This window comes from Streptomyces sp. NPDC020845, assembly GCF_044334165.1.
Classification (GTDB): Bacteria; Actinomycetota; Actinomycetes; order Streptomycetales; family Streptomycetaceae; genus Streptomyces.
The window spans coordinates 460327-517068 of record NZ_JBIRSJ010000004.1 but is presented as its reverse complement, the minus strand read 5'-3'; the positions used below and the strand labels follow the sequence as shown (position 1 = coordinate 517068).

Annotated in this window: 50 protein-coding genes and 3 pseudogenes (2 of these 53 cut by a window edge); 23 read left to right on the top strand and 30 right to left on the bottom strand. The window is 70.7% G+C overall.

The genetic code is table 11. The annotated features are described in order from the left end of the window. Positions 1–1302: the 3' portion of an ATP-binding protein gene (locus ACH4U7_RS12085; RefSeq protein WP_398527844.1), read on the top strand. The gene continues 258 nt to the left of window position 1, outside the view; only the last 1302 of its 1560 coding nucleotides appear in the window; its start codon lies off the left edge, out of view; it ends in the stop codon at positions 1300–1302. 29 nt (positions 1303–1331) lie between these two features. Here ACH4U7_RS12085 and ACH4U7_RS12080 read toward each other — a convergent pair whose 3' ends face one another. Together ACH4U7_RS12080 and abc-f are read right to left on the bottom strand one after the other, a co-directional pair. Then, on the bottom strand, positions 1332–3011 hold the full coding sequence (locus tag ACH4U7_RS12080) for an ABC-F family ATP-binding cassette domain-containing protein (protein ID WP_398527843.1): 1680 nt from the start codon (positions 3009–3011) through the stop codon (positions 1332–1334). An 82-nt stretch (positions 3012–3093) separates the two neighbouring features. Further along, entirely contained in the window at positions 3094–4728 is a 1635-nt protein-coding gene (gene abc-f, locus ACH4U7_RS12075) for a ribosomal protection-like ABC-F family protein (RefSeq protein ID WP_398527842.1), read from the bottom strand. Between the two features lie 417 nt (positions 4729–5145). Between abc-f and ACH4U7_RS12070 the strand changes: the two genes are divergently transcribed. Continuing rightward, the gene (locus ACH4U7_RS12070; protein ID WP_398527841.1) at positions 5146–7452 is read left to right on the top strand and encodes a FlgD immunoglobulin-like domain containing protein; all 2307 of its coding nucleotides are present in this window, start codon (positions 5146–5148) and stop codon (positions 7450–7452) included. A 107-nt stretch (positions 7453–7559) separates the two neighbouring features. Here ACH4U7_RS12070 and ACH4U7_RS12065 read toward each other — a convergent pair whose 3' ends face one another. From ACH4U7_RS12065 to ACH4U7_RS12045, 5 genes are all read right to left on the bottom strand, one after another. Beyond that, the gene (locus tag ACH4U7_RS12065) at positions 7560–8498 is read right to left on the bottom strand and encodes a phosphotransferase (RefSeq protein WP_398527840.1); all 939 of its coding nucleotides are present in this window, start codon (positions 8496–8498) and stop codon (positions 7560–7562) included. 70 nt (positions 8499–8568) lie between these two features. Further along, positions 8569–9228, bottom strand: coding sequence for a response regulator (locus ACH4U7_RS12060; RefSeq protein ID WP_398527839.1), 660 nt, complete (start codon positions 9226–9228; stop codon positions 8569–8571). After that, positions 9225–10367, bottom strand: a complete 1143-nt coding sequence (locus ACH4U7_RS12055; RefSeq protein ID WP_398527995.1) for a sensor histidine kinase — start codon at positions 10365–10367, stop codon at positions 9225–9227. Before ACH4U7_RS12055 ends, ACH4U7_RS12060 begins: the two co-directional genes overlap by 4 nt. 23 nt (positions 10368–10390) lie before the next feature. After that, entirely contained in the window at positions 10391–11227 is an 837-nt protein-coding gene (locus ACH4U7_RS12050) for a type II CAAX prenyl endopeptidase Rce1 family protein (RefSeq protein WP_398527838.1), read from the bottom strand. A gap of 176 nt (positions 11228–11403) precedes the next feature. Beyond that, positions 11404–12396 (bottom strand): aldo/keto reductase, encoded by a 993-nt coding sequence (locus ACH4U7_RS12045; protein WP_398527837.1) that lies wholly within the window; start codon positions 12394–12396, stop codon positions 11404–11406. Between the two features lie 131 nt (positions 12397–12527). On the opposite strand from ACH4U7_RS12045, the gene ACH4U7_RS12040 reads away from it, so the two are divergent. Further along, on the top strand, positions 12528–13130 hold the full coding sequence (locus ACH4U7_RS12040; protein WP_398527836.1) for a TetR/AcrR family transcriptional regulator: 603 nt from the start codon (positions 12528–12530) through the stop codon (positions 13128–13130). Positions 13131–13238: 108 nt separating this feature from the next. Here the strand turns inward: ACH4U7_RS12040 and ACH4U7_RS12035 are convergent, their stop codons facing one another. After that, positions 13239–13721, bottom strand: coding sequence for an MFS transporter (locus ACH4U7_RS12035; RefSeq protein WP_398527835.1), 483 nt, complete (start codon positions 13719–13721; stop codon positions 13239–13241). On the opposite strand from ACH4U7_RS12035, the pseudogene ACH4U7_RS12030 reads away from it, so the two are divergent. Next, positions 13693–14600: pseudogene (locus ACH4U7_RS12030) on the top strand (cytochrome P450); the annotation flags it as partial. The gene ACH4U7_RS12035 and the pseudogene ACH4U7_RS12030 sit on opposite strands and share 29 nt — an antisense overlap. 104 nt (positions 14601–14704) lie before the next feature. Then, the gene (locus tag ACH4U7_RS12025; protein WP_398527994.1) at positions 14705–14899 is read left to right on the top strand and encodes a ferredoxin; all 195 of its coding nucleotides are present in this window, start codon (positions 14705–14707) and stop codon (positions 14897–14899) included. Positions 14900–14980: 81 nt separating this feature from the next. Here the strand turns inward: ACH4U7_RS12025 and pdxA are convergent, their stop codons facing one another. After that, entirely contained in the window at positions 14981–15994 is a 1014-nt protein-coding gene (pdxA, locus tag ACH4U7_RS12020; protein WP_398527834.1) for a 4-hydroxythreonine-4-phosphate dehydrogenase PdxA, read from the bottom strand. 459 nt (positions 15995–16453) lie between these two features. On the opposite strand from pdxA, the gene ACH4U7_RS12015 reads away from it, so the two are divergent. The 4 genes from ACH4U7_RS12015 to ACH4U7_RS12000 all read left to right on the top strand — a co-directional run bounded on the left by ACH4U7_RS12015 (position 16454) and on the right by ACH4U7_RS12000 (position 20818). Continuing rightward, positions 16454–17434, top strand: a complete 981-nt coding sequence (locus ACH4U7_RS12015) for an aldo/keto reductase (protein ID WP_398527833.1) — start codon at positions 16454–16456, stop codon at positions 17432–17434. 91 nt (positions 17435–17525) lie between these two features. Beyond that, positions 17526–18311: an HpcH/HpaI aldolase/citrate lyase family protein gene (locus ACH4U7_RS12010; protein ID WP_398527832.1), complete on the top strand. Its 786-nt coding sequence runs from the start codon at positions 17526–17528 to the stop codon at positions 18309–18311. Next, on the top strand, positions 18311–19264 hold the full coding sequence (locus ACH4U7_RS12005; RefSeq protein WP_398527831.1) for a phosphoglycerate dehydrogenase: 954 nt from the start codon (positions 18311–18313) through the stop codon (positions 19262–19264). The genes ACH4U7_RS12010 and ACH4U7_RS12005 overlap by 1 nt, the downstream gene beginning before the upstream one ends. Positions 19265–19390: 126 nt before the next feature. Further along, positions 19391–20818, top strand: coding sequence for an Nramp family divalent metal transporter (locus ACH4U7_RS12000; protein WP_398527830.1), 1428 nt, complete (start codon positions 19391–19393; stop codon positions 20816–20818). Between the two features lie 519 nt (positions 20819–21337). Here the strand turns inward: ACH4U7_RS12000 and ACH4U7_RS11995 are convergent. The 10 genes and pseudogenes from ACH4U7_RS11995 to ACH4U7_RS11950 form a co-directional block, all read right to left on the bottom strand. Continuing rightward, positions 21338–22137 (bottom strand): annotated as a pseudogene (locus ACH4U7_RS11995) (NADH-quinone oxidoreductase subunit D); the annotation flags it as partial. A gap of 78 nt (positions 22138–22215) precedes the next feature. Further along, entirely contained in the window at positions 22216–22803 is a 588-nt protein-coding gene (locus tag ACH4U7_RS11990; RefSeq protein WP_398527829.1) for a hemerythrin domain-containing protein, read from the bottom strand. Positions 22804–22904: 101 nt separating this feature from the next. Continuing rightward, entirely contained in the window at positions 22905–23132 is a 228-nt protein-coding gene (locus ACH4U7_RS11985; RefSeq protein ID WP_398527828.1) for a DUF5133 domain-containing protein, read from the bottom strand. A gap of 457 nt (positions 23133–23589) precedes the next feature. Continuing rightward, entirely contained in the window at positions 23590–25182 is a 1593-nt protein-coding gene (locus tag ACH4U7_RS11980; protein WP_398527827.1) for an FAD-dependent oxidoreductase, read from the bottom strand. Positions 25183–25327: 145 nt separating this feature from the next. Further along, positions 25328–25939: a hypothetical protein gene (locus ACH4U7_RS11975; protein WP_398527826.1), complete on the bottom strand. Its 612-nt coding sequence runs from the start codon at positions 25937–25939 to the stop codon at positions 25328–25330. 108 nt (positions 25940–26047) lie between these two features. Next, a complete protein-coding gene (locus ACH4U7_RS11970; RefSeq protein ID WP_398527825.1) occupies positions 26048–27445 on the bottom strand; it encodes an aspartate aminotransferase family protein in 1398 nt (465 codons plus the stop codon). A 123-nt stretch (positions 27446–27568) separates the two neighbouring features. Beyond that, positions 27569–28243 (bottom strand): GntR family transcriptional regulator, encoded by a 675-nt coding sequence (locus ACH4U7_RS11965; RefSeq protein ID WP_398527824.1) that lies wholly within the window; start codon positions 28241–28243, stop codon positions 27569–27571. 68 nt (positions 28244–28311) lie between these two features. Beyond that, the gene (locus ACH4U7_RS11960; protein WP_398527823.1) at positions 28312–29790 is read right to left on the bottom strand and encodes an NAD-dependent succinate-semialdehyde dehydrogenase; all 1479 of its coding nucleotides are present in this window, start codon (positions 29788–29790) and stop codon (positions 28312–28314) included. Positions 29791–29806: 16 nt separating this feature from the next. Beyond that, complete coding sequence (locus ACH4U7_RS11955) at positions 29807–32689, bottom strand: FAD-binding and (Fe-S)-binding domain-containing protein (protein ID WP_398527822.1); 2883 nt, start codon at positions 32687–32689, stop codon at positions 29807–29809. Continuing rightward, positions 32686–33951: an aspartate aminotransferase family protein gene (locus ACH4U7_RS11950; protein WP_398527821.1), complete on the bottom strand. Its 1266-nt coding sequence runs from the start codon at positions 33949–33951 to the stop codon at positions 32686–32688. The genes ACH4U7_RS11955 and ACH4U7_RS11950 overlap by 4 nt, the downstream gene beginning before the upstream one ends. 147 nt (positions 33952–34098) lie before the next feature. Here ACH4U7_RS11950 and ACH4U7_RS11945 point away from each other — a divergent pair, with 147 nt between their 5' ends. Continuing rightward, a complete protein-coding gene (locus ACH4U7_RS11945; RefSeq protein ID WP_398527820.1) occupies positions 34099–34734 on the top strand; it encodes a TetR/AcrR family transcriptional regulator in 636 nt (211 codons plus the stop codon). Here the strand turns inward: ACH4U7_RS11945 and ACH4U7_RS11940 are convergent. Continuing rightward, entirely contained in the window at positions 34731–35834 is a 1104-nt protein-coding gene (locus ACH4U7_RS11940; protein ID WP_398527993.1) for a YbfB/YjiJ family MFS transporter, read from the bottom strand. The genes ACH4U7_RS11945 and ACH4U7_RS11940 overlap by 4 nt on opposite strands. Positions 35835–36119: 285 nt before the next feature. Here ACH4U7_RS11940 and ACH4U7_RS11935 point away from each other — a divergent pair, with 285 nt between their 5' ends. From ACH4U7_RS11935 to ACH4U7_RS11920, 4 genes are all read left to right on the top strand, one after another. Then, on the top strand, positions 36120–37046 hold the full coding sequence (locus ACH4U7_RS11935) for a LysR family transcriptional regulator (RefSeq protein WP_398527819.1): 927 nt from the start codon (positions 36120–36122) through the stop codon (positions 37044–37046). 237 nt (positions 37047–37283) lie between these two features. Beyond that, complete coding sequence (locus ACH4U7_RS11930; protein WP_398527818.1) at positions 37284–37991, top strand: SDR family NAD(P)-dependent oxidoreductase; 708 nt, start codon at positions 37284–37286, stop codon at positions 37989–37991. 12 nt (positions 37992–38003) lie between these two features. Further along, the gene (locus ACH4U7_RS11925; RefSeq protein WP_398527817.1) at positions 38004–38375 is read left to right on the top strand and encodes a YybH family protein; all 372 of its coding nucleotides are present in this window, start codon (positions 38004–38006) and stop codon (positions 38373–38375) included. 150 nt (positions 38376–38525) lie between these two features. After that, positions 38526–39035: an aldo/keto reductase gene (locus ACH4U7_RS11920; protein ID WP_398527816.1), complete on the top strand. Its 510-nt coding sequence runs from the start codon at positions 38526–38528 to the stop codon at positions 39033–39035. Positions 39036–39038: 3 nt separating this feature from the next. Here ACH4U7_RS11920 and ACH4U7_RS11915 read toward each other — a convergent pair whose 3' ends face one another. Next, entirely contained in the window at positions 39039–39974 is a 936-nt protein-coding gene (locus ACH4U7_RS11915; protein WP_398527815.1) for a phosphotransferase family protein, read from the bottom strand. A gap of 206 nt (positions 39975–40180) precedes the next feature. On the opposite strand from ACH4U7_RS11915, the gene ACH4U7_RS11910 reads away from it, so the two are divergent. From ACH4U7_RS11910 to ACH4U7_RS11900, 3 genes are all read left to right on the top strand, one after another. Continuing rightward, positions 40181–40966 carry a 2OG-Fe(II) oxygenase gene (locus tag ACH4U7_RS11910; protein WP_398527814.1) on the top strand — a complete coding sequence of 262 codons (786 nt, stop codon included), beginning with the start codon at positions 40181–40183 and terminating at the stop codon, positions 40964–40966. Between the two features lie 56 nt (positions 40967–41022). Continuing rightward, positions 41023–41754 (top strand): 2OG-Fe(II) oxygenase, encoded by a 732-nt coding sequence (locus tag ACH4U7_RS11905; protein WP_398527813.1) that lies wholly within the window; start codon positions 41023–41025, stop codon positions 41752–41754. Between the two features lie 277 nt (positions 41755–42031). Next, the gene (locus ACH4U7_RS11900) at positions 42032–43204 is read left to right on the top strand and encodes a MalY/PatB family protein (protein WP_398527992.1); all 1173 of its coding nucleotides are present in this window, start codon (positions 42032–42034) and stop codon (positions 43202–43204) included. A 9-nt stretch (positions 43205–43213) separates the two neighbouring features. On the opposite strand, the gene ACH4U7_RS11895 is transcribed toward ACH4U7_RS11900, so the two are convergent. After that, positions 43214–43825: an exonuclease domain-containing protein gene (locus ACH4U7_RS11895; protein ID WP_398527812.1), complete on the bottom strand. Its 612-nt coding sequence runs from the start codon at positions 43823–43825 to the stop codon at positions 43214–43216. A gap of 156 nt (positions 43826–43981) precedes the next feature. Beyond that, positions 43982–44566: a helix-turn-helix domain-containing protein gene (locus ACH4U7_RS11890; protein ID WP_398527811.1), complete on the bottom strand. Its 585-nt coding sequence runs from the start codon at positions 44564–44566 to the stop codon at positions 43982–43984. A 51-nt stretch (positions 44567–44617) separates the two neighbouring features. Here ACH4U7_RS11890 and ACH4U7_RS11885 point away from each other — a divergent pair. After that, a pseudogene (locus tag ACH4U7_RS11885) lies at positions 44618–45056 on the top strand (EamA family transporter); the annotation flags it as partial. A 40-nt stretch (positions 45057–45096) separates the two neighbouring features. Here ACH4U7_RS11885 and ACH4U7_RS11880 read toward each other — a convergent pair. The 4 genes from ACH4U7_RS11880 to ACH4U7_RS11865 form a co-directional block, all read right to left on the bottom strand. Next, positions 45097–45834 (bottom strand): FadR/GntR family transcriptional regulator, encoded by a 738-nt coding sequence (locus ACH4U7_RS11880; RefSeq protein WP_398527810.1) that lies wholly within the window; start codon positions 45832–45834, stop codon positions 45097–45099. A gap of 49 nt (positions 45835–45883) precedes the next feature. Next, a complete protein-coding gene (locus ACH4U7_RS11875; protein WP_398527809.1) occupies positions 45884–46504 on the bottom strand; it encodes a bifunctional 4-hydroxy-2-oxoglutarate aldolase/2-dehydro-3-deoxy-phosphogluconate aldolase in 621 nt (206 codons plus the stop codon). 43 nt (positions 46505–46547) lie between these two features. Beyond that, on the bottom strand, positions 46548–47516 hold the full coding sequence (locus tag ACH4U7_RS11870; protein WP_398527808.1) for a sugar kinase: 969 nt from the start codon (positions 47514–47516) through the stop codon (positions 46548–46550). Between the two features lie 123 nt (positions 47517–47639). Continuing rightward, entirely contained in the window at positions 47640–49451 is a 1812-nt protein-coding gene (locus ACH4U7_RS11865; protein ID WP_398527807.1) for an IlvD/Edd family dehydratase, read from the bottom strand. Between the two features lie 137 nt (positions 49452–49588). Here ACH4U7_RS11865 and ACH4U7_RS11860 point away from each other — a divergent pair, with 137 nt between their 5' ends. From ACH4U7_RS11860 to ACH4U7_RS11850, 3 genes are all read left to right on the top strand, one after another. Next, entirely contained in the window at positions 49589–50905 is a 1317-nt protein-coding gene (locus ACH4U7_RS11860; RefSeq protein ID WP_398527806.1) for an MFS transporter, read from the top strand. A gap of 118 nt (positions 50906–51023) precedes the next feature. Next, positions 51024–51542, top strand: coding sequence for a MarR family winged helix-turn-helix transcriptional regulator (locus ACH4U7_RS11855; protein ID WP_398527805.1), 519 nt, complete (start codon positions 51024–51026; stop codon positions 51540–51542). 31 nt (positions 51543–51573) lie between these two features. After that, entirely contained in the window at positions 51574–52338 is a 765-nt protein-coding gene (locus ACH4U7_RS11850; protein ID WP_398527804.1) for a class I SAM-dependent methyltransferase, read from the top strand. Between the two features lie 76 nt (positions 52339–52414). Here the strand turns inward: ACH4U7_RS11850 and ACH4U7_RS11845 are convergent, their stop codons facing one another. Beyond that, complete coding sequence (locus ACH4U7_RS11845; protein WP_398527803.1) at positions 52415–52879, bottom strand: SRPBCC family protein; 465 nt, start codon at positions 52877–52879, stop codon at positions 52415–52417. A 46-nt stretch (positions 52880–52925) separates the two neighbouring features. Here ACH4U7_RS11845 and ACH4U7_RS11840 point away from each other — a divergent pair, with 46 nt between their 5' ends. Beyond that, on the top strand, positions 52926–53534 hold the full coding sequence (locus ACH4U7_RS11840; protein ID WP_398527802.1) for a TetR/AcrR family transcriptional regulator: 609 nt from the start codon (positions 52926–52928) through the stop codon (positions 53532–53534). A 50-nt stretch (positions 53535–53584) separates the two neighbouring features. Here the strand turns inward: ACH4U7_RS11840 and ACH4U7_RS11835 are convergent, their stop codons facing one another. Then, complete coding sequence (locus tag ACH4U7_RS11835; protein ID WP_398527801.1) at positions 53585–55108, bottom strand: methionine--tRNA ligase; 1524 nt, start codon at positions 55106–55108, stop codon at positions 53585–53587. 273 nt (positions 55109–55381) lie between these two features. On the opposite strand from ACH4U7_RS11835, the gene ACH4U7_RS11830 reads away from it, so the two are divergent. Then, positions 55382–56359, top strand: coding sequence for a nucleotidyl transferase AbiEii/AbiGii toxin family protein (locus ACH4U7_RS11830; RefSeq protein ID WP_398527800.1), 978 nt, complete (start codon positions 55382–55384; stop codon positions 56357–56359). A gap of 54 nt (positions 56360–56413) precedes the next feature. Here the strand turns inward: ACH4U7_RS11830 and ACH4U7_RS11825 are convergent, their stop codons facing one another. Then, a protein-coding gene (locus ACH4U7_RS11825; protein WP_398527991.1) for a zinc-dependent alcohol dehydrogenase family protein crosses the window boundary here: on the bottom strand, positions 56414–56742 show its 3' portion. The gene runs 634 nt beyond the window's last position; the window shows 329 of its 963 coding nt (coding positions 635–963); its start codon lies off the right edge, out of view; it ends in the stop codon at positions 56414–56416.

Here is a 56742-nt window from a genome sequence, read left to right as displayed (position 1 = left end):
GCGGGCGATCAGGCACCACAGCTGCGCTCCACCGTGGAGCAGCGCCTGACCGGTGACGTCTATCTCGCCGATCTCGGCTCGAACGGCCGCGTACGGCGGGTCATCCGGCCGGCCGCGCACAGCGCTCCCGAGCTGCCCCCGCTCGGCGCCGCGGCCGTCCGCGAACGCGACCTCCGCCCCTTCGAGGCCCCGGCCGTCGACGGCGACGAGTCGTGGCGGGTGATCGCCGTACCGCTCGACGCGACGGGGGGAGCGCGCACGGGGCCGAAGGCGCGGGCCACGGACGCCCACAGCATCGTCGTCGCAAGCTCGCTGGCCGAGGCCGACTCGACGATCACGCAGCTCGGCGCCCGGATGTTGGTGATCGACTCCCTGGTGCTCGCCCTGCTCGGCGTGGTCGGGTGGTTCGCCGTGCGCGGCGGGCTGCGTCCGCTGCGCCGTATCGAGACCACCGCGGCGGCCATCGCGGACGGCGACCTGTCCAGCCGGGTCCCTGAGCTGGCCGCCTCCCGTACCGAACTCGGCCGTCTGGCCGCGGCGCTCAACGGGATGCTGGACCGGATCGAGGCGAGTGACGCCGCGCGGGCCGCCGCCGCCGAGCTCATGCGCCGCTTTATCGCGGACGCCAGCCATGAGCTGCGTACCCCCCTCTTCGGCATCAAGGGGTTCACCGAGCTGTACCGGATGGGCGGCATGCCCGAACGCACCGATGTCGACGCCGCGATGAACCGCATCGAGCGGGAAGCGGCACGGCTGGTCCGGCTGGTCGAAGACCTGCTGCTGCTCGCCCGCCTCGACGAGCACGCCGCCGCCGCGGACCTCCCGCTCCGGCTCACCCCCATGGATCTGCGCACCCTGGCCGCCGACGCCCTGCACGACCTCCGCGCGCTCGATCCGCTCCGCCCCGTCACCCTCACCGGCCCCGGCGGCGGCCCGCCGGGTGGCGCGCCGGTGCTCGGCGACGAGGCGCGACTGCGGCAGGTGACCTCCAACCTCGTCGGCAACGCGGTGGCCCACACCCCACCCGGCACCCAGGTCCGGATCGGTGTCGGCGCCGAGGACGGCCTCGCGGTTCTGGAACTGCGGGACGAGGGTCCGGGGATGTCCCAGGAGCAGGCCGCCCGTGTCTTCGACCGCTTCTACCGCGCGGACGGCGCCCGCGGCCGCACCGAGAGCGGAGGCGCGGGTCTCGGCCTCGCGATCGTCGACTCCCTGGTGACGGCCCACCACGGCCGGGTGGAGGTCCGCACGGCCCCGGGCGAGGGCGCCACCTTCCGCGTTCTCCTTCCCCTGCACGGCTGAGCGCCCGAAGCAGCGGCCCGTAGTACGAGTCACCGTCGCCGGGCGAACCGGCCGACGGCGGCCGATCCGAACTCTCCGGCAACGTTTGGCGGCGCGCCGGAGTCCAGCCGGAGCTCCCGGCCCTGCCAGCGCTTTCTCAGCCACCGGTCGTGACTGGCCACGACGATCGCGCCGGGCCCGGACCCCAGGGCCTCCTCCAACTCGTCGCACAGCCGCGGCGAGAGATGGTTCGTGGGCTCGTCGAGCAGCAGCAGCGCGGGCGGGCGTGCGACCAGCAGTGCCAGCGCGAGGCGGCGCCGCTGACCGACCGACAGATGGCCGACCGCCTTGTCCAGGTCCGCCGTGTGCATCAGGCCCAGTGAGTCCAGCGGGACGACCTGCGCCCGTTCGGCGCCGAGGACAAGTTCATAGGTGTCCCGGACCGTACGCTCCGGCCGGTCGAATACGGTGTCCTGGGCCAGCAGCCCCACCGTCAGCCCGCGCCGCCGCCGCACCTCGCCCTGTACGGCGAGCCGCCCGGCGAGCACACCCAACAGCGTGGACTTCCCCGCCCCGTTACCGCCCGTGACGAGCAGCCGGTCCGTCGCCGCCACATCGAGACGCCCGACAGCCAGACGGCCCGGGACCCACGCGTCGCGCAGCGCCACCAGAGTGCCGTCCGCCGACTCCTTCGCGAGCGCGGTGTGCTGGAACCGCAGCGGCCGCGGCGGCGCGCCGACCTGTGTGCGCTCCAGTTCCTCCAGTCTGCGGGTGGCGTTGCGCACCCGGCGCGAGATCTGGTTCTGCACCCGGCCGGCGCGGTGGCCGTAGCCCATCTTCTCGTTGTCCCTGCGCCCGCGGTTCGGGGCGAGGGCGTGCGCGGTGACACCGGCCGTGTGCCGCAGCGCCTCGAGTTCCTGCTGCTCCTCGGCGTGGCGCCGCTCCCAGCGTTCCCGCTCGGCGTGCTTCTCCGACAGGTAGGCGCTGTAGTTGCCGCCGTAGCGGACCGGGCCGGCCACGGCCGGGTCGAGGTCGATCAGGTCGGTGCAGACGGCATCGAGAAAGGCCCGGTCATGGCTGGCCAGCAGCACAACGCCGGTCAGACCGCGTACCTCCTCCTCCAGGAAGGTGGCGGCGCCGTCGTCGAGGTGGTTGGTCGGCTCGTCCAGCAGTAGCGCTGAGGGCCGCTGGACCAGCAGGGCGGCCAGCGCGAGCCGGCCGCGCTGACCGCCGGAGAGCGACCCGAGGGCGCGGTCCTGTCCGACCGCGCCGAGGCCGAGCCCGTCGAGGACGAACGCGGCCCGCCGGTCGGCGTCCCACGCCTCACGCTCCTCGGCCCGCTCCAGCCGCCCGCCGTACGACTCCAGCAACGCCGCATAGCCGGGGGCATCCTGCGGCGTTCGGGCGAGCTCGTCGGAGAGGCGTTCCAGCGCTACGAGGTCTTCGCGCGCCTCGCGCAGGGCGTCGTCCATGACGTCGGCGATGGTCGCCACGGCGTCGAACGGCATCTCCTGCTGGAGGAAGCCCAGGTCGGCCGGGCGCTCGACCCGCCCGGCATCGGGTTCGTCCACCCCGGCGAGCAGGCGCAGCAAAGTCGACTTGCCGACGCCGTTTTCCCCGATCAGCCCGATGCGGTGTCCGGGGGAGGCGACGAGGGAGACGCCGTCGAGCACCCGTCTGCTGCCGAGGGTGCGGACGAGGTCATTGGCGAGCAGGGGTGATTGCAGCATGGTGGTTCCGTCCCAGGTGATGGTTGTTCGGCCCGCGGGGTGACACACCTCGACGCGGGCCCGGTCGGCGCGGGCCGACCCGCTACCGCTGGGGCGCTCCCGTCTCGGTGAGCTCGCCGTCGGCCAGCCGGAGCCACCGGTCGACGCCGATCTCCGCGAGGAACCGCTCGTCATGGCTGACCACCACGAAAGCCCCCTGGTAGGAGCCGAGGGCGCTCTCCAGCTGCGCCGCGCTCACCAGGTCCAAGTTGTTCGTCGGCTCGTCCAGGAGCAGCAGCTGGGGGGCCGGTTCGGCGCACAGGACACAGGCCAGGGTGGCGCGGAGCAGTTCGCCGCCGGAGAGGACAGCGACCGGCAGATGTGCCCGGGCGCCGCGGAAGAGGAAGCGGGCGAGCAGGTTCATCCGCTCGGCCTGTGGCCGCTGAGGGGCGAAGGCCGCGAAGTTCTCCGCGACCGTACGGCCGCGGTCCAGCACGTCCAGCCGCTGCGAGAGATAGGCGATCCGCCCGTCGGCGCGCTTGATCTCGCCGCTGTCCATCGTCAGGTCGCCGTTGATCAGCCGCAGCAGCGTGCTCTTGCCCGCTCCGTTGGTCCCGGTGAGCGCGATGCGTTCCGGCCCACGGATCGTCAGATCCACGCCCTTGCCGGCGAACACGGGCCGCTCGCCGTGGCGGACCTGCATGGCCTCGCCGAGGAAGAGGGTGCGCCCGGCGGGCACATCGGTGTCCGGCAGGTCCAGGGTGATGCGCTGTTCGTCGCGCAGCGCACGCCCCGCCTCGTCCACCCGGGACTTGGCCTCGCTGACCCGGGAGGCGTGCATCTGCCCCGCCCGCCCCGCGGACTCCTGGGCTCCGCGTTTCATGTTGCCGGCGAAGATACGTGGCAGTCCGGCGCTCTTGAGGTTGCGGGCGGCGTTACTGGCGCGGCGCTCGGCGCGTTCACGGGCCTGCTGCATCTCCCGCTTCTCCCGCTTGAGCTCCTGTTCGGCGTTGCGCAGGTTCTTCTCGGCGACGTCCTGCTCGGCCCGCACCGCCTCCTCGTACTCGGTGAAGTTGCCGCCGTAGAAACGCAGTTCATCGCTGCCGAGTTCGGCGATGCGCTCCATACGGTCGAGCAGGGCCCGGTCGTGGCTGACGAGCAGCAGACAGCCGTTGAAGTCCTCCAGCACGTCGTAGAGCTTGTGGCGCGCGTCGAGGTCGAGGTTGTTGGTGGGCTCGTCGAGCAGCAGCACATCGGGCCGCTTGAGCAGCTGGGCCGCGAGCCCGAGGGAGACCACCTGACCGCCGCTGAGCGTGCCGAGCCGCCGGTCCAGGGTGAGGTCGGTCAGGCCCAGGCGGTCGAGCTGGGCGCGGGTGCGCTCCTCGATGTCCCAGTCGTCGCCGATGGTCGTGAAGTGTTTCTCGTCGACGTCGCCGGACTCGACGGCGTCGATGGCCCGGATCACCGCGGCCACGCCCAGCACCTCGGCCACCGTGAGTTCGCCGGTGAGGGGGAGGCTCTGGGGCAGATAGCCGAGGGTGCCTTGCACCGAGACGGAGCCGGCGCCGGGCCGCAGCTCGCCGGCGATCAGCTTGACCAGGGTGCTCTTGCCGGAGCCGTTCGGAGCGACCAGCCCCGTACGGCCGGTGCCCACGGTCAGGGACAGGTCCTGGAAGACGGGTGTGTCGTCAGGCCAGGTGAAGGAGACGTTCGAGCAGACGATGGCAGCATCGGACATGGGGTGACCTCGTGCGATGTGAGAGGGGGAGGAAAGAGACCTCTGCCCCGGGCAGACAGGCAGACAGAAAAAGGGAACGACTGCGAGACCACATCAGCGGTGCTCCTGTGCACCAGCCGGTGGCCGCTCACATCCGGGGATCACCCGCAGATGTCGTCGTCACCCACCATGTCGACCGCTCCTCGATACACGAATACGTCCACGCCAGCATAACAGCAGGCTCGCGGCGGTCCGAATCCATTATCGGATCACCGGGTGCTGGTCCATCCGATGCGCAATCTTCTGCAAGAGCCGCCATAAGCCTCCGCCATAAGGAAGTTGTCCTTACCCTGACGTGGGCCTCGCCTGGTCGGCAGGTCCGTGGGTGACCCGGGGGCGGCTGATCGCCACCGGTCGATCAGCGAGGGGGATATGGAAATGAACCTGCGGCAATCGCGTCTCAGACGCTCGGCGCACTCCGCGGCGCTGGTCGCGGCCACATTCACGCTCGCCTCGGGCGTGGCCGTAACACTTCCGTCGGCCACCGCCCACGCGGCCGACGCCACCGAGGTGGTCATCCCGTCGCCCGATGCCTACGCGGATCGGGCCGAGACGCTGCTGTCCACCGGCGACACCGGTGTGCTGCACCAGGAGCAGGGCTCCACGAGCTATCTGTGGACCAACACCTACAACCGCCAAACGGTCCCCGTGAAGGCGCTGGACGGTGTGCCACGGGAGTCGATCTTCTCCAACCACGATCAGTCCAACCGGGTCGCCTACGCCACCACCGACGCGGACGGCGCGACCACGATCACTCTGCTCAACGTCGACCAGAACACCAAGTCCACCCTGCGGCTGCCGGACGGCTACGCGCACCCCCAGGCGTACGGCGGGTTCGTCCTCGCCACCCGGACTCTGGAGGACGGCACATACGAACTGCGGGTGCTACGGGCCCGCGCCGGGGACACGCCCTTCGACGTGCAGGTGCAACTGCCCGCGGAGGCCACCGCCGAGTCCGAGCCGGTGGTGCTCGGCGGCGAGAGCACCTCGCTCCTCATCCGCTACCGCACCGGCTCCACCCACGGCTACGGCATCCTCAACGGCATCACCGGCGCTGTCGCGCCGCTGCCGGTCACCGGTGAGGCGAGCAGCTTCCGCCTCACGCGCGACACGGTGACATGGTTCAGCCGCCAGGACGAGCAGGGGGTGCGGGTGCTGCCGCGCGACGGCAGCACGACGACACCGCGGGTCGTCCCGCTCACACCGCGGTCCTCCGACAGCGAGATCACCGCCTACACGGTGGGCCGGAACGTGCTGTGGCACGAAGGTGACCGCGGACCGCTGCGGCTGACGCCGATCGACGGGGCGGAGACCTCACGCGTCCTGCTCACCGATGTCGAACAAGGTCTGCAGGGGTCCAACAGCACACTCACCGCCCTGGGCCGCGACGCGGACGGCACCCGGGCCATCCACCGGTTCACCGTGGACGGCAGCGGGCTCGTATTCGATCTGCAGTTGCGCGTGGTGGCGCCGGTCACGGTGGCGTACGGCTCGATCCAGGCGCTCGGCCTGGACCGGGGCACCGTCCGCTACGTCAACGCGCTGCAGCAGACACAGCGGCTGCACGGCAAGGACATCGGCGCCTCGCTGGACCCCTCCGCCGGGGACGATCTGCCCGTCCACGGCGACTCCGCACCGGGGCGGTTCGCCGACGGCGGCGACGAGGGCCTGGCCCGGCTGGTGGCGGACCCGGACAACGGTGGCAAGGACGTACTGGTGACGGGTGACGACCCGGACCAGCCGGTCGACCGGCTCCCGCTGCCCGCCACGGACGGCCGCATCCTGGACGTCTCCCCCGAGTACGTCCTCTACGAGTCGCAGGGCCCGTACAAGCGGCAGTACGTCATCGACATCGTCCGCGACCGGATCGTCAAGGAACAGGCTCCGCAGGCCGCGGCCCTGGACTACGCCACCCTCTGGACGCCGTCCCCGGACCGGCCCGGCACCGTGATCGCCACCGATCTGCGTACCGGGAAGCAGACCGACAGCGTGACGCTCGACGCCTCGTGCACACCCGAGGAGCTGCAGAGCAACGGCACACTTCTCTACTGGAGTTGCCCGGAACAGAGCAAGGCAGGTGTCCAGGACCCGGCCTCCGGGCTCACCTACTCCGCCCCGGTCGACGAAGTCCTCCTCGGCGACGGTTTCCTCGCCGGCCACAACGCTGTCGACGGCGCACTCACCCTGACCGGCCTCAACGAGGACGGCACCACCACCGATCTGGGCTCCGTCCTCGCGCTGAAGCCCACTTCCGCCGCCGACAGCCGAGGCATCACCTGGGCGGTGGACCGCCGCGCGGGCAAGCTCGCCTATGTCGACTGGGCGGAAACCGTGCACGTCTTCGCGCCCCAGCACGGCGTCTCCGCGCTTTCCGTCCCGGACCGCAGCGTCCCCGCCACCTGGGACCGCGGCGAGGAGACCGCCGCCTGGAACGCCCAGTGGTGGCTGTCCAAGCCGGCCGCGTCCTGGAAGCTGACGCTGCACAACGACGACACCGACACCGAGGTGCGCACCTGGAGCGGCGAGTCGACCGCGAGCACCGTCAAAGCCTCCTGGGACGGCACCACCACCGACGGCGCCACCGCACCCGAGGGCGCCTACACCTGGACCCTCACCGCCGCTCCGGCGGACGGTCAGGGTGACCCCGTCAGCGTGTCCGGGACGCTCACGGTCACCGGTTCATGAGGCCGGGCGACTGGCCCGGCATGAAGTCCTGACGCCACGTCACCGAAATTTCGGTCGGCGGAGCGCGGTAAGCGCCGCGCTCCGCCCCGCCGCGCTCGGTGGCGGGGTCAGCCGGTGGCGTCCGACAGTTCCTCGTACAGCCCTTCCAGCGCGATGCGATCGTCGTCCGTACCTGTGTGTGGCGCGCTGAACCAGCGTGCGTAGTCGACGATCTCGGCAAGCCGCCAGTCGAGCGCGAACAGTTCGACCATCGCGGGGTCGGCGGCCAAACCGCCGCCCTCATCCGTATCGAGCAGATCGGCGTAGTCCCGCTCGCGCGGCGCGAGAGCCAGCGACTCCCAGTCGACCAGCTTGAGTCCGCCGGCAACCACGACCTGATTGTCGTTGTGCGGCTCGCCATGGGTCGGCACCCAGACCTCCCGGCGGGCGTCCGCGATGCCCGCCAGCTCAAGATATCGGCTGGTCCAGCGCTTGATCGCGGTATGGTGTGCGGCCAGCGCGCCCCGGGCCCGCTCCGCCAGCGGACCGGACGTCCAGGGCCGGGCGGTACGAGCCCGCAACTCATCCGCGAACTCGGGGCCGACCCGTGGGGTCCAGAGCGGTATGCCGTCCGGTGGCGCGGCGCGATGCAAGGTGGCCAGCGCCGCGATCACCTCGCGGACGTGCCGGGGCGCGCTAGCCTCCGCCTCGGTCGGAGACCGGCCGTCCAGCCACGGCGTCACACTGAGCACACCGGGCCCGACATCGATGGTGAACCGCCCGGACGGCGCGGGCAACGGCGCACACACCATGTCCAAGCCACCGGCCGCCAGCGTGGCCGCGCCCGCGTAGGCGGCCTCCAGCGAGGCCGCGGTGTGCCGGGGCGCCAGCTGATCCAACGTCACGAACAGTGTCTTACTCAGCGTCTCACCACGGGCGGCCACCCGCCAGTGGTGCGCGCCGAAACCCCAGGGCAGGTAGTCGACTTCCGCGACCTCGGGCAGCCAGTGGCCGGCGACCGCGCTCGCGATCGCCTCATCATCGATAAAGGACGGACGGGTACGCACAAGGCCGCATCCTAGGAAACAGGTGGACCACCGTCACACGAGTTTCCGCCGCCCACGCGGCGCGTCAGCGTCAGGTCACCAGGCCTTGGCGGTAGGCATAGACAACCGCTTGGACGCGGTCGCGGAGATCGAGTTTGGTGAGGATGCGCGACACGAAGGTTTTCACGGTCTCGTGGCTTATCTGGAGGGCCGCGGCGATTTCACTGTTGGAGAAGCCGTCCGCGATGAGGCGCAGGACCTCCAGTTCGCGCGGGGTCAGCGGGATATCGCGCGAAGTGTCCTCGGCGGGCCGGATCCGGGCGGCGTACGTGCCCACGAGCCGGCGCGTCACCTCGGGGTCCAGCAGCGCCGCGCCGGTGGCCACGGTCCGGATCCCGTGCAGCAGTTGGGACGGCGGGGCTTCCTTGAGCAGGAATCCGCTCGCCCCCGCGCGCAGCGCCTCGTACACGTACTTGTCCAGGTTGAACGTCGTCACCACGAGCACCTTGACGGGATGCGGCACCCCGGCGCCGGCCAGCAGTCGGGTGGCCTCGATACCGTCGAGCACCGGCATGCGTACGTCCATCACCACGACCTCCGGGCGCAGCCGGCCGGCGAGGTCGACCGCGGCTTGCCCGTCCGCGCATTCGCCCACCACCTCGAGGTCGGGCTGGGCGTCGATGATCGTCACCAGCCCGGTGCGGACCAGCACCTGGTCATCGCAGACCAGGACCCGGATCGGCGCGGTCACGACGGGCTCCCCGCGGGGATCCGGGCCCGGACGACGAAGCCGCCACCCGTCCGGGCGTCCGCGCTGAAGTCGCCGCCCAGGACGTCGACCCGTTCGCGGAGACCGGCCAGGCCCCGGCCACTCCCGCCGAGGGAGCCGGTCCGCGAGCCGGCCGGCGAGCCGGGGCCGTCCGTGCTGACCTCCACGGTGATGTCGTTGTCGCCGTGGTGCACCTGGACCGAGGTACGGATGCCGTGGGCGTACTTGAGGGCGTTCGTCAGGGCCTCCTGAACGACCCGGTATGCCACGAGGTCGGCGCTGCCGGACGACTCCGCGGGCGTGCCCTCCTCGGTGAACTCCACCGGCTGCCCGGCCCGGCGCGTCTGCTCCACGAGCGTGAGCAGCCTGCCGACGGGCGGTGTCCTGGCCGGTCCGGAGCCGTGGTCGGGGTTGATCAGGTCGAGCAGATGCCGCAGATCGGCGGTGGCCCGCCGGCCGGCATCGGTGACCGCGGTCAGGGCCTGGTCGAGGCGATCGGGCGCGGCGGTCAGGTAGCGTGCCGCCTCGGCCTGTACGACCATCGCCGTCACATGGTGGGTCACGACGTCGTGCAGCTCGCGGGCGATACGGGCGCGCTCGGCGGCGCGGGTGTCCTCGGCGACGCGGCGGCGGCGTTCGGCCTCCGCGGCCCGGGTGGAGCGCAGCCACCCTCCGACGCCCCACGCGAGGGCCAGGGCCACGTAGTACATCACGAACTCGCTCGGCGGCTCGCCCGATCCGAGCTGGTAGAGAGCGACCGCCAGTGGCACATACGCCACGGAGAAGAGGAACACGGTGGCGCGCCGGTGCCGCTCCAGATGGGACCCCGCGGTCAGCAGCGCGATGGGCATCGCGGTCCCCGCGAGCGAGTGGTAGCCACGGAGCTGGTCGACGGCGAAGCCGAGCGACACCAGGGAGAGACAGACGACCGGCCACCGACGGCGCATGGCGAGCGGCAGGCACTGGAGGGCGACTGCCACGATGGCCAGCGCGTCGAAGGGGCGGGCCGCAAGGCCGCCGAGCTGCGTTCCATGGTTCTGGGACGCCGGCAGGAGCGACGCCGCGAGGATCAGCAGACCGAGCGGGAGATCCCGGACCGTGACATCCAACCGGTGCCACATCTCCGGGATCCGCCGAGAACTGATCACCGGGCGAGTGTAGCGGTGGCGCCAACCTCGACGGCGCGCCGACGGCGGGGCATCAGATGGCCGCGGCGTCGGGCCAGCCACATGAACACGATCGTCACCAGCACGCCGAACAGCAGCGTGTACAGACTTCCCTCCGGACCGAAGTCGCCACCGGTGATCGGCGCCGGGCCCGATGTCGCGGAGTCCAGCAGTCCCTTCGGGGTGCCGTTGCCCGACACCTCGGTGCTGAAGATGCCGGAGATGGCGAAGTTCCAGCCGAAGTGCAGTCCTATCGGCACCCACAGGTTGCGGGTGGCGGCGTACGCGGCGCCGAGCATGCCACCGGCCTCGATCGCGATGGCGATGGCGCCCCACAGGCTGGCGTGCGGGTTGAGCAGATGCGACAGCCCGAACAGCACACCGGTCAGCGCCAGCGCGATCCATGTGCCGATGCGCTCCTCGACGATCCTGAACAGGACACCACGGAACATCAGTTCCTCCGTCACCGCGGCGGCGGCCATGAAGCCGAACAGGCCCACCGCGCCCGTCGGCGAGCCCAGGCCGTTGACCTTGTAGTACCCGAGGAAGGCGATATTCGCGATGACGAACCCGGACATCACGAAGCCGATCAGCACCCCCCAGCCGATCGCGGCCCCGGCACCCTCCCGGGCCACTTCCGTGGACGGGCGGCGCTCGGTCCGCCGCACCACCCACCCGTAGACGAACACCGCGAGCACGGCGGTCGGGACGCCGATGGCCAGCTTGAGCCACGGGTTCCCCTCCACCGCGGCAAGGCCCTGGCCGCCGAGGAAGGCGACCGCCGCGACGGCCACCAGTTGCCAAACCAGCCTCATGAAGACTCCTTCGCCAGATCCGCGGCCGGAGCGCCGCGGCGGCACCGAACGCTACGGATCGGCCGGCCCGGAATCGTCACCACACGGTGGACACTTGCGCGTAGCTCGCACGGGGGACAGACCGGCGCTCTGCCCGCGTGACGACGGACGCGGACCCAGTACGCGTCCGCCACCGCTCACCAGGCATACGCCTCGGGCGCGGGCTTCGCCCCGTTCGGTGCGGGCGGCGGGAAGGTCTCGTCCAGCTTGGCGAGGGTGTCGAGGTCGAGGGTGATCTCCAGTGCGCGCAGGGTGCCGTCGAGCTGTTCGACGGTCCGCGGTCCGACGATCGGCCCGGTCACTCCGTCCTGGGCGAGCAGCCACGCCAGGCCGACGTGGGCCGGGTCCTCGCCGAGCTCGGCGCACAACTTCTCGTATGCCTCGACCGCTTCCCGCTGCTCGGCGAACGCGGCGGCCCACAGCCCCGAGCCGCTGCGGCCGGTCAGCCCCTCACGCTGCTTGCGCAGGACACCGCTGAGCACTCCGCCGTGCAGCGGCGACCACGGGATCACGCCCAGCCCGTAGTGGCGCGCGGCGGGCAGCACCTCCAGCTCGGCCCAGCGGCTCATGAGGTTGTAGATGGACTGCTCGCTGACCAGCCCGAGGAAGTGACGCGACCGGGCGGCCTCCTGCGCCTGCGCGATATGCCAGCCGGCGAAATTGGACGAGCCGAAGTAGAGCACCTTTCCCTGCTGGCGAAGGACGCTGAACGCCTCCCAGATCTCTTCCCACGGGGTGTCCCGGTCGATGTGGTGCATCTGGTACAGGTCGATGTAGTCGGTCTGCAGCCGCTTCAGTGACGCGTCGACCGCGCGCCGGATGTGCAGTGCGGACAGCCCTCTTTCGTTGGGCCAGTCCCCCATCGGCAGGTAGACCTTGGTGGCGAGGACGGTCTTCTCGCGCCGGCCGCCGCCCTGGGCGAACCACCGGCCGAGGATCTGCTCGGTGAGGCCTTCACCTTGCTGCGCGCCGTACGAGTTGGCCGTGTCGAAGAAGTTGATGCCGTGCTCATGCGCATGATCCATGATCGCGCCGCTGTCCTCTTCGGACGTTCGCGACCCGAAGTTCATGGTGCCGAGGACGAGCCGGGACACCGAGAGGCCACTGCGGCCCAGGCGGGTGTACTCCACGTGCTCCAACCTTTCAGGAGATGTCACTAGTCGCGCCGTATTCGCGTCAAGCAGGACGCGATGAAGGTACGACTTGCAACACCAATGACGCAAGTACCCAGTGAACCGTGACGTTGCCGTATGCTTCCTCCATGAAGACGCAGAGGGAGTCGCCCCCCGCCCGCAGCCGGCCGCTGCGCGCGGACGCCGAGCGGACTGTGACGGCGATCCTGGAGGCGGCCGAGCGCACCCTCAGCCGCGACCCCGCGGCCACCATGGAGCAGATCGCCGAAGCCGCCGGTGTCGCCCGCACCACCGTGCACCGGCGCTTCGCCACCCGGGAGGCACTGATCGACGCCCTGGCCGGGTGGGCCACCGAGCGGTTCGCCGCGGCGGTGGACGCCGCCCACCCGGACACGGCTCCGCCGCTGGTCGCTCTCTACCAGACGACCGCGAACGTCCTTGGCGTCAAGGTCAGTTGGGGATTCGCGATGAGCCAGGCATCCTCGGTCAACCCGGAGGTGGCGCGCGTCCACAGCGATGTACGGGACACCTGCGAGCGGTTGTTCCGCCGGGCCCAGGAGGCGGGTGTCCTGCGCGCCGACATCGACATCCCGTGGACCCGCCGCGTCTACTACGCCCTCATCCACGAGGCCGCGCAGAACAGGGCCGAGGAAGACACCGCCACCGTCGCGACGCTCGTCGTGGACACCCTGCTCCGCGGCGCGGGCACCCCCCACCCCGACCGGCTGTGAGGACGGCTGCACCGTCACCCTCCTGCCACCGTCCGGCAGGACATGAGCCTCACCGCTTCGGATCGGCCGGTTCGGACGAGTCGAGGCTGGTCCGCAGCATCACCGGCGTCAGCAGGACGGCCGCGACGATGCCAAGGGCCGCCACTGCGGCGCCGATGAGGAAGACGAGCCCGGTCGCGTCGCCGTAGGCGACACGGGCGGATTCCCCACCCTGCGCGGTCCGTTCGGCGACCTGCCGAGCCAGTACGCGCCCAGAACCGTGACGCCGAACGTACCGCCCAGGGAGCGGAAGAAGGTGACCGTGGTGTTGGCCGTGCCGATGTCCTTCAGCGGGACGGAGTTCTGCACGACCAGCACGAAGTTCCGCATGGTCATACCGACACCCAGGCCGATGCACAGCATCGCCGCGCTCATGAACACCAGGGACGTTCTGTGGTCGATGGTGCCCAGCCCGGCGAACCCGGCCGTGAGCAGGCCGGAGCCCACGATGACGAAGGGCTTGAGGTTCCCGGTCCTGCTGAGCAGCCGGCCCGCGAGGATGGAGGAGACCAGGATGCCGCCCGAAGGCCACCAGAGGTGGCGGCGGCACATGGGCAAGTACTTCACCGCCAAGCGGGTCACCGCGCTGCGCCCCGGCATGGAGGAGATGGCCGAGGCCCTGATCGACGCCATGGTCAAAAGCGGTTCGCCCGCCGACCTCAAGGCGGCGCTCGGCTTTCCGCTGCCGGTCTATGTGATCTGCGACCTGCTCGGCGCGCCCGCCGAGGACCGGGACCGCTTCTCCTACTGGTCCGACGCGTTTCTGAACGTCAGCCGCTACTCGGGGGCGGAGACCAGGGCTGCCCACGAGGACTTCGTGACGTATATGTCCGAGCTGATCGCGGCCAAGCGCGCCGAACCTGGCGAAGACCTGATCAGCACGCTGATCGAGGAGAGCCGGGCGGAGGGCGAGGGGCTGACCGACCCCGAGCTCCGCGACACCGGTATGGCTCTGCTGGTCGCCGGACACGAGACCACCGCGAACATGATCGGCAAGATGGTCGCCATGCTGCGCGCCGACCGCACCCGGTGGGACCGCCTGCTCGCCGACCCCTCCCTGATACGCACCGCGGTCGACGAGGTGCTGCGCTCGGACGCCAACCTGGGCGGCTACGGCGTCCGGCGCTATCTGACCGAGGACTAGGAGGTGGACAGGGCGGTGCTGCCGGGAGGCACCACCGTCTTCTGCGGTCTGTCCGCCGCCAACCGCGACGAGCGGGCCTTCGCCGACCCGGACGAGATGGACCTCACCCGCAGCCCCAACCCCCATCTCACCTTCGGCGCCGGAGCCCACTCCTGCCTGGGCCAGTCGCTGGCCCGCACCGAGCTCCAGGTCGTCCTGAAGGCGCTGCTGCACAAGCTGCCGCGGGGCTGCGGCAGATCGAAGGACTCACCGTCGGTGGCCTGCGCGAGGTGCCGGTGCGATGGTGACCCGCCCCGCCGAAGCCTCCGTACCGACGGTGCCGACCGACAACGCAGCCGACAACGCAGCCGAGGACACGGCCGAAAGGCCGACCCGGAAGAAGGGAGCGACCGTGAAGGTCACCGTGGACGAGGACAAGTGCTGCGCCGCCGGGAGTTGCGTACTCGCCGCACCGGACGTCTTCGACCAGCGCGACGAGGACGGCATCGTCGTCCTCCTCGACGCCGAGCCCGCCGAGGACCAGCATGCGGCCGTACGGGACGCGGCCGCCGTGTGTCCCGCCGCCATCGCTCTGAGCGACGTATGACGCGCTGAACGCCTCCGGGGCAGGGCATCTTCGGACGACTTCCGCGGGTGCCTTGCCCCCTCTTGTTTCAAGCCGCCTGTTTCAGGCCGCCGGGGTGACCGGCACCGTGGCCATCTCGGCCGCCTGGCGCAGCGCCTCGACCATGCTGCCGGCCTCCGCCGTGCCCGTGCCGGCGATGTCGAACGCGGTGCCGTGGTCGACCGACGTACGGATGACGGGCAGGCCCACGGTGAGGTTGACGCCCGCCTCGATGCCCAGGACCTTGACCGGGCCGTGGCCCTGGTCGTGGTACATGGCCACGATCAGGTCATAGTCGCCGCGGCCGGCCAGGAAGAAGGCGGTGTCGGCGGGGAGCGGACCCCGGGCGTCGACGCCCTCGGCGCGCAGCTTCTCCAGGGCCGGGACGATCTTCTCCTCTTCCTCGCCGTAGCCGAACAGTCCGTTCTCGCCCGCGTGCGGGTTGATGCCGCAGACGCCGATGACGGGGTTCGGGGTGCCGGCGCGGACCATCGCCTCGTGGCCGCGGCGCACGGTGCGCTCGACGAGGCCCGGCTCGATCCGGTTGACCGCGTCGATCAGACCGATATGCGTGGTGACATGGATGACCTTCACCTTCTCGGTGGAGAGCATCATCGAGACCTCTGCGGTCCCGGTCAGGTGGGCGAGGAGTTCGGTGTGGCCGGGGTAGATGTGGCCCGCGGCGTGCAGGGCCTCCTTATTGAGCGGCGCGGTGCAGATGGCGTGCACCTCGCCCGCCACGGCGAGTGCGGCGGCCCGCTCGATGTACGCGTACGCGGCGCCGCCCGCGACCGGCGACAGCTCGCCCCAGGGAAGGTCGGCGGGGAGCAGGCCGAGGTCGACGACGTCGACGCGGCCGGGGGTGAACTCGGCGTCGCGCGGGTGATCGATGGCGGCGATCTCGCAGTCCAGGCCCAGGATGCGGGCGGCCTCGCGCAGCCGCTGTGCGTCGCCGATGACAACGGGGCGGCAGTGGGTCAGAACGGCGTCGTCGAGGAGGGCCGCGACAACGACCTCGGGGCCGATACCGGCACCGTCGCCCATGGTCACGGCGATGAGAGGCAGGGGGGTGGGCATAAGAGCAACTCCTAGGCGAGGCGGGCGGTGACAGGTGCGCTATGTACGCAACCGCGCCGGGCTCGGCGGCGCCCACGGGATCGAACCTCCTTGGGCACGTCCGGCGTGGGCGGCCCGGTTAGGATCATGACACAATTTGCGTGAAGCGCGCGAGACCTCTTGCGCGAATTACGCAGTCGTGCGAGCGTTCCCGTGGCGCCGACGGCCGTCACCCGCGGCCCTCGTCGCCCTCGTGGACGCGGCGCGTACCGGCCTACACAGCTCATCGCGCCGCACTGGGCCGCAGCAGCGCATGGCCGGGAACCAGCGCGGCGACCGGTCGAGGCCGCGTAGCCGCACGGCACCATCCGCGATGCGCACATCACGCATGAAATCGCGCATGAATTCGCGCATGGAATCCCGCATGGGATCGCGCATCAGCAGCACGAGACCGCACCACCCGCTTCGGAAGGACCCGCCGTGACCGCCGGCCTTGAACTCCCGCACGTCCCCGTCCCGCTGTCCCGTCTCGTGCTCGGCACGATGACGTTCGGCGACACCGCCGACCGCGCGACGGCGACCGCGATGGTGGACGCCGCGCTCGACGCGGGCATCACCGGTGTGGACACCGCCAACGGCTACGCGGGCGGCGAGAGCGAGCGCATCCTCGCCGAGCTGCTGCCCGGCCGCCGCGACCGGGTGGTTCTCGCCACCAAGGCCGGCATCCCGCACCCCGACCAGGGCGAACACACACCGCTCTCCCCGGAGGGCCTGCGCGCCGCGCTCGACGGGAGCCTCAAGCGCCTGGGCACCGACCACGTCGACCTCTTCTATCTGCACCAGCCGGACCGCAGGACGCCCATCGCCGACACCCTGGCGACCGTCGCCGAGTTCGTACGGGCGGGCAAGGTCCTCGCCCTCGGCGTCTCCAACTTCGCCGCCTGGCAGATCGCCGAGCTGAACCGCGTGGCCGACGTGGTCGGCTCCCCCCGCCCCGTCGTCGCCCAGCAACTCCACAATCTCCTCGCCCGCCGTATCGAGGAGGAGTACACGGAGTTCGCCGCCGTCACCGGGCTGCACACGATGGTCTACAACCCGCTCGGTGGCGGCCTGCTCACCGGCCGCCACAGTTTCGAGCAGGCCCCGGCGGGAGGGCGCTTCGGCGACTCCAAGCTGGCCGCGATGTACCGCGAGCGGTACTGGAACGAGGATCTGTTCCGCGCCGTCACCGACCTCACCCGTATCGCCTCCGACGCGGGCCTGCCGCTGACCGACCTGGCCCTGCGCTGGCTGCTGTCGCGGCCCTCCACCGACGCGCTGCTGCTCGGCGGCTCCAAGGTCGAGCACCTGAAGGCCAATATCGCCGCCGCGGCCGCGGGGCCGCTGCCCGCGGACGTCCTGGCCGCCTGCGACGAGGTCGGCGCCCGCCTGCGCGGCCCGATGCCCGCCTACAACCGCTGACCTCGCAGCCCACTGCTGCACCTCGCCGCCCAGCACTGCACCTCGCAGCCCACTGCTGCACCTCGCCGCCCACCTCGCAATGGAGACACACATGGCCACCGGCCGCACGTCCGCCGAGTTCACCGCCGCGCTGCGCAATCGCGAGCAGCTGATCGGCTACTGGTCGCTGCTCGACTCGCCGATCGCCGCCGAGCGCCTTGCCCGCGTCGGCTACGACTACCTGGCCTTCGACGCCCAGCACGGCCTCTTCGGCTACCAGGGCATGCTGAACAACCTCCTCGCCACCGACACCAAGGGCAGCACCGCCGTCGGCATGGTGCGCGTCGAGGCCAACGACCTCACGTACATCGGCAAGGCGCTCGACGCGGGGGCGAGCGCCGTGATCGTCCCGCTGATCGACAACGCCCAGGACGCCGCCGACGCCGTCGCCGCCGTCCGCTATCCGCCGCTGGGCCGCCGCTCGTACGGCCCGATGCGCGCGCAGCTGCGTATCGGCCCGAACCCGGCCGATACGCACGATCAGACCGCCGTCCTCGCGATGATCGAGACGGCCGACGGCCTGGCCAACGTCGAGGAGATCTGCGCGACCCCCGGCCTGGACGGCATCTACGTCGGCCCGTCCGATCTGCGTCTGGCCATCGGCGGCGCGACCTCCACCGACCCTGCCGTACAGGACGAGTTCGAGCAGGCCCTCACCCGCGTCCGCAAGGCGGCCGAGGCGGCGGGCATCGCGGCCGGGATCCACAACGCCGACGGCGCCGGCGCCGCCCGCCGCCTCGCCGAGGGGTTCACGTTCGCGACGGTCGCGGCCGATGTCGTGCATCTGCAGCAGATCGCGACGTCCCACCTTCAGGCGGCACGGGGCGGGGCGCGCTGATGCCGACCACGCTCATCACGACGCCCACTTTCGCCCGGCATTCGGCGCGCCCCTGGCAGATCCTGGAGGACGCCGGGGCGGGTCCCCTGCGCCCGTACGAGGACGTGGCGCTGCCCACCGCCGAACTCCTCGAGTACGCGGCCGGTGCGGACGCGTTGATCGTCGGCATGGACCCGATCACCGCCGAGGTGATGGACGCCGCGCCCCGCCTCAAGGTGATCGCCAAGCACGGCGTCGGCGTCGACACCATCGACGTGGCCGCCGCTCGCGCGCGTGCGATACCGGTGGTGTGCGCGCCGGGCAGCAACTCGCGCGCGGTGGCGGAGTACACCTTCGGCCTGCTGCTGTCCGCGACCCGCTCCCTCGCCGCCTCGCACACCGCGGTGGCGGCGGGCGGCTGGCCGAAGCTGTTCGGCCCCGAGCTGCACGGCAAGACGCTGGGCATCGTCGGCTTCGGCCGCATCGGCCGCCTGCTGGCCGGCTACGCCCGCGCCTTCGGGATGGAGTTGCTGGCCCACGACCCGTACGTCGCCGAGGTCGACGTCCGCGCGCACGGCGCCGAACCGGTCGCGCTCGACGCCCTGTTGGCGCGCGCCGATGCCGTCAGCCTGCACACCCCGCCCGACCCGTCCGGCACCCCGCTGCTCGACCGCGACCGCCTGGCGGCGATGAAGCCGGGCGCGATCCTGGTCAACGCCGCACGCGGCGGGCTCGTCGACGAACGCGCGCTCGCCGACCTGCTCGGCTCCGGGCACCTCGGGGCCGCGGCCCTCGACGCGTTCAGCACCGAACCACTGCCCGCCGACCATCCGCTGCGCGCCGCCCCGCGCACCCTCCTCACCTCCCATATGGCCGCCTGCACACCCGAGGCCAACCAGGCCATGGGCGCGATGGTGGCCGAGGACGTCATCCGCGTACTGGCGGGCGAGGAGCCGCACCACCAGGCGCGCTGAGACACCACAGCAGGCAGCCGCCGCGCGCTCGACACCGCGACACGCGCGCACAAGCCCCACACCACCCCCCGCTGTCCCCATTCCGGATACCGGCGACGGCGCCGGCAGATCCCCTAAGGACCTGATATGGCCACCACGACCGACGGCACCACCGCGGCGCCACCGCCCGCGCAGGCCGACCCGTACGCGCTGCGCGCCGAAGACGCCCGCCCGGCCCCCGTGACCTTCGGTGGCCGAGTACGCCACCTCGGCCCCGGTCTCGTGCTGTCCGCCGCCGTCGTCGGCTCCGGTGAACTGATCACCACCACCTCGCTCGGCGCGAAGGCGGGGTTCGCGCTGCTGTGGCTGGTGATCGTCTCCACCGCGGTCAAGGTCTGGGTGCAGATGGAGCTGGCCCGCTGGACCATCCTCAACGGCCGCCCGGCGCTCGACGGCTTCCGTGACGTCGGCCCCCGGATCGGCCGACTGAGCTGGATCAACTGGCTCTGGATCGGCATGGACTTCGCCAAGATGTTCCAGCGCGGCGGCATCATCGGCGGCACCGCGGCGGCCTGTTCGATCCTGCTGCCGATCCACGGGGCGGCGCTGAGCACGTCCTCCCTGACCATCTGGGCCATCATCGTCACCGGTGCGGCCATCCTCATCCTGCAGACGGGCAAGTACCCCGTCGTCGAGCGGGTCGAGGTCATCGGCATCACGCTCAAGACCATCATCACCTTCGGCCTCGCGCTCGCCCTGCCGTTCACCGCCTTCGGATACGGGCCCGAGCAGTTCGCCGACGGACTGAGCTTCCAGATCCCCGCGGGCACGGTCGGCATCGCACTCGCCATGTTCGGCATCACCGGCGTCGGCGCCGACGAGATGACGACGTACACGTACTGGTGCCTGGAGAAGGGCTACGCCCGCTGGACCGGCCCCGACGACGGCACCGAGGAGCGCGCCCAGCGGGCCGAGGGCTGGCTCAAGGTCATGCGGCTCGACGTGGCCGTCTCCTGGGTCATCTGCACCATCTGCACCCTGTCCTTCTATGTGATCGGCGCCTCGGTGCTCCACCCACAGGGCCTGGTGCCCGAGGGCAACGGCATGATCACCACGCTGTCGCATATCTACACCGACACGCTCGGACCCTGGGCCGAGTATCTGTTCCTGGCCGGCGCGATCGCCGTCCTCTTCTCGGTCACCGTCGCATCGTCGGCCAGTGTCCCGCGCCTGTGGACCAACACCCTCGGTCTGCTCGGAGTGATCAACTGGAAGGACATGCGCGTACGCACACGCACCATCCGCATCCTCACCTGCTGTCTGCCCCCGGTGTGGATGTGCATCTTCCTGTGGGTCCAGTCCCCGGTCCTGATGGTGCAGATCGGCGGCATCGGCGGTGGCATCTTCCTGCTCGCGGTCGTGGTCGCGGTCTGGCGTCTGCGCTACACCGGCGTCCCGCCCCGCTTCCGCGCCAACCCCTGGCTGACCGCCGCCCTCGTCGTGAGCAGCGCGGCGATCCTGTTCCTCGGGGTGTACGGGGTGCTCGACACGCTCGAGCTCACGCCCGGCAGCTGATTCCGGCGCCCCTGACACCGCACACCACCCCGCCGCCCGCCCCGGCCCGGCCCCGACTTACGGGTCCGGCTCCGCCGGGGCGGGCGGCGGGGTTTGAGTGCCTGCCGCCGGTGGGGCGATTACTCCAGACCGACGCGGCCGGGTACGGCGGGTGAGGGTGCGTCCGTCCTGGCGGACCGTCACCTTGGGAAAACGGACGAACTCGTCGGTCCACAGCAGGAGACGGCCGCGTGGCGGCGCACTGGGTCGTCGTCCGCGTATGAGCGGCTTTGCAAGGCGATGAGCTGAGAACGTCGGGCTCCGTACGTGGCACGTGCCATCCGTAAGACGCCGACGACATAGGCGACGGCCCCGCACCACGGGCCCCAGGCGGGCATTCGCGAGCCGCCCCCCTTCATTTATGTGGTTGTCCCCCGGCACCCGTGAAAAGCACGAGGAAACAGGGGCAGAGCGGACAGTGGCGGGGAAAGGTCCGGTCGGACGCGCCGTTGGAGCCGGGGTTCAAGGGAGCCGGGGAGCTCAGGCGAGCAGGGCTCCCAAGAGGGCGACGCCCACCAGGAACCACGCGACGTAGTCGCCCACATGGCCGGAGTGCAGCCGTCTCAGCGGGGTGAACCAGCGGGCCGGTTGGCCCGCCGAACGCCGTGTGGCCAGCAGTCGCCGGCGCCGCCGCCAGGGCGGTGGTCAGCAGACCCCACAGCAGGCCGGCCGCCGTCCAGTGCGGCGCGGAGGCGGGCGTGGGCTGTGCCGGCCGGCCGTACAGTACGGAGGCTAGGTAGCCGTGGTGATCGGTGAAGGTGTCCGCGGCGTGACCAACACCGGTGCGCAGGCCGGGGACCAGTCCCACCGCCGGCGCCCCGGCGAGCAGTACGGCCGGTGCGGCGAGCATCGAGTCCGGGATCCGGGACAGCGGCCCGCCCCACGTCTCCGGCTCCTCCGCTTCGCCGGTGGTCTCTTCCGGGGCGTCCGGAGGGCGGGTGCCGAGCCCGAGGAACACCCCGGGCACCGGCGCGCAGCACCGCGCCGCCGGTGAGCGCCGAGACCAGCACGAACAGTGCGGTCCCCCAGCCCCCCACAGCCCCCTCGGTGACCGACTTGCCCAGCGCGGTGCCGAACGGTGGCAGCCCGGCAAGGGCCAGGCCACCGAGCCCGAACATCGCCCCGACCCCGAGCAGTTCCCGTCCCCTGCCGTGCAGTTGGTGTTCGTCGACGCTCCCGTGACGGTCCAGCAGGATCCCCACGCAGGCGAACAGCGCGGCCTTGGTCCCGGCGTGTGACAGGACGTACAGGGCGACTCCGCCGAGCCCCTCGGGAGTGAGCTGCGTGGCCGGGCCCTGGGCCCGGCCCGGCGTCGGCTCGGCGCCCTGCGCGGCTCATGACGGTTCGGCCAGAAGTCCTCAGCGGCTCGGCGTGGCGGCGTTGATCGCGTCACGTGTGCGGTCCACCAGGGACGCGAACGGGCCCACGCTCCATTGGGCCGCGGGGGACCCCGCCGCCAAGGGATGCGGGTGGGTCGGTGCGATCTTCTCGGCCGCGCGCAGCATGGTTCCCATGCGCCGGAGCTGGTCCTCCGTACGCCCTTCGTGCACCGCGGGGAACTCCTCGTTCTCCTCGTGTTCGGCGTGGTCCACCACGGCTCGTTCGAACTCCGCCAGGCGGGTGTCGAACTCGGCGCTCGTCACATCCATCTTCTCCAGTGCGGCGAGCACCTTGTTCGCCTCTTGCTCCTCATGGTTGCGGGCATCGGCCTCCTGCTTCCCGGCGGTCTCCCGCGCGACCGGCCGTACGATCATTTCCTCGGCCGTCTCGTGCACCGCCAGCAGGGCCCTCAACTCATCGAACGCCTGCTGCTTGTGGTCGCCCTCCGCGCCCTTCACGTCCGCGAAGAGATCCCGTATCCGGGCGTGCTGTTCCAACAAGATCCCGACCACGTCCCCCTCCGGCATCTGGGCTGCGAGCCTGCGTTCCATCTTCGCGTCGCTCATGGCGGCTTCCCTCCTCGTGGTGCTTCTGTCTCAGCCCGGCGAGTCACCCGACCGCCAGGGTCGGAAACAGATCAACATCGTCTTCCTCCCACGTGGATTTCTCAGCAGTCCACGACGGAATCGTCATACACACGAGCGCCGGGGAGCTGGTACCGGGCGGCGACCAGAGCAGTGTCCACATCCTGAGTCCCGGTCGAGATGCACAGGGTGTAAGCCACGTCGTCCATGCGCTGCCGAATTTCGGGGCCACCCGCTTCCGCATGCAGTGCTTGGAGGGTTTCGTACTGGTGGACGAGATTGCGCAACACCACAGGGTGTGCCATCAGCATGGCGGTCCGACCTTTCAGAAGTGAGTCTGATCTGCGATCACTGCGGCCTGCTGTTCGCGGGGAGCCACCGGTCCGGTGCGGGCTGAGTGCGCGATGGCCCTGGGCGGTCAGCGGCCCAGTTACGGGAGCCTCCGTTTGGTCCATGGGCCACGGGTGGCCCCGCCGGCCGGGGGAAAACGGCCCACCGGGCGACCGAAGAGGGGCGACGGGAAGGGTTCCGCCGTGTGAAGAACCGAGCAGCGCCGGCGGATTCCTCAGGAATCACCATGGCGATCGTCGCGGAACTGTTCCGCAAGGCCAAGGCCAAGGCCGACAGCCGCAAGGCCGCTGAGCTGGGCAAACAGCTGCTGAGGAGTCGGCTCGGCAGCTGACCCGCTACCAGAGGGCACCGGGCCCGGGCCTTGGCCGGCCCGAGGACCTGGTCCGTGGTCTCGCACGGTCGGCCGCGGCGATGGTCTCACTCCGTGCCTTCCCCGTCGCCCTCGGCCTGGCGCGCCGGGCCGTGCTCGTGCTCCTCGATCCGCTTCAGCGGGTGTACCGCCGGGCCCTGCAGCACATGGCCGTCGACGGCGAACCGCGAGCCGTGACAGGGGCACTCCCAGGTCCGCTCGGCGTCGTTGAACCGCACCAGACAGCCCAGGTGGGTGCAGCGGGCGGACAGCGCGTGCAACTCGCCCCGCTCATCGCGGTGGACGGCCCGTTGCCGCCCGCCGAGGCGGACGACCGCCCCGCCACCGGGCGGGATGTCCCGTACCGCGCCGGTGCCGTCGGCAGACAGCCGGTCGCCGATGAAGTGGCGCGCGGCGGTGGCCTGGAACCTCAGCAGCGCAGGCGCCTCTCGTACCGGATGCAGCCGCCGCGGATCGTACAGGCCCTCCCACGGCAAGGGCCGTCCCGCCAGCCGCGCGGCCAGCAGCCGACCGGTCAGTACGCCGCCGGTCAGGCCCCACCCGGCGAAACCCGTGGCCACGAAGGCATGACGGGAGGCGGGGTGCAGCGGGCCCACGTAGGGCACATGATCGGTGGTCCAGTTGTCCTGCGCCGCCCAGCGGAAGGCGGGTTCGGCGCCGGGGAAACGATCCTGCGTCCAGTCGATCAGCCGCGCGTAGCGTCGTTCGACGTCACCGGCGCCGGGGGTGGACTTCTCCCCGGTGACAATGAGCAACCGCCGGCCCGGCCGGTACGGCGCGGTGCGCACCGAGCGAGTGCCGTCCTCGGGGGTGAGATACATGCCGTGCGGGGCGCGGTCGGAGGGGAGCACCGCGGCGACGACCAGTTCCCGTTTCACTTCCAGACGGGGGAAGAGCAGGGCTCGGTCGAAGATGGGATAGGCCGTGGCCACCACCACGTCGCGGGCCCGCAACCGCGCTCCGCGATCGGTGGTCAGACGGCACGGATGGCCCTCGCTGAGACCCGTCACACGTGAGTGCTCGAAGACCAGACCGCCTCGCGCGACCAGATCCTCCACCAGTGCCAGCAGGTACTTGCGCGGGTGGAACTGCGCCTGCCCCACGACCTCCACCGCCCCCGCGACCGGGAAGGGCAGATCGGTCCCGGTCGTGAACGAGGCGGCCAGTCCGGCTGCCGAGGCAGCCTCAGCCTCGGCCCGCACCTTCTCCACGGTCTCCTCGCCCTCGGCGTAGGTGACGGCGGGGCGCTCCTCAAGATCGCAGTCGATTCCGAGCTCGGCGGCCACCTGCCGCACCCGGTCCACGGCGTCGGTCTGCGACGTGGCATAGCGCCGGGCCGCTTCCTCCCCTCGTGCGGTGCGGATGTCCTGGTACGCCAGCCCCTGGAGGGCGGAGAGCTTGGCCGTGGTGTGGCCCGTGGCCCCGGCGGCCAGCCGGCCCGCCTCCACCAGCGCCACTCGGCGTCCGGCGCGCGCCAGCTCCCAGGCCGTGCAGATACCCGCGATACCGCCGCCGATCACGGCGACCTCGACATCCGGAGCGGCGCCCTCCCAGCCGGGCTCAAGCACCGGGAAGGACGGTCCCGGCGCCGACGACATCCAGTACGACGAGGGCGCGTACGCGGTGGGAAGAATCGTCATCGCCGGCTCCTCTCCCGTCCTCTCCCGGGCTGTTGCCAGTCTTGATTCGGTCCCGAGTGCCCACACACGGGCTGATTACCGCTCCGGAGGGGAGTGTGTGGTGGATGTCCTGGCCCGCAGACCGCCGGTTCCTCGAAAAACCTGATCAGAGGTCGATGGAGTTGTAGCCACAGGTGAGGTAACGGCCGTACCCGAACCGTTCCTCGAGGTCGTCATCCGGGTCGACATCGTCGTCGACCGTAATGGCCTCTCGCCATGTCGATTTGTTCCCCTGGATCTGCCGGACATAGACGCCTTTCCCGTCAGGAAGTACCGGCTGCTTCAACTCGGGGAGCGCAAGGCGTGCCCAGTCGATCGTCACCTCGATGTCGTCGGCTTCCTCTTCCGCGATCGCCTGGAAGACGTTATGGAGGTAAAATTCGATCCATTCACCGGGCTCGTAATCGTCCATCTCCTCTTCGTACTCGCTTCCGGGTTCGGGCTCTCCCCCGTGCGGCTGCCCGCCGCTCCCGAAGCTGATCACGGTGAGTTCGGGGACCTTGACCTGGAGGAATGGGTAGAGGTCCACCTCCATCGCCAACTGCCCTGCCTGGTAAACCCTGACGAGGAAGTTGTCCCTCGCCCCGGCCCAGTTACCGAGCCGGATGTACTCGACCGCGGCCTGCTGGATCGCGGGAAGGCTGTGGCTGACCTCGATGTCCTCCCATCCACCGCCGCCCTGGTGAAATGATCCTTCGAACACGTAGAAGCTGTACACGCCGTCTCCCCGTATCGTTGCAGCCCGCCCCCGGGCCGACGCCCCGGCCTCCGATGAGGCGGATTGGGGCGTGGCACGTGTCTACCAGATCGAACTGACAACGGCGGCTCAGCGGCCGTGGCGGAAGTGGCGGTCCGCGTCGGTCAGGGCCTGGCCCAGCAGATCGACGATGTGGTCGAGTTCATCCTGGGTGGCGATCAGGGGCGGAGCGATCTGTACGACCGGGTCGCCGCGGTCGTCCGCGCGGGCCAGGAGTCCGAGGCCGCGCATGCGGGCGGGGAGGAACTGCTTGATCAGTTCGTCCTTGCGCTCGGCGTCGAAGCGCTCGCCGTCCGGTCCGGCGACGAGTTCGAGGGCCCAGAAGAAGCCGTCACCGCGGACGTCGCCGACGATGCTCAGCTCGGTCAGTTCGATGAGCCGCTTGTGGAGGTGCCCGGTGAGGGACCGGACGTTGTTCAGGACGCCGTCTCGTTCGAAGATGTCGAGGTTGGTCAGGGCGGTGGCGGCGGCGACCGGATGGCCGGCGAAGGTCAGCCCGTGCAGGAGTGTCACGCCGTCGTCGTAGAAGGGCTCGGACACCTTGTCGGACACCAGGACGGCGCCGAGCGTGGCGTAGGACGAGGTGAGCCCCTTGGCCGTGGTGATCATGTCGGGGACGGCGCCGTACTTGGACACCGCGAAGTACTCGCCGATACGGCCGAAGCCGGTGATGACCTCGTCGGCGACCAGGAGGAATCCGTACCGGTCCGCCATCGCCCGCAGCCCTGCCCAGTAGCCCGCCGGGGGTGTGAAGCAGCCACCGGCGTTCTGCACGGGTTCGGCGATCAGCATGGCCACGTTCTCCGGGCCGGCCTCCAGCACCGCCGCCTCGGTTTCGGCCAGCAGCCGCTGGGTGAAGGCGTCCTCGTCGGCGTCGGTGGTGCGGTATCGGTTGGTGTTGGGCACATGGGTGACTTCGAAGGCCGGTGCGCCGAAGGGTTCCTTGAGCGCCGGAATGCCCGTCAGCGCGAGAGCACCCATGGTCTGGCCGTGGTAGGCGGTGCGACGGGCGATGGCCTTGGTGCGCTGCGGTTGGCCCTGCGCCACGTGGTACATGCGGGCGAGCTTCCACGCGGACTCCACGGACTCCGAACCGCCGGAGGTGAAGAACACGCGGTTGATGCCATCGGGGGCCAGCGCGGCGAGTCGTTCGGACAGCTCGATGGCGGCGGGGTGCGCGATGTTCCACAGGGTGCTGAACGGCAGGCGGTTCAGCTGCTCTTCGGCCGCCTTGGCGAACTCGGGTCCGTAGGAGTAGCCGAGCTGGGCGCAGAACAGGGCGGACAGCCCGTCGATATAGCGTTTCCCGGCCGCGTCGTGGACGTAGACGCCTTCGGCCCGGTCGGGCAGGAACACTCCCTGCCCGTTGCGCAGGCTCGCGTGCCGGCCGAAGTGCAGGAGCAGATGGTCGCGGGCGGCTGCCTGCAACTGGGCGGCCCTGAGGGCGGTGGCGGACTGATCGGGCATGCGGCTCTCCCAAGAGGTAGGCGGGCGCGCCGTGGACGGCGCACCGTGGACGCGGGGCCGAGGCGGTGGCAAGCGCCGCCTCGGCCCCGCATCCACGGCGTGGGACGAGAAAAGGCGGTGTCTTCAGGTCTCGTCGGCACGTGTCAGGTCACGCACCGCCGAGTCCAGATGCGCGTTGACGGCGTCCAGCAGGGCCTGTTCGTCCTCGCCCTGGAGCAGGACCACCAGCTGCTGGTGTTCGGCGACGAGCAGGTCCTGCTCCGGGTAGAAGTCCATCAGGCTGCCCAGGCAGATCCGGGTCTCGGCGAGGAGGGTGGTGAACATCCTGCTGAGTCTCGGGCTCTCGGCGGCGTCGACGAGAGCGCTGTGGAAGGCCAGGTCCTGCTCGGCGACGAGGCGGCTGTCACCCTGTCCGGCCAGGGAGCGCATCTCGTCGACGACGGCCGCGAGCCGGTCCAGGTGGGCCTGGGACTTGCTCCGGTGCAGCTGGGTGGCCGCTTCGCGCTCAATGGCACGCCGGGCGGTGTAGATGTCCCTGATGTCGGCGGCGTCCAGCTCGACGACGAACACGCCCCGGTTGGGGATGTTGGTCAGCAGTCCCTCCTGCACCAGGCGCTGGAGCGCTTCCCGTACAGGCCCGCGGCTGACGCCCAGCCGGGTCGCCAGCTGCGGCTCGATCATCCTGCTGCCCGGCGCGAACGCGCCGGAGACGATCTGCCCCCGCAGCCGGTCGGCGATGATCTCGGAAGTGGTCCGCGGGTTGACGGGGGTGAGCTCCTCGAGTCCCGGCTGCGACACGTTCCCTGATCCCTTTCGCGGCTGTGCTGGCTGCGGCGTCCCGCCACGTCTGACCGGCATGACGGTACTCATGACACGGACCGGTCCCGCACGGGTGTGGCGATGTACTTGTACTCCAAGAACTCCTCGATGCCCACACGCCCGCCTTCCCGGCCCAGGCCCGACTGCTTGACCCCGCCGAAGGGCGCGGCCGGGTTGGAGACCAGGCCCGTGTTGAGGCCGACCATACCCACCTCCAGCCGCTCGCTGATGTCCAGGGCACGGTCGACGTCCTGAGTGAAGATATAGCCGACGAGCCCCCACTCGGTGTCGTTGGCCAGGCGTACGGCCTCGTCCTCGTCGTCGAAGGCGATGACCGGGGCCACGGGTCCGAAGATCTCGGTGGTCAGCATGGCGCTGTCCGTGCTGACCTGGGCCAGTACGGTCGGCGGGTAGAAGTGGCCGGCGTCCTGCGGCGCGTCACCGGCGGCGACGACCTTGGCGCCCTTGGCGACCGCGTCCTCAACGAGCGAGGTGACCTTCTGCTTGCTGGCGGCGTCGATGAGGGGGCCGACCTGGACTCCCTCACGGGTGCCCGGGCCCACCCTGAGGGCGGCCATACGCGTGGCGAGGCGCTTGGCGAACTCGTCCGCGACGCTACGGTGGACGAACAGGCGGTTGGCCGCCGTACACGCCTCACCCATGTTGCGCATCTTCGCCACCATGGCGCCTTCGACGGCCACGTCGATATCGGCGTCCTCGAAGACGATGAAGGGGGCGTTGCCGCCCAGCTCCATGGAGGTCCGGATCACCGTGTCCGCGCACTGGGCGAGCAGCAGCCGGCCCACGGCGGTGGAGCCGGTGAAGGACAGCTTGCGGATGCGGCCGCCGCGCAGGGCCGGTTCGACCACGTCCTGGGCGCGGGTGGTGGTGACGACGTTGAGCACACCGTCGGGCAGCCCGGCTTCCTGGAGGATCCCGGCCAGCGCGAGGCTGGACAGCGGGGTCTGGGGCGCCGGCTTGAGGACCATCGTGCAGCCGGCGGCCACCGCGGGCCCGATCTTGCGGGTGCCCATCGCCAGCGGGAAGTTCCACGGCGTGATCAGCATGCAGGGGCCGACCGGCTGCCGCATGACCAGGACGCGGTTACGGCCGTCGGGCGTGGCCGTCATGCCACCGTCGATACGGACGGCCTCTTCGGAGAACCAGCGGAAGAACTCGGCGGCGTACGCCACCTCACCGCGCGCCTCCGCGAGCGGCTTGCCCATCTCCAGGGTCATCAGCATCGCCAGCTCGTCGGTGCGCTCCATGAGCAGCTCGTAGGCGCGGCGCAGGATCTCGCTGCGCGCCCGTGGCGCGGTCCGGGCCCAGGATTCCTGGGCGGCCACCGCGGCCTCGACGGCACGGGCGCTGTCGGCGGCGCCACCGTCGGCGACCTCGCACAGCTGTGTCTCGGTGGCGGGGTTCTCCACACCGAAGGTACGGCCATCGGCCGCCGGTACCCACTGGCCCGCGATGAACAGCTGCCGCGGAACGTTCGCGATGACGTCCGTCTTGATGTCGGCCATGTCGTGTCTCCAAACCTCAGGTACGCCAAGGGGATTGGGCGTCGTCCAGGAGTTGCGCCAGATGTGTGGCGCCGGGGCGGTCGTCTCCGACCAGGTGCTCGATCTGCATCTGGCAGCTGAATCCGTCGGCCAGGACCGGTGTGCCGGGGTCGGCGGCTTCCAGCCGTGGGCGCAGGGCCTGGTCGGCCACGGCGAGCGACACATCGTAGTGATCGTGTTCAAAGCCGAAGTTGCCGGCCACTCCGCAGCAGCCCGTGGCCTCGGTGATCTTCTCGATGCCCAGGTCGCGCAGCAGATCGCGCTGTTGTCCGGCGCCGAACACCGCGTACTGGTGGCAATGGGTCTGCAGAACCACCTCGTCGGGTACGCGCTCGGGGCGCCACCCCTCGGCCACGCGCTCGGCGAGCGCCCCGGTGAAGGTGCGCACCCGGGCGGCGACACGGCGTGCCGCGTCGCTGTCCACCAGCTCCGGCAGGTCCTTGGCGAGGGTGGCGGCGCAGCTGGGTTCGGTGACCACGATGGGTCCACCTTCTGGCGTGTCGACTGCGGCGGCGGTGCGTGCCAGTACGCGGCGGGCGATGCCGAGCTGGCCGGTCGTGATCCAGGTCAGGCCGCAGCAGATGTCGCCGCGTGCCCGGGTGGGCAGCCCGGCCTCGGCGAGGACCCGGGACGCGGCTCCCGCCAGCTCGGGGCGGAATGCCCGGGTGAAGGAGTCGACCACGAGCACCGCGGACGTGGCGTCGGCCGGCCCGGCGGCCAGACCGCGCCGCCATGCGCGCCGCCCGTGGAACGCGGGCAGGCTCCGCTTGGTGGTGACCCCGCCCAGACGGGCGATCCAGGCGCCGAGGCGGCTGCCCATCACCGCGTTGACCGGCTTGGGCATACGTCCGGCGAGCGCCGTCCACAGCGGCAGCCAGCCGAGCGAGTAGTGCGAGAGGGGGCGCGGGCGCCACCGGTAGTGGTGGTGCAGAAACTCCGACTTGTAGGTCGCCATGTCGACGCCGACCGGGCAGTCACTGGAGCATGCCTTGCACGACAGACACAGATCGAGCGCTTCGCGCGTCTCGCGGGAGCGCCACCCGCCGGGCAGTGCGCCGCGCAGCATCTCCTGGAGGGTCCGCGCCCGGCCGCGGGTGGAGTGCTGTTCGTCGCCGGTGGCCCGGTAGCTGGGGCACATGACACCGCCGCTGTGGCTGCGGCAGCGGCCCACTCCGACACAGCGGCCCACGGCTCCCGCGATGCCGTCCGGGTCTTCGAGCAGGGCGAACACCGACTGGGGGGTGGTGGTGCGGCCCGTGTCGAGGGCGAGGTCCGCGTCCAGTGGGCGGGGGTCGACGAGGATGCCCGGGTTGAGCAGTCCCTGGGGGTCCCAGGCGTGTTTGAACGCCGCGAAGGCGTCCAGCATCGGCCGTTCGTACATCACCGACAGCAGTTCGCCGCGGGCCCGGCCGTCGCCGTGTTCACCCGAGAGCGTTCCTCCGTGCCGTACGACGAGCCGGGCGGCGTCGGTGAGGAAGGCGCGCATGGCGGCCCGGCCGTCGTCGGTGTCGGGGCGGAAGTCGATCCGTACGTGGACGCAGCCCGCGCCGAAGTGTCCGTACAGCACACCGGTGAGCCGGTGGTCGGCCATGAGGGCGCGGAAGTCGCGCAGATAGCCCGCCAGCCGGTCGGGGGCGACCGCCGCGTCCTCCCAGCCGGGCCACGACGCACTGCCGTCGGTCAGCCGGGCGGCCAGCCCCGCGCCGTCCTCACGGACCCGCCACAGGGAGGCCCGCTCAAAGCGGTCGGCGATCAGACGGCCGGAGACCATCCGGCCCGCCGCCTTCAGCTCGTCCAGGAGGCGTTCGGCCTCCGCGGCGACCTGCTGTGGCTCCTCCCCGTCGAGGTCGACGTACAGCCATGCCCGGCCTTCGGGCAGTCCGGTCACCGAGGCGGCGCCACGACGGTGGCGCATCGTGGCCACGATCGCCTCGTCAAGACCCTCGACGGCGGCCGGGGAGAACTTCAGGATGAGCGGCACATCCTCGGCCGCGTCGACGACATCGTCGTAGCCGAGCGCCACCAGCAGCGCGGCCGGTGGCTTCGGCATCAGCCGTACGGTGGCGGACACCACCGTGGCGCAGGTCCCCTCGGTGCCGGCGAGGACACGTACGGCGTCGAAACCGTGCTCCGGCAGCAGATGCTGCAGCTGATAGCCGGAGACCTGGCGCGGAATACGGCCGAGCGTCAGCCGGATCGCCGCCAGGTTTGCCTCGACGATGCCGCGAAGGCGGGCCGTCAGCTGCGCCACCCGCTCCCGGCCCGCCTCGTCCACGGCGCGCAGTCCGTCCCGGTCGGCGATGGCGCGGGTGCCGTCGGCCAGGACCAGGTCGAGGGCGACCAGGTGCTCGCCGGTGCGGCCGTAACGCACGGAGTGGTTGCCGCACGCGTCATTGCCGATCATCCCGCCGATGGTGCAGCGGCTGTGCGAGGACGGATCGGGGCCGAAGGCCAGCCCGTACGGGGCGGCGGCGTCCTGGAGGTCGTCGAGGACGATCCCGGCCTCGACACGCGCAGTCCGCCCGTCCGCGTCGATCTCCAGGACGCGCCGCAGGTGGCGGGACAGGTCCAGGACGAGGCCGGTGCCGACGGCGTTGCCGGCCATGCTGGTGCCCGCGCCGCGGGAGGTGACCGGCACACCGAGCCGGTGGCAGACCTTGTGCGCGCCGACGACCTCGTCGGCGTCGGCGGGGAACGCCACGGCCAGGGGCGGCACCCGGTAGTTCGACGCGTCGTACGCGTACTGTGCGCGCCTGCCGCCGGAGGTGTCGACCCGCAGGGACGGCACCTCCCGGCGCAGGGCCTCCGTCAGGTCCGCAGTGGTGGCCGAGGCGGCCGGAGAGGGGGTGGTGCCGGTCATGACGTGGCGGCCGTACCCGCCTCGACGGCGGCCCGCCAGGCGCGCAGTCCCTCGTCGACGGCTGTCTCGTCGATGACCAGTGCCGGGATCATGCGTACGACGCTGTTCCAGGGGCCGCACAGCAACAGCAGCAGCCCCTCGGCTGCGGCGGCCTGCTGTACCCGGGCGGCGGTGTCCGGGTCGGGGGATCCGTCGGCGGTGACGAACTCGCTGCCGAGCATCAGGCCCAGTCCGCGGACGTCGGCGATGCCCGGCGTGGTGCGGGCGACCTCTTCCAGGCCGGCGCGCAGCCGCCGCCCCATGGCGTCGGCGTTCTCCACCAGCTTCTCGTCCCGGATCACGTCGAGGGTGGCGACCGCGGCCGCGCACGCCACGGCGTTGCCACCGTAGGTGCCGCCCTGCGAGCCGGGGTACGCCTTGCTCATCAGCTCCTGCGAGGCGGCGATGCCGGACAGCGGGAATCCGCTGGCCAGCCCCTTGGCGATGGTGATGATGTCCGGGCGGACGCCGTCGGCGTGGTCGTGGCCCCAGTAGCGGCCGGTGCGGCCGAAGCCGGTCTGGATCTCGTCCACCACGAGCACGATGCCGTGGCGGTCGGCGCGCTCGCGCAGCCCGCGCAGGAAGGCCGGGTCGGCGGGGATGTAGCCGCCTTCGCCGAGCACGGGCTCGACGACGAAGGCCGCGGTGTCCTGGGGCGCGGTGACGGTCTGCAGCAGGTAGTCGAGCTCGGTGAGCGCGAAGCGGGTCGCGGTCTCCTGGTCCCATCCGTAGCGGAAGGCGGTGGGGAACGGGGCGACGGCGACGCCCGACATCAGCGGGGAGAACCCGGTGCGGAAGCGGGTGCCGGACGTGGTCATGGTGGCGGCCGCGACGGTGCGTCCGTGGAAACCGCCGTGGAAGACCACGATGTTGGGGCGGCCGGTGGCCTGGCGGGCCAGCCGCAGCGCCGCTTCGACGGCCTCACTGCCGGAGTTGGAGAAGAACAGGCTGTCCAGGCCGGCGGGCAGCACATCCCCGAGCCGTTCGACCAGCCGCTGCAGCGGCTGGTGCATCACGGTCGTGTACTGGCCGTGGATGAGCTTGCCCACCTGCTCCTGGGCCGCGGCGACGACGCGCGGGTGGCAGTGCCCCGTGCTGGTGACGCCGATACCGGCGGTGAAGTCGAGGTAGCGGCGGCCGTCGGTGCCGTAGAGATAGACGCCTTCGCCGCGTTCGGCGGTGACGGGGGTGGCTTGGCGCAGCTGCGGGGACAGGCTGGTCATGGCGAGGCGACTCCTTGTGCGGGTGTGGGGACTCCAGGTTTCCGGGGGTAGTCGCAGCATGGCCACTTCGCCGGGCAACTGTCAACAGTAGGATTGTCGACGATTTTTCCCGATGGGGTAATAGACGACCGGTCGTAAACTGACTCCATGGGACGGACCAGTGATGCTCGCGAGAGAATTCTGAGCGCCGCTCGGTCGCTCATCGAGACGCACGGTTATTCGGCGCTGGGGGTGGCCGAGATCTGCCGGACGGCCGGTGTGCCCAAGGGGAGCTTCTACTACTTCTTCGACTCGAAGGAGTCCCTGGCACTGGCCGTCATCGATGAGCACTGGGCCGGTCAGAAGCGCACCTGGGCAACCGCACTCGGCAGCGACGCCCAACGCGGTGACGCCCAACCGCTGCTGCGGCTGCGCCGGCTGTTCGAGGAGACGGAGGTCGGCCTCCGTACCGCCCAGCAGAGTTGTGGCGCCGTCTCGGGGTGTCTCTTCGGGAACCTCACCCTGGAGATGAGCAACCAGACCGAGGCCATCCGCACCCGGCTGCAGGAGATCTTCGAGGCGCAGGTCGAGATGGTCGACTCGGTCATCGCCGAGGCTCTTGAGCGGCAGGAGGTCGAGGTGGCCGACACCCGGGAAGCGGCGCGGGCGGTGGTTGCCCAGCTCGAGGGTCAGGTGCTGTTCGCCAAGCTCTACAACAGCACCCAGCAGCTGGGCCCCTTGTGGGCGAACTGCCTTGCCCTGCTCGGCGCTCATGCGCCGCGCGAGACCGTGGCCGGTGTCTAACGCTCGCCGACGCGGTTCGGGAAGCCGATCCGCAGCACGGCGGCGGCCGCGGCGGCGGCCAGGACCACGACGGCGGCCAGGATCAGCGCCTGGTGATAGCCGTGGCGGAGCAGTGGCGCGACGACCAGCGGGCCGAGGATCTGACCGACGGAGTAGCCGGCGGTCAGCAGCGCGACCGAGCGGGGAAACCGCAGATGGGCCCCCGTGGCCAGGGCGAGGTTGCTGACGCCGATGAACGTGGCGCCGAACAGGACCGCGGAGCCGAGAGCCGCCGCCACACCGCCGACAAGTGCCGGCAGCGCGATGCCGACGGCCTGGACGACGAGAGCGACGAGCAACAGATCAGGGCGGGACCAGCGGCGTCCGAGCCATGCCCACAGCGCCGACGACGGTACGGCCGCCAGACCGACCAGCACCCAGGCGCCGCCGCCGACCCACCCCGGAGAGCTCTGCTCGATCGCGGCGACGAGGAAGGTCCCGGCGACGATGTAGCCGATGCCTTCCAGGCCGTAGGAGGCGAACAGCACACCGAACCAGCGGTGCGTACGGATCCTTGGCCGATCGACCGCCGCCCTGCCCCGTTCCCCGGTGGCCGCGGGGGCCGGCTCGGGGCGCAGGTTCCATGAGGCGAGGGTGAGGACGGCGGCGAGGGCCGCCGAGGCCCACCAGGCGGCCCGCCAGTCGGCGACGGAACGCAAGGCGAGGACGAGGAGGCCGGACAGGGCGATGCCGGCGCCCACGCCGCCGAAGGCCCATCCGGGCAGGTGGGCGGGGTGCTCGCGTAGGTGGCTATGGAGGGAGCTGACGGCGATGACAAAGATCAGGGCGCTGGCGACACCGGCCGGCAGCCGCAGCACGATCCACACCGCCGTGTTGTGGGTGGCGGGCATCGCGGCCAGGCTGCCGGTCAGCGCGATCAGGGAAGCGCGCAGGAGGACGGGCGAGCGGACCAGTGCGGGGGCCAGGATGCCGGTGAGCGCGCCGACGAGGTAGCCGATGTAGTTGGCGGTGGCCAGGTCGGCTCCCGAGCCCGCGGACAGTCCCGCCTGGGCGTGCATCAGGGGGAGGATCGGGGTGTAGACGAACCGGCCGACCCCCATGCCCGCGGCGAGCGCCGCGGCGGCTTGGGCGACGTGGCCCCAGGGCGAGAAGCGCGGAGCGCTTTCTCGGGCCGAGGGAGCGCGCGGCGGTCGTACGCTCTTGCCGGTCGCGGCCAGTTCCCTCGCGCGGACCACCTCGGCGGCCCGCGACCCGCCGGGCTCGGCCACGGCCGCCGCGGTCATTTCACCTCGGGTCTCCATGCCGCCATCATCCGTATGCCATCAGGCGCGACGCCACGACCAGCCGGCTCCCTCCTGGGAGGCATGGCCTCTCACCGACGTACCATGGCGGACGTGGAGCTGCGCCAACTTCGCTACTTCGTCGCCGTGGCCGAGGAGCTGAACTTCGGCCGGGCCGCCCAGCGGCTCCTGATCGCCGGACCGTCCCTGTCCCAGCAGATCAAGGCGCTCGAACGCGACCTGGGGGTGCGCCTGTTCGACCGCGACCGCCGTTCGGTGTCCCTCACCCCGGCCGGCTCGGCCCTGCTCCCGCACACCCGCGCCCTGCTGGAACGCGCCGACGACCTGCAGCGACGTGCGCGTCGGCTATCGGGCTCCGAACCGGTTCGGCTCGGCTACGTCAACTGGCTCCCCGCGGACCTGATCGCCCGCACATCCGCCGTGGCCCAGGTCCACATCGACGCGTGGGTCGCCCCCTCGCACAGCCAGGCCGCCCGGGTCGCCGACGGGAGCCTGGACCTCGCCGTGTGCTGGGTACGCACCGAGGACCTGGAGAAGCGCAACCTGCGCGCCCGGCTCATCGGCGCGGACCGGCTCCATGCCGTCGCCACCGGCACTGACACCAGCGAGGTGACCGCCGAGGACACCGTCGTCCTCCTGGACGACGACATCACCTCCTGGTCGTCCTGGAACGTCTACGCCGAACAGCTGGCCAAGGACACCGGGGCCCGCGGTCTGCACATCTCCGACGGCGGCGTCACCGGCCCCGCCTTCTTCGACCACGTCCGCCGCAGCGGCCGCCCGGTCATCAACTCGCCCAAGGGGCAGACCACCCCGCTCCCGCCCGACCTCGTCCGACGCCCCGTCGTCACGCCGCGGATCCACTGGACCTGGTCCCTGGTGTGGCGCCGCGACGAAGTCCGCACCGCGGTCCTCGCCGTCGTCGACGCCCTCTGTGACGGTGTCGGCGACCTAGGGATCCACGGCCCGGATGTGTGGCTGCCCGACGGCGACCCGTATCGGCGCCAGTAACCTCCACCGCTCCCCCGCACCCGGCCCGCGACCGCACCGCACCGCACCGCACCGCTCGGCACCGCCAGGGGCCACCGTCGCACCGACCTGCACTGGGAGCCTGTGCCTATCAGGTGAGAGGAAGCAGGTCCCGGCCCAACCCCTCTTGATCTTTGACTTCTCCTGCTCAGCCGCCTACGTTCGCAAATAGTCGACCGGTCGGCTAGTCAATTCGGCTCCATCCCAGAGAAGGTCATCATGAGCATTCAGAAGGTCGCCGTCATCACCGGCGCCTCGCAGGGCATAGGCGCCGCCCTCGCCGACGCGTACCGCAAGCTCGGCTACGCCGTCGTCGCCACGTCCCGCACCATCGCCCCGTCCCACGACGCGTCCGTCGTGACCGTTCCCGGCGACATCGCCGACCCCGCCACCGCCGAACGTGTCGTCGCCGCCGCCATCGAGCGGTTCGGCCGCGTCGACACCCTGGTCAACAACGCGGGCATATTCGTCGCCAAGCCCTTCACCGAGTACACCCAGGACGACTACGCCGCCGTGACTGCCGTCAACCTCACCGGTTTCTTCCGCATCACCCAACTGGCCATCGAGCAGATGCTCACCCAGGGCGGCGGGCACATCGTCAACATCACCACCAGCCTGGTCGACAACGCCGACGCCCGCGTCCCCTCCGTACTGGCCTCACTGACCAAGGGCGGCCTCCAGTCCGCCACCAAGTCCCTCGCCATCGAATACGCCACCCGCGGCATCCGCACCAACGCCGTCTCACCCGGCACCATCAAGACGCCCATGCACCCCGAGGAGGCCCATGAGGTCCTTGCCGGCCTGCACCCGGTCGGCCGGATGGGTGAGCAGAGCGACATCGTGGACGCGGTGGTCTATTTGGAGAACGCCCCGTTCGTCACCGGTGAAATCCTCCATGTCGACGGCGGTATGAGCGCGGGTCACTGAAGGAGAACACCGATGCCCGACACGACAGACACCGAAGCGATCCTGCATGACGTCCTCGACCGGTGGAAGGCAGGTGTCGACAACCACGAGCCGGAGCGGATCGCATCCCTCTTCACCGAGGACGCGATCTTCCAGGGGCTGCGTCCGTACAGCGTGGGAAGGCGGGGCGTCGCCGACTACTACGCATCCCAGCCCCCGGGCTTGTCAGCCGCCTACCGCATCCTGGAGAGCAGGCGCCTCTCCGAGGACACCGCGCTCGGCTACCTGACCGTCGACTTCTCGTTCACCGACCGGCCCACGGTCAGCAGCAACCTGCTCGTACTGCTGAAGCGCTCGGACGCCGATTGGCTCATCAGCCACTATCAGGTCTCCCGCCTCGGCTAGCACCGCGGTTGCCGATCTCTGCTCCGGGCCACTTCATGCACCAACGCTCCTTGGGAACGGTGCCGTTGGGTTTGGGCAAGGTCGAGATCCGGTTCCGGGTGCGGCGATGCGTCCACCCGGACCCGGCACCCCCTTTCCCGTTCACGGGCTGTGCCCCAGCAGCACTCTGATCCGGTACGAAGGCAGAACACGGCCGCCCCACGCGACGAAGCAACATCCATCTCCGTCATACACCAAGCCCTGGTTCTGGGCGTGACTTTGATCGACACCGCTGACGTCTACGGTCCCTACACCAACGAGGAACTCGTCGGCCCGGTCGAGTTCTCCGTCTACGGCCCCGTCACCGCCGTTCGGAACGTGCTGCCGGGCATGCGCGCCCTGGGGCGCGGCACCGTCCTGTTCGTCAACGGCGGTACCGCCGTCGTGCCCCACCCCGACCGAGCGGGCACGTCGATCGCGTTCGCCGCGGAAAGCGCGTACGGCCGACTGCTGCACGACACGCTCGCGGCCGAGGGCATCCACGTGGCGCAGCTGATCATCCCGGGCGCGATCATCCCCGGTCACGCCAAGAAGGACCCGGCAGCTCTGGCGAACACCCTGTGGAACCTGCACCAGGAGCGGAACGGTTTCCGGCACTTCGCCGACGACCTGGACTCCTGAGCCTCAGACCAGGTTCGTCCAGGGAGCCGGCGGAGTCGAGGCGAAGAAGCGCAGGAGTCCCAGGAGTCGACTGGTCGGCGGTGCGGTCCAGTGGCGCTCGCCGGGCTTGGGGACGGGATGCAGCAGCCGGCCGAGGGCCCAGGTGAGGTGGAACCAGAGCACACGCGCCTCCCACGAGCCGACTTCCGCCGGAGTTCCCTCGCCGCTTCCTTGCCGATATCCCTCGAGCATGGCGGGAATGCCGGTCAACGGGGTCTTGGCGAACTCGATCGCCGGGTCGGCCCACTGGGCGTCCCCCCAGTCCACGATGCCGGTGAGAGCCGGCGCGCTCCGGGAGACGAGCAGGTTCTGCGGGGCGATGTCGCCGTGCACCAGGACCCGGGGCTCGTCCGTGGGCAGGTACGCCGAGAGCCGGTCGAACCAGTCAGCCAGCCAGCGCGAAGCCTCGATGTCGATCCAGCCTTGTGCGAAGAGGCGGTCCACCAGGGCTCGGGGGTCTCCGCCGCCATCGTCTTCGGGGACGGCCGACAGACCGGGTTCCGCCCTCGCGGACAGCCGATGGAGCGTGGCCAGTTCCCGCCCCGCCTGCCGGAAGACGGTATCCACCTCCGCGCGGAGTGGTTGGGCCTGCGCGAGATCGGCCCCCGGTGCCCGGACAAGGACCATGTAGGGCATATCGGCCACGGACCGGGTGTCATCGAATGTGACGACATCGGGAGTGCGCACGCCGGCTCGCCGTACGACAGGGATGACCATGGCTTCCTTGACCAGGTCGGCCACAAAACGCTCGGCCCGCGGGATGCGCAGCACCAGATCGTCCCCGAGATGGAAAACATGGTTCGCCCCACCCGGAGGGGCCGCCCGCACCTCCCCGATATCGACACCATGCCGGGTGGCGATGGCGGCCAGTGTCTCGCGACTCGGCTCGTAGTCATCCATGGTCGAGCATGCTGACATGACCGGGCGGATGCGCTCCGCCCCTTTTCCGGAGCCGGAGCCGGAGCCGGACCCCGGAACGTGATGTCCGAATGCCGCCAGCATCCGGCCGGGACGGACACGATGCTCGGATACGAACCAGGGGTGGCCCGCAGCGAGGCGATTGCCGGGTTCGACATCCACCCGCGCCGTCCCAGGAAAGACCCTTCATGAACCAGCTCACCCCCGCCACCGACACCCTGTTCTCCCCTGCCGAGGCGGACGGTGCGGCACCGAGCATCCTTCCCACCGCGGGGCTTGCGGCGCTCGCCAAGCTCAACTGGGAAGAGCTGTATGCACAGCTGAACGAGGAGGGCGTGGCCGTCACCGCGCCGCTCCTCTCGCCCGCTCAGTGTCGGGAGATCATCGACACGTTCGACAAACCCGGCCTGTTCCGCTCCACCGTCGTCATGCAGCGGTACCAGTTCGGCCGCGGCGTCTACAAGTACTACACCGACCCGGCCACCGTCCCGCTGATCCAGACCCTGCGCGAGCGGCTGTATCCGCCGATGGCGTGGATGGCCAACCGGTGGGCGCCGCAGTTGAACGAACGTACCTTCCCCACCGCGCTGGAAGAGCTGCTGGCCGAGTGCGCGGACAACGGGCAGCACCGCTCGACCCCGCTGCTCCTGCGGTACGGCCCCGGCGACTACGCCTGCCTCCACCAGGACATCTACGGCGACATCGTCTTCCCGCTGCAGATCGCCATCATGCTCAACCAGCCCGGCGAGGACTTCACCGGCGGCGAGAACGTCTTCGTCGAACAACGCCCCCGGTTCCAGTCCCGGGCGATCGTCGTCAAGCCCCGGCTCGGCCAGGGAATGATCTTCCCCGTACGGCACCGCCCGGTCCGCGGCAAGAACGGCTTCCGCCGCCACCCGATGCGCCACGGCACCAACGCCGTCGAGACCGGACACCGCAACACCCTCGGCATCATCTTCCACAACGCCCGCTGATCCCCCGCCCGCATCGGAACGCCAGAACGCCACGCGCTCGCAGCAAGGACCTCACCATGAGCCAGACCATCCAACCCGCGGGCCCGGTCGTCGACAGGATCGCCCAGTGCGACTGGGCAGCCCTGACCGACGAGTTGGGCGAGTACGGCAGCGCCCTGACGGACCGGCTGCTCACTGCCGCCGAGTGCCGAGAGATCGCCGCGCTGTACCACGAGCCCGGCCACTTCCGTACGACCGTCGACATGGCGCGTCACCGCTTCGGCTCCGGCCAGTACCGCTATTTCACCCACGACCTGCCCAAGGTCGTACGGGAGCTGCGCGAGGCGTTCTACCCCCATCTCCTCCCCATCGCCCGCGACTGGACGGCCAAGCTCGGCCGTCCCGCCCCGTGGCCGGACACGCTTCAGGAGTGGGTGGCCATGTGCCACGAGGCCGGGCAGTCCAAGTCCGCACAGATCCTGCTGCGGTACGGCCCCGGTGACTGGAACGCGCTGCACCGGGACGTGTTCGGCGAGATGGTCTTCCCGCTTCAGGTGGTCATCGGCCTGGACGCGCCCGGAGCGGATTTCACCGGCGGGGAGTTCCTGATGACCGAGCAGCGGCCCCGCGCCCAGTCGAGAGGTTCGTCCACCGCCCTGCTCCAGGGACACGGACTGGTGTTCACCACCCGCGACCGGCCGGTCGCCACCAAGCGGGGCTGGGCCAACGGACCGATGCGACACGGTGTGAGCACCGTCCGCTCCGGCCATCGGCACACCCTCGGCCTCGTCTTCCACGACGCGGCATGAGACCACGGCGAGCGCAAGCGGGTTTACCGAAAACGAAAGCAATCTTCCAGTGGATTACGCGGCCGCACAGCGAAGAGCGCCTGCACTCCGCACTCAATTACCTACCGGCTGTCGAGCACAAACGCGACTTCTGGCGAAGCCAGGAACAAGTCCCGCAGTCCACCTAAATCGAGATCACTGGGTTCTGCTGAACTCCGCGCGGCATAAGATGGTTTGAGGAAGTAAAAGAGACGAAAGATTTGCGCGGCCCTTCGCCTATCTTTGGCCCATGGAGATCATGCCGCGCGACCTCGTTGCCCCTCGTGTTGCCAATCCGCTGTGTCAGCTCTCTTTGGAGCAGCTACGGAGGCGTACGAGCCTGAAATGGCGGACGTACCCGGAGGACGTGCTGCCGCTGTGGGTCGCCGAAATGGATGTTCCCCTGGCCGAGCCCGTCGCCCAGGCGATCCTGGACGCGGTGGCGCTGGGCGATACCGGCTACCCGACCGGGCGGGGGTACGCCGAGGCGCTGGCCAAGTTCGCCGGCGAGCGGTGGGACTGGGACGGGCTCGCGCTGGAGCGTACGGCCATCGTTCCGGACGTGATGCTGGGCATCGTCGAGATGCTGAAACTGGTCTCCGGACCGGGTGATCCGGTGATCGTCAACTCTCCGGTGTACCCGCCGTTCTACCAGCTCCTCGAGAACCTGGGCCGGCCGATCATCGAGGCTCCGCTCGGTGCGGACGACCGGCTCGACCCAGCCGTACTGGAGGGCGCCTTCGACCATGCCCGCGAGGGCGGGGGCCGACCCGTGTATCTGCTCTGCAGCCCGCACAATCCGACCGGCACCGTGCACACCGCCGACGAGTTGGCGCGCGTGGCGGCGCTGGCGCGGACGGGTGGTACGCGGGTCGTCGTCGACGAGATACACGCCCCGATCGTGGCGGCGGGCACGACATTCGTCCCGTACCTGAGCGTGCCCGGCTCGGCGAGCGGGCTGTCGCTGATGTCGGCGTCCAAGGCGTGGAACCTGGCCGGGCTCAAGGCCGCCCTGGCCATCGCCGGCCCCGATGCGGCCGACGATCTCGACCGCCTTCCAGAAGCGATCGGGCATCCCAGCCATGTCGGGATCATCGCCCACACCGCCGCGTTGCGGGACGGTGGCGACTGGCTCGACTCCCTGCTCGCCGGCGTCGACGACAACCGCCGGCTGCTGGCCGACCTGCTGGCCGAACATCTGCCCGCCGTGCGCTACGCCCCGGGCCAGGCCACCTACCTGGCCTGGCTGGACTGCCGTGGCCTGGGCCTGCGCGACGACCCGGCCGCCGTGTTCCTGGAGCGCGGCCGCGTCGCCCTGAGCTCCGGCATCCCCTTCGGTACCGGCGGCGCCGGCTTCGTCCGGCTGAACCTGGCCACCTCACCCGAACTGCTCAACGAGGCGGTGCGGCGGATGGCCGCCGCGCTCGACTGACCGGGAGCCTCAGGCGGTGATGGCCGTGCCGAGGACGGTCATCACGGCCACCGACCGGGTCTCGCACAGGTGCTTGATGGCCGCGGCGAAGGAATAGCAGTCGAAAAGCGCTGAATGCTCCTTCCCTTCGGCGGGCCTGGGGAGGTCGAGCACCTGCCACAGGCGGCCGACGTTGGCTTTTTCCGTCTGCGGTGCGACGGTGTTCAGCCAGGGGCGGATATTCAGGAAATGCGCACCGAGGAACCCGTTCTTGACCTCTTCCCCTCGGGCTCGCGCCCAGCCCACGTTCTCACCGAGAACGACCATGTCGTTACCGTAGGAAAGCACCGACTGCCCCCGGCAGAATCCGAGGAAGTCACCAAGTGCTTCCGCCGCGGATCCACCTTCCCGGTCCACCGTCTCCTGGTCGATTCCGGTCAACTCGGTGAAGTAGGACGACAGCCGCGGATTGACCACAGGTCGTACCAGTGCCTCGTACTCCTCGACGACGGAAAAGTCCTCACGCAGCCGCAACGCACCGATCTGCACAATCTCACGAAGCTGTCCCGGCGCCCCCCAGTCCTGCTCAAGCGCCCCCTGCCATGTCGTGAATTCAAGGTCGAACACAACAAACGTGGACACAACGGGTCTCCCTCTCGCGCAAGTCGATGCAAGGCTATCGCCGCTCCGGCCTCGGCTCACCGCGTCGTGAGATCCGGCCGTGGTGCCCGCCCCGAGGCCGAGCCGGCCGCCGTGCGGCCTGCCCGCGGGTCCACGCCGGGGTACGACGCCGTCTGGTCAGGTTGTGGCGGCGGGCCCGGGCGGCAGGTGGACCGTCATGATCAGGTGGCAGGTTTCGGCACCTGAGCCGCGGTACGTATGAGGCGCGTCGCCGTCGAAGGTGGCGGTCTGTCCGGCTTCGACGGTGTGCTCGGTGTCGTCGATGACCAGCGCCATCCGGCCGGAGGTGACGCTGATGGTTTCCACGACCCCGGCCTGGTGGGGATGGCTGGGGTATTCCTCGCCCGGCTCCAGCTGCCACCGCCACACCTCGACCGGGGCCGGGCCCGAGGTCGTCAGCATGAGCCGGGCCTCGCTCCCCCGCGGTCCGGTCCACAGCGGTGCGACGGCGTCGGCGGCCACGACGCGGACACGGTCTTCGGCCGGCCCTTGCATCAGGGCGGACACCGAAATGCCGAGCGTGTCGGCGAGTCTGACCAGGGTGGCCAGGTCGGGGTTGCCCTGGGCCTTCTCCAACCCGACCAGGGCTCCCTTGCTGACCTGGGCGCGCCGGCTGAGTTCGTCCAGGGACAGGCCCGCACGGGCGCGGGCCGCCCGCACGTTGTTCGCGACCGTCCGCAGGGCCGCGGCCGTCTCGACCATCCCTCTGGTCTCCGTCCTCGCACATGGATCGATCCGATGCACCGTACTGTCGCCGGACACGGCGCGGGCTCGGCGCGCCCCTCACGTACGGCGCTGCTGCTGGCCTTGGGCGCGGGTGCCGCCATCGCCCTTCAGCTGATCTTTTTGCACCAGGCGCCGTCCGACAGCGGGGGCCCCGCTGATCGTGGGCCGGGCGGTGTCATCCGCTGTCACCCTGGTGGCGGCAGGGATGATGCACCGCAGGCTGGGCCCCGAGCGGCCCGCGTACGCGATGTCGGCCGCCGCGGGTGTGCTGGACTCCGTGGCGAATCTGCTGTTCCTGTCGGCCGCCCGCAGCGGGGACCTCACCGTCGTCGCCATGATCACCGCCCTCTACCCGGCCGGTACGGTCCTGCTGGCCCGCGGTGTGCTCGCCGAGCGCATCCACCGCGGCCAGGTCATCGTCCTGGGCACCGCCGCCGTCGCCGTCAGCCTCCTCGCCGTGGCCTGAGCAGGTCCGCGTAAGTACGTACGAGCTTCCCGTGTTCTCCTCAGACGTCCAGCGCGCATGAGGCCGACGGTGGCGTGGCGGTGTCGCTCAGCAGGCCCTCGACCTCGCTGTGGGCGGTGTCCACGATGGACCGTACGCAGGCCGCGGCATCCGCCGGGCGCCCCTCGGCGACGGCCTGCGCGACTTCCTGGTGGCGCCGGACCGCCGCCTCGTCGACCCGCTCCGGCATCAGGCTCAGCTCGCGGCGGGCGGTCAGCAACTCCTCCGTGACCTCGGCGAGCTGGGCGAACATCCCGTTGCCCGACGCGGTGAGCAGCGCCCGGTGGAACGCGGCGTCCGCCGCGACGAACCCGGCCGTGTCCGCCTCGGCCGCCGCGGTCGCCATCGCCCGGGCATGCGCCAAGAGCGCCTTGCAGGTTTCGTCGTCGCCCGAGGCCGCGGCAAGCGCGGCCGCGGACGGCTCGACGGCGGCGCGCAGTTCCGCCAGTTCGCGCAGCTGGGCCCCGCGGTGCGGTGAGTTCAGCCGCCAGCGGATGACCTGGGGGTCGTACAGGTTCCACTCGGTCATCGGCCGTACGGTGATGCCGATACGGGGGCGGGAGGTGACGACGCGCTTGGACTCCAGCACTCGGACCGCTTCCCGGGCGACGGTCCGTGAGACGCCATAGCGCTCCTGGACGTCCTCCAGGCGCAGCACCTCGCCGGCGCGGGTCTCCTCCGCGGCGAGGGACAGGCCGATCTGGTCCACCACCTGTCCGTGCAGCCCTTGCAGTTCCACGCGCTCCCCGTTTCCGTCCTGCTCTACCGCCCTCGACCGACCCGGGGTTTCAGCGGGCCTGTGCGAGGCGGCCGAGGAGCGTGGTCACCCGCTCGCCCGCCGCTTGGGCGCCGCCCGAGGTGAGCGCCGAGCCCATGCCGCAGGCGATGGCCCCGGCCGCGATCCACTCCGGTGCGTTGTCCATTGTCACACCACCGGTGGGGATCACGGGGGCCTGGGGTAGTGCGGCCCGTACGTCGCGCAGCCAGGTCGGCGATGCGCCGGAGGCCGGGAAGAGCTTGAGCGCGTCCGCGCCCTCCTCCAGGGCACGGACCATTTCGGTCGGGGTGGCGACGCCGGGGAAGACCGGCACGCCGTAGCGGTGTCCGGTGCGGATCACCTCCGGGTGCAGGCTCGGCGACACCAGGAACCGGGCGCCCGCCTCCACCGCGGCCCGCGCGGCGGGGGCGTCGATGACCGTGCCGGCGCCGACCAGGGCATCCGGCCGTTCCGCGGTCAACTCGGCGACGGCGCTCAGCGCGCGCGGCGTGGTCAGCGCCACCTCCACGGCGTTCAGCCCGGCGTCGAGCACGGCCACGGCCGCGGCCAGGGCCTCCCGCGGCCCAGCCGCCCGGACGATCCCGAACACCCGCTGAGCGGTGACGGCCCGGACGATGTCCCATCGATACATGAGTGCTCCTGGTGTGGTGCGGTGGTGAAGTGAGTGCTGGGCGTCAGCGGTGGACGGTCTCCGCGCCGCCCGTGAACGACGACAGCGCGCGATCCAGGCCCCGGCGATCGGGAAGGCCGTCGGTGTCGGTGGTGCACTGCACCACGAGCGCGGCGACCGCGGCCGCCGCCGCCAGACAGCGGTCGTACGGTGCGCCACTCAGGACCCCGGAGAGAAACCCGGCGGCGAACGCGTCGCCCGCCCCCACCGGGTCGGCGGCCGGTACCCGGAACGCGTCCTGTCGCCATGTGCCGTCCGCCGTACTGCAGGTGGCCGACTTGTCGCGGTGCTTCACCACGGCCGTGGTGACACCCGCGGCGAGCAGCCCGTGGGCCGTCGCGCCCAGCAGCTCCAGCTCGTCCTCGCCGGCCAGAGTTACGTCCGCCTGTTCCAACAGCGGCCCCACGACCGTGCGCCAGCGCTCGGGGGTGCCCAGTTTCAGCCGTACGTTCGGGTCGAAGGAAACCGTCGCGCCGACCGCGCGGGCCAGCTCCAGCAGCCGCAGCGTCGCCGTGTGGGCGGAGTCCGAGAGCATGGGGGTGATGCCCGTGATGTGCACGAGCCGGGCGCCCTCCACCATCTCGGCGGTCAGCTCGTCGGCGGTGAGCCGGGACGCCGCCGAGCCCGCCCGGTGGTACTGCACATCGATCGCCCGCGCCGCATGGCTGTCCCGCAGCAGCAGCCCGGTGGGCGCCGATGGGTCCACGACGGCGTACGACGTGTCGATGGCGTCCGCGCGCAGCTGAGCCAGTACGGACCGGCCGGAGGGGTCGTCGCCGACGCGGCCGAGCCAGCGCGTGTGGTGTCCGAGCCTGGCGAGCCCGGTCGCCACGTTGGACTCCGCGCCCGCCACGGAGCGCCGGAACACCGTCGCCCGCTCCAGCGGCACCCCGGGCTCCGCCACCATCAGGAGCATCGCCTCGCCGCATGTCACGACCTCAGGCGCCACCGGCCGCCCGGGGGCAGCGCTCATCGGAGAGGTTTCCGGCTCCGGGGGTGGGCAGCGTTCCGGCGGGACACGCTCGCTCATGCGTGACTGTTCCTCGTAGGACATGCGTACTCCTCTGAATGCCTCAGAACACCTGTGGTGAATGCCTCAGAACGCCTGCCGCGGCGGGGCGGAATCGGTGGAGCCGACCAGGAAGTCGAGATCGGCGCCGGTGTCGGCCTGGGTGACATGCCGGGTGTAGAGGTATGTCCAGCCGCGGTCGGCGGGCGGCTTCGGCGGTTGCCACTCGGCCCGCCGCTCGTCCAGTTCGGCGTCCTCGACCAGCATGTCCAGGCGCCGCCCCGGTACGTCGAGCCGGACCTGATCCCCCGTACGTATCAGCGCCAGCGGTCCGCCGACCGCCGCCTCCGGGGCGACGTGCAGCACACAGGCGCCGAAGGCCGTACCGGACATGCGCGCGTCGGAGATCCGCACCATGTCCCGGACCCCGGCGTCGAGGAGTTTCTTGGGCAGCGGCAAGTTGCCCACCTCCGGCATCCCGGGGTAGCCGCGCGGGCCGAGGTTGCGTACGACGAGGACGGTGTCGGCGGTGACATCGAGGTCGTCGTCCTCGGCGACGGCCAGATACTCCTCCACGGAGTCGAAGACCAGGGCGGGGCCGGTGTGCCGGAGCAGTGCCGGGTCGGCCGCGGACTGCTTGACGACCGCGCCGTCGGGCGCGAGGTTACCGCGGACGACGGCGGTGCCGGTGCCGGCGGGCTGCACCGGATTGTCGAGCGGGCGGATCACCTCACGGTCGTACACCTCGGCGCCCGCGCAGTTGTCGACGAGGCTCCGGCCGGTCACGGTGACGGTGTCGTGGTGCAGCCGGTCCCGCAGATCGTTGATGAGCGCGGGCAGCCCGCCGGCATACGCGAACTCCTCCATCAGGAAGCGGCCGGACGGCATCAGGTCCACCAGCAGCGGCAGTTCGGCGCCGAGCCGGTCGAAGTCGTCGAGCGCGAGCGGTACGCCGAGCCGGCCGGCCACGGCGAGGAGGTGTACGACGGCGTTGGTGGAGCCGCCGATCGCCGCGTTGACCCGAATGGCGTTCTCGAACGCCTCGCGGGTCATGATCCGGCCCGGGGTGAGGGCGCTGCCCGCGAGTTCGACGGCGCGGGCGCCGGTGGCCTCGGCGAGTGTGCCGCGGCGGGCGTCCACAGCGGGCAGACCGGAGGCGCCCGGCAGCATCATGCCCAGCGCCTCGGCGAGACAGGCCATCGTCGAAGCGGTGCCCATGGTCATGCAGTGGCCCGCCGAGCGGTTCAGCGAGGACTCGAACTCGGTGAACTCCTCCTGGGTGATCGTGCCCGCCCGCAACTCCTCGGTCATCCGCCAGATGTCCGTACCCGAGCCGACGTTGCGGCCGCGGAAGCGCCCGTTGAGCATCGGGCCACCGGTGAAGACGATCGCCGGCACCCCGGCGCTGGCGGCGCCCATCAGCGCGGCGGGGGTGGTCTTGTCGCAGCCGGTCAGGAGGACGACGGCGTCCAGCGGGTTGGCCCGGATCTGCTCCTCGATCTCCATGGCGGCGAGATTGCGGTAGAGCATCGAGGTCGGGCGGAGGAACGGCTCGCCCAGCGACATCGCGGGAAACTCCAGCGGGAAGCCACCCGCCTGCAGCACACCGCGTTTCACGGCATCGGCGAGGATCTGCAAGTGGCCGTTGCACGGCGTCAGTTCGGAGTAGGTGTTGCAGATGCCGATGACGGGGCGGCCGTCGAAGTTATGACCGCCCCGGCCCATGGCGCGCAGATGGTGCCGTGAGATGAAGCCGTTCTTCCCTCCGTCGCCGAACCAGGCGCGGCTGCGGAGGGGGGCGGCGCTGCCGGCGTTGGCGACGACGGTGGCGGCGGTGGCTGCTGTGGCGCTGCCGGTGCTGTCGGCGGTGGCGGTGGGCGAGGGGTCGAGCGCGGCCATGCGCGATGTCCTTTCCGTGCGCTGAGGTGGCCGTGACCAAGCTGTGTCCCATCCACCTCTTCAATGGTGCTATCAAATCACGATACCTTCCGTCACCGTCCAGAGGATCAATGCCGAAACTCCTGGGAGAGAGCCGCATGGAAGCGAAAGTGATGAAAACGGTCACCTGGCGGCTGATGCCGTTCCTGGTGCTGCTCTATTTGGTCGCCTATGTCGACCGGTCGAACGTCGGGTTCGCCAAGCTGACACTCCAAGACGAACTGGGGCTGTCCAGCGCCGCGTTCACCCTCGGCCAAGTCGCGTTCTTCGTCGCGTACGCGATCTTCGAAGTGCCCAGCAACATCCTTCTCGAGCGGTTCGGAGCGCGCCGCTGGTTCACCAGGATCATGGTCAGCTGGGGCCTGGTCACCGTCCTCACGGCCCTGGTCTCCACCGCCTGGCAGTTCTACGCCGCCCGTTTTCTGCTCGGCGTGGCCGAGGCGGGGTTCTACCCCGGCGTCCTCTACTACCTGACCAAGTGGTACCCGTACCGCTACCGGGCGCGGATGACCGGCTGGTTCATGATGGCGTCCCCGCTCGCCTTCATCATCGGCAATCCGCTCATGGGCGCGCTCGGTGACCTGGACGGCACCCTCGGCCTGGAAGGCTGGCAGTGGATCTTCGTTGCCACCGGGCTGCCCGCCATACTGCTCGCCGTCGTCACTCTCCGTATCCTCCCGGACGGACCGGACGGGGTGCGCTGGCTGACCGCCGACGAGAAGGGCTGGATCGCCGATGAACTCGCCCGAGAGACGGACGCGCTGGGCGCGGCCCACGAGAACCCGCTGAGCGCACTGCGCGACAAGCGCGTCGTGTGGATGGCGCTGTACTTCCTGTGCTTCCCCCTCGGCGCCTACGGCCTCAGCTTCTGGCTGCCGACCATCGTCGACGGCTTCGGCGGCCTGTCCTCCACGGCCACCGGGTTCATCACCGCCATTCCCTATGTCTTCGTCGCCCTCGGCCTGTACGTCGTGCCAAAGCTCGCCGACCGCAGCGGCTCCCGCTACCCGTGGATCGCCGCCACCACGGCCGTGGGCGCCCTGGGCCTGGCCGCCACCGCGCTGGTGGACAACCACGTGCTGCAGATGGCGCTCATCAGCGTGGCCGCGGTGGGCATCTTCGCCGGACAGCCGGTGCTCTGGTCGCTGCCGTCCCGGTTCCTCACGGGCGTTCAGGCCGCCTCGGGCATCGCCATGATCAACGCCGTGGGCAACCTGGGCGGCGGATTCGGTCCCATGGGGATCGGTGTGATCGTGGACCGCACCTCGTCCCCCGTCACCGGTCTGTGGTTCCTGGTCGCCGCGATGGCCGTGGCCACCGTCGCCACCTTCGGCATCAAGCGGCTGATCGAGGGCCGACCCGTCATCGCGAACACGCAGCAACGGGACACCGAACTCGGGCGCTCCACGGTCTGAGCCACCCCGGCCGCCCGGCCACCAACTGAACCGACCGCCGACACGGCGGTCGGTTCACCCTGTCGGCCAGGAGCGGGTACGCCTTTTATCTGCTTGTACAAGCAGATACCGTGCCCCTGTGACGACTCCAAGTCAGAGATCCCACGAGACACGGCAGCCCGCCGACGACGCGCAGGACGACCGCTGGTGCATGGCCGTACGACTGCTGGGCCGCGTGGAGAAGCAGTTGGACGACGCTCTGCAGTACGGGCACGGCCTGCCGCTGTCGGAGTACCGCGCACTGTGCGCGCTCGGCCGCCCCGACAGCGGCCCCGCCCTGCGTATGGGTGAGTTGGCCGACCGGATCGGGCTCAAGGACAGCACCGTGACGCGCCTGGTCGGCCGGCTGGAAGCGCGGGGGCTGGCGGAGCGGACATCCGCGGCTGGTGACGGTCGGGCGGTCAGCGCGAGCATCACCACGACCGGCCGGGAACGCTACGCGGAGGCGACACCCACGTATCGGGCCGCCCTCGGGGACGCCCTGGAGGCCGCTCTGGCAAACGTGTACCTCGCCGATCTCGCCGCCTGGGTGCGTACGGGTGAGTCGGCCGTGAGCGACGCCACCACACTCGGCCCGCTCCCCGGCTCCGGGGAATAGCCACCGCCAGCTGCTCGCGAAAGGAACCCGTATGACCACCGCTGCCGAGCACTACGACGATCTGCTCGCCGAGCACTACACATGGATGCTCGGCGGTGACATAGAGACGGTGGCGGCGGCACAGGCCGAACTCCTCCGCGGTCTCGGCCTGGTCGCCCCTCCGGAAGAGAACACCACCGCCGTCGACCTCGGCTGCGGCCCCGGCCCCCAGGCCCTGGCCCTCGCCCGCCTCGGCTTCACCGCGGTGACCGCCGTCGACACCAGCACCACGCTCCTGGACGAACTCCGGGAACACGCCAAGCGCTCCGGGACCGCGGAGGCCATCCGTCCCGTCCACGGAGACATCCACGGCGCCCTGCCCCGACTCACCACCCCGGGCTCGGTCGCTGCCGTGGTATGCATGGGCGACACCCTGCCGCACCTGTCCAGCCGTACGCACGTACAGGAACTGATCACGGACATCGCCAAGGCGCTGCGCCCGGGCGGAAGTTTCGTCGCCACCTACCGCGATCTGACACACGAACTCATCGGCCCGGACCGCTTCATCCCCGTCCGCAGCACCGCGGACCGGATCCTCACCTGCTTCCTCGACTATCCCGACGAGAACACGGTCCAGGTCCACGATCTGCTGCACACCCGCCATGACGACGGCTGGCAGCTCAAGGCCAGCAGCTATCCCAAACTCCGGCTGGCTCCGCAGTGGGTGACCGACCAGTGCCGCATGGCCGGCCTCGACATCCGCCACGACGAGGTGGGCCCCCGCGGTCTGCGCGTCCTGCACGCCATCAAGCCCTGACATCGACGCCTACAGTGGCTGCGTCAGACGAGGTCCAGCGAGCCACCAATGCAACCCGCGGTGGCATGCACGGCCGTCAGGAGTCGGCAGTGGACACATGGCGAGCCAACTCGTCGGCCAGGCGTTGCATGACCGTGCGGTTGGCGCGCCGCATCGTGGGCCGTACGACCGGGGACAGTAGCCGGTCGGCGAGAGGGGCGCGTTCCCAGGCGTAGGTGAACGAGATGCGGCTGCCGCCGGTTGGCAGCGGTTCGATGGTGTAGGTGCCGTGGGCCACGCGTCGGCCGGCCGCGCTGACGTTGCGTTCGACGATGCGCCGCGGCGCTTCGGCATCGACGACCTCGATGGCGACGTCGGTCTTCGTACCGCCCAGCGCCGCGGTGACCGTTGCGCACGATCCGATGCCGCGGTCGGGGCCGCTGTAGCGGTAGTCGGTCAGGTAGTGGTTGGTGAATCGCTCGTGGTGAGCCATGACATCGAGGAAGTCGAAGACCTGCTCGGGCGTCTGCGGTACGTCGATCGACACGGTGACGGGGATCATGTACCAGACGGTACACGCCCCATGTACCGATTGGTACACTCGCGACGTGGTGAATACGGACGACGCGCATTCCGAGGGCGAGGCCGGGCAGGGCACGGACGGGGACCGGCGTACACAACTGGTGGAGGCGGCGGTCGACCACGTCGCGGCGCACGGCATCGCGGATCTGAGCCTGCGCCGCCTGGGCGCCGCGATCGGCGTCAGCCACCGCATGCTGATCCACTACTTCGGCTCCAAGGAACAGCTGCTCATCGAGATCGTCCGGACGTCGGAGCGGCGCCAGCGCGATCTGCTGTCCCAGCTGCGCCTGGAGCCCGGTCTCTCGCCCGCCGATGTCGCGCGGCGGCTGTGGCGGCAGCTGACCGATCCTCGGCTGGCCGGTCAGGAACGGCTCTTCTTCGAGGTCTGCGGGCACGCCCTGCGGGGCCGCCCCGAGGCGGCCCCGGTCCTCGAAGGGCTCGTGACGGACTGGCTGGAACCGCTTGTGGCAGCCGAGACCGGCGCAGGGGCGGACCCCGCCGTGGCCCGGAACCGCGCCAGGCTGGGGCTCGCCACCGTCCGCGGTCTGCTGCTCGATCTGCTCGCCACCGGTGACCGCGCCGGTGTCGACGCGGCGATGGAGGAGTTCCTGCGGCTGTTCTACGGCTCGAAGTGAAAGCCGCTGATCACGCGGAGCAGCCGACCGGGCCAATGGAGCACCGGAGGTCACACCGGCCGCGTGTCCTCCTGAAGTCGGGAGAACAGCGGCTGTGCTGCGGGCAGACGCCCCTCGACCGGTGTCAGCTGTGCGGTGATCCGCGTGGCGGCATCGGGAATGAAGGGGCGTAGTTCATCCGCCAGTACGCGGCATGCGGTGACCAGTGTGACGAGGACGGTGTCGAGCCGCTTCGCAGCTTCGCTGTCGCCCTGCCGCTCCGCCCGAGCCAGTTCCCATGGCCGAGTGGCATCGATACATCGGTTGGCTTCCTCCACGATGTTCCAGACAGCGCGGGTGGCGCGCCGGAAGTCGAAGTCGGCCAAGGCGGCGTCGACGAGACCGGGCACCTTCCGGCAGACGTCCGCCAGCGCCAACCCACTGGAGGGGGCGGAGCCGGGGACGGTTCCGCCGCGAAAGCGGTGGACCATGGTCACGATGCGATGGACGAGGTTGCCCAGTCCCCCGGCGAAATCCCCATCCGCGCGGGCGGTCAGACGGTCGGGAGTGAAGTCGGCGTCCCCGACCCGGGGCACATCGCGCAGAAGCCACCAGCGCACCGCGTCGGTGCCATAGGTCGCGGCCAGTGCGGCCGGATCGACGGTGGTTCCGGCGGACTTGCTGATCTTGCGGCCGTCGACGGTGAGGTAGTCGTGGACCAGGATGTCGGTGGGCAGCGGAAGTCCGGCCGACAGCAGCATGGCCGGCCAGTACACGGCGTGGAAGCGCACCACTCCCTTGCCGACCAGGTGGACACGGCGCTCGCTGGTGGCCCACCACTGGTCGTAGGCGGTGTCATCGGTGCCGTATCCAAGGCTGGTGACGTAGTTGCCCAGGGCGTCCCACCACACATAGACGACCTGGCTCGGGTCTTCGGGCACGGGGATGCCCCAGCCCCGGGCGCGGCTGTGGGAGCGGGAGACGGAGAAGTCGTGCAGGCCGCCTTCGATCAGGGCCAGGACCTCGTTGCGGCGGGCGACGGGCTCGATGCGCAGGTCGCCGCTGGAGAGCAGCTGATGGAGGCGGTCGGCGTAACGGGACAGCCGGAAGAACCAGTTCTCCTCCGCGACGAGCTGAGGTTCGGTGCCGTGTTCGCCACACCGTCCATCGACCAGTTCGTCAGGGGTGTAGAACTGCTCGCAGCCCACGCAGTACAGGCCCTCGTACGCTCTGCGATAGAGGTCGCCCGACGCGGCGCACCTGCGCCACAGCCGTTCGACTCCGACGCGGTGGCGCGGGTCGCTGCTGGTGCGGATGAAGTCGTCGAACGAGAGCGCCAGTGGGCCGCGCAGTGCGGCGAACGCGTCGGCGTTACGGTCGACGAACGACTGCACATCGACGCCGGCCGCTTCGGCGGCCAGGACGTTCTTCAGAGAGTTGTCGTCGGTTCCGCTGAGCAGCCGGACCTGCTCACCTCGCCGGCGGTGGTGACGCGCCAACGTGTCCGCTTGGACGAGTTCCAGGGCGAAACCCAGGTGCGGACGCGCGTTGACGTACGGAATGGTCGTGGTGATGTAGCGGCGTGGTGCGGTCATCGGTCCTCCTACCGGGTAGCGAGGCCTGGTCGCACAACAGTCGAGGCCCCGTCCCGGGGCCTCGGATTCGGTACGCGTCCGTGCTCAGCAGCCCCGTCGAAGGGGCATCATCCGGCGCTGAGGCGAAAGCGTGATCATGCGCCCGAGGATAGCAACGGAGCGTCGTCGCAGCACGCCGTTTACGCCCCTCAGTGACGCAGCGCTGAACGTCAGGCGCTGTCGGAGCCGGTTGCTAGCGTCGTCTCCCGTGAACGGACGTGACGGAGGGCCCGCGTGAGCCCCGAGCGGCGCGCGGCACACCGCGCGGCCCTGGACCACGTGCTCGCCCTCATCGCAGAGGCACCGTGGAGCACATCCCTCGTGCTGCGCGGAAGCATGGTCATGTCGGCCTGGGCAGGGCAGGCGGCCCGTGAACCGGCCGACCTCGACTGGGTGGTGCTGGAGGACGAGGTCCGCGTGGACCCGCTGGACCCGTATCCGTACGTGGCGGGAGTCGAGGTCGTCCAGCAGTGGCCGGAAGCCGCGGACGGCGCGGCCCGCTACGAGATATGGCGGGACGAGGAGTTCGACACCGGCGGACAGCGCGCCGTTCTGCCGCCGGAGGGCCTGCACTGGATCGTCGCCGACGCGGAGACGGTGGAGCCGAGCCCCCCGTATATGGACCTGCTGGACCGTGTGCGCAGGCAGCCGGAGGCGGCCCCCGGGGTGCTGCTCGATGCGGACGCCGCGAAGGACGACGGCACGTGGACGTATGCGGAGTACGACACCCCCGGCGTACGTCTGGTGATCCCCTGGCGGGCGGAAGGGCTGCCGCCGGGCGAGGTGCGGCTGGACTTCGCCCGCGACGAACTGCTGCCGCAGACCCCGGTCTGGACACCGATCCCGAGGGGCGACGGCGGCACCCCCATCGCCGTACGGACCGCGAGCCCGGAGCTCTCGCTGGCGTGGAAAGTGCTGTGGCTGCACGCGGACTGCGAGACCGAGGGCCGGGCGCAGGGCAAGGACCTGTACGACGCGGTGCTGCTCGCCGAGGCGCACGGGACCAGGCTGTCACCGCGGCTGCTGCGGAAGGTGTTGCGCCGCACCCTGGGCAGCGGAGCCGACGGCTTCGGCCCGGGTGCCGTGGCCCGGTGGCGGGTCGACTGGAGCGGCTTCCGCGCGGAGCACCCGTGGGTACGCGGCACGGCGGAGGACTGGCTCGGCCGACTGGCCCGGGCCCTGGAACCGGTTTTCGCCGCCACCTCCCCCTAGGGCCTGTCGCTCGCACGCCGAGTGGCGGCGCCGACCGGTGCCGCCGCGGGCGCGTCAGGGCGTGAGCACGATCCGGCCGAAGACTTCGCCCGCGTCCATCTTGTGGTGTGCCAGGACGGCTTGGTCCAGCGAGAGCACATCGTGCACCACCGCGGTGAGTTCGCCCCGCGCCGCGGCCGTGAAGTGTTCGCGGCGTACGGCCTGCAGATCCGCCGCGCCGACCGTGTCCGCGCTGAAGGTGGCGAACGAGATCGACTTCTGGAACCGCGCCATCAGCGCCGTTCCGAAGTCCGCGGGCGGCTGCCCTCCCACGACCCCGACGGCCACCATGCGCCCGTGCGGATTGAGCCGGTCGAAGAACGACGGAAGGTCGTCGCCGGCCA

What these genes read in the sequence shown, in the direction of transcription:
- ACH4U7_RS11915 (WP_398527815.1), bottom strand. Translation starts at nt 39,974, where the DNA reads ATGGATGACTACGAGCCGAGTCGCGAGACACTGGCCGCCATCGCCACC.
- ACH4U7_RS11875 (WP_398527809.1), bottom strand. Translation starts at nt 46,504, where the DNA reads ATGTATCGATGGGACATCGTCCGGGCCGTCACCGCTCAGCGGGTGTTC.
- ACH4U7_RS11890 (WP_398527811.1), bottom strand. Translation starts at nt 44,566, where the DNA reads ATGGTCGAGACGGCCGCGGCCCTGCGGACGGTCGCGAACAACGTGCGG.
- ACH4U7_RS11970 (WP_398527825.1), bottom strand. Translation starts at nt 27,445, where the DNA reads ATGCCCGATCAGTCCGCCACCGCCCTCAGGGCCGCCCAGTTGCAGGCA.
- ACH4U7_RS11910 (WP_398527814.1), top strand. Translation starts at nt 40,181, where the DNA reads ATGAACCAGCTCACCCCCGCCACCGACACCCTGTTCTCCCCTGCCGAG.
- ACH4U7_RS11870 (WP_398527808.1), bottom strand. Translation starts at nt 47,516, where the DNA reads ATGAGCGCTGCCCCCGGGCGGCCGGTGGCGCCTGAGGTCGTGACATGC.
- ACH4U7_RS11940 (WP_398527993.1), bottom strand. Translation starts at nt 35,834, where the DNA reads ATGGGGGTCGGCCGGTTCGTCTACACCCCGATCCTCCCCCTGATGCAC.
- ACH4U7_RS11980 (WP_398527827.1), bottom strand. Translation starts at nt 25,182, where the DNA reads ATGACGATTCTTCCCACCGCGTACGCGCCCTCGTCGTACTGGATGTCG.
- ACH4U7_RS11860 (WP_398527806.1), top strand. Translation starts at nt 49,589, where the DNA reads ATGGAAGCGAAAGTGATGAAAACGGTCACCTGGCGGCTGATGCCGTTC.
- ACH4U7_RS12010 (WP_398527832.1), top strand. Translation starts at nt 17,526, where the DNA reads ATGGCCACCGGCCGCACGTCCGCCGAGTTCACCGCCGCGCTGCGCAAT.
- ACH4U7_RS12055 (WP_398527995.1), bottom strand. Translation starts at nt 10,367, where the DNA reads ATGTGGCACCGGTTGGATGTCACGGTCCGGGATCTCCCGCTCGGTCTG.
- ACH4U7_RS11950 (WP_398527821.1), bottom strand. Translation starts at nt 33,951, where the DNA reads ATGACCAGCCTGTCCCCGCAGCTGCGCCAAGCCACCCCCGTCACCGCC.
- ACH4U7_RS12050 (WP_398527838.1), bottom strand. Translation starts at nt 11,227, where the DNA reads ATGAGGCTGGTTTGGCAACTGGTGGCCGTCGCGGCGGTCGCCTTCCTC.
- ACH4U7_RS11835 (WP_398527801.1), bottom strand. Translation starts at nt 55,108, where the DNA reads ATGACCGCACCACGCCGCTACATCACCACGACCATTCCGTACGTCAAC.
- ACH4U7_RS11925 (WP_398527817.1), top strand. Translation starts at nt 38,004, where the DNA reads ATGCCCGACACGACAGACACCGAAGCGATCCTGCATGACGTCCTCGAC.
- ACH4U7_RS11935 (WP_398527819.1), top strand. Translation starts at nt 36,120, where the DNA reads ATGGCGGACGTGGAGCTGCGCCAACTTCGCTACTTCGTCGCCGTGGCC.
- ACH4U7_RS12070 (WP_398527841.1), top strand. Translation starts at nt 5,146, where the DNA reads ATGAACCTGCGGCAATCGCGTCTCAGACGCTCGGCGCACTCCGCGGCG.
- ACH4U7_RS12035 (WP_398527835.1), bottom strand. Translation starts at nt 13,721, where the DNA reads ATGTGCCGCCGCCACCTCTGGTGGCCTTCGGGCGGCATCCTGGTCTCC.
- ACH4U7_RS11960 (WP_398527823.1), bottom strand. Translation starts at nt 29,790, where the DNA reads ATGGCCGACATCAAGACGGACGTCATCGCGAACGTTCCGCGGCAGCTG.
- ACH4U7_RS12000 (WP_398527830.1), top strand. Translation starts at nt 19,391, where the DNA reads ATGGCCACCACGACCGACGGCACCACCGCGGCGCCACCGCCCGCGCAG.
- ACH4U7_RS11845 (WP_398527803.1), bottom strand. Translation starts at nt 52,879, where the DNA reads ATGATCCCCGTCACCGTGTCGATCGACGTACCGCAGACGCCCGAGCAG.
- ACH4U7_RS11930 (WP_398527818.1), top strand. Translation starts at nt 37,284, where the DNA reads ATGAGCATTCAGAAGGTCGCCGTCATCACCGGCGCCTCGCAGGGCATA.
- ACH4U7_RS11990 (WP_398527829.1), bottom strand. Translation starts at nt 22,803, where the DNA reads ATGAGCGACGCGAAGATGGAACGCAGGCTCGCAGCCCAGATGCCGGAG.
- pdxA (WP_398527834.1), bottom strand. Translation starts at nt 15,994, where the DNA reads ATGCCCACCCCCCTGCCTCTCATCGCCGTGACCATGGGCGACGGTGCC.
- ACH4U7_RS11865 (WP_398527807.1), bottom strand. Translation starts at nt 49,451, where the DNA reads ATGGCCGCGCTCGACCCCTCGCCCACCGCCACCGCCGACAGCACCGGC.
- ACH4U7_RS11945 (WP_398527820.1), top strand. Translation starts at nt 34,099, where the DNA reads ATGGGACGGACCAGTGATGCTCGCGAGAGAATTCTGAGCGCCGCTCGG.
- ACH4U7_RS12080 (WP_398527843.1), bottom strand. Translation starts at nt 3,011, where the DNA reads ATGCTGCAATCACCCCTGCTCGCCAATGACCTCGTCCGCACCCTCGGC.
- ACH4U7_RS12005 (WP_398527831.1), top strand. Translation starts at nt 18,311, where the DNA reads ATGCCGACCACGCTCATCACGACGCCCACTTTCGCCCGGCATTCGGCG.
- ACH4U7_RS11905 (WP_398527813.1), top strand. Translation starts at nt 41,023, where the DNA reads ATGAGCCAGACCATCCAACCCGCGGGCCCGGTCGTCGACAGGATCGCC.
- ACH4U7_RS11985 (WP_398527828.1), bottom strand. Translation starts at nt 23,132, where the DNA reads ATGCTGATGGCACACCCTGTGGTGTTGCGCAATCTCGTCCACCAGTAC.
- abc-f (WP_398527842.1), bottom strand. Translation starts at nt 4,728, where the DNA reads ATGTCCGATGCTGCCATCGTCTGCTCGAACGTCTCCTTCACCTGGCCT.
- ACH4U7_RS11900 (WP_398527992.1), top strand. Translation starts at nt 42,032, where the DNA reads ATGCCGCGCGACCTCGTTGCCCCTCGTGTTGCCAATCCGCTGTGTCAG.
- ACH4U7_RS11955 (WP_398527822.1), bottom strand. Translation starts at nt 32,689, where the DNA reads ATGACCGGCACCACCCCCTCTCCGGCCGCCTCGGCCACCACTGCGGAC.
- ACH4U7_RS12040 (WP_398527836.1), top strand. Translation starts at nt 12,528, where the DNA reads ATGAAGACGCAGAGGGAGTCGCCCCCCGCCCGCAGCCGGCCGCTGCGC.
- ACH4U7_RS11850 (WP_398527804.1), top strand. Translation starts at nt 51,574, where the DNA reads ATGACCACCGCTGCCGAGCACTACGACGATCTGCTCGCCGAGCACTAC.